This window comes from Gordonia sp. NB41Y, assembly GCF_030718915.1.
Taxonomy (GTDB): Bacteria; Actinomycetota; Actinomycetes; order Mycobacteriales; family Mycobacteriaceae; genus Gordonia; species Gordonia desulfuricans.
Genome location: NZ_CP132196.1, coordinates 5,238,542 through 5,296,212, shown reverse-complemented (window position 1 = coordinate 5,296,212; position 57,671 = coordinate 5,238,542). Strand labels below are relative to the sequence as shown.

Here is a 57,671-nt window from a genome sequence, read left to right as displayed (position 1 = left end):
GCCAGGGTCACCGCGAGGGTGACCACGGTCACCGCCGCGCGGGATCGCTCGACGCGCAACGCGGGACGCTTCAGTAACGCCGTGCGGCGCTGAAGGGTCCGGCGTCGTCGAGCGGGACGACCTTGACCGGGACACCGAAGGTGGATGCGTGGATCACGTAGCCTTCGCCGACGTACATGCCGACGTGATGGGCATCCGGGTAGTAGATGATCAGGTCGCCGGGCTGCAGGTTGTTGCGGTCGACCGGGGTGCCGGCGGCGTTCTGCGCCTCGCTCGAGCGGGGCAGGGTCTTGCCCGCCTGCTTGAACGCCCAGACCATCAGGCCGGAGCAGTCGAACGAGTCCGGGCCGGTGGCACCCCACACGTAGGGGTCACCGATCCGGGTGAGTGCGGCCTGCACCGCGACGAGTGCCGGCGCGGTGCCCCTGGGGACCGCCCGCGGATCGAAGTCGAACTTCGGGCCGGCCAGTGCGGCAAGCTGTTTGCCGGTCATCGAGGAATAGATCACCCGGATCTGCGCGGCCTGCAACTGCAACTCGGCGCGCTGCTTCTGCAGATCACCACGGACGCGTTCGGCATCGGAGACGGCCTGCGTCGCCCGGGCGGCGGCCTCATCGGCGGCGGTCCGCTTGGCGACGGTCTGCGCGCGCACGGTCTTCAGTTCGTTCAGGTCCGCCGCCGACCGGCGGGCGACGAGCTCGAGCCCGGACATCTGGTCGAGCAGGGTCTGCGGCGAGTCACTGGTGAGCACGGCGTACATGTCGTTGGTGCGCCGGCCCATGTAACTGGCTCGGACCACGGCATCGAATCGCTGCTGCAGGGTGGCCAGCGACTTCTCGGACGCGGTCAGCGACTGCTGGGCGTCGGCCGAGGCACGCTTGGAGTCGGCGACGATGCGGCGCTGTTTGTCGTACTCGATCTGCGCATTGTGCATCGCCTCGGCCGATTGTTCGGCCTGCTGGCTGAGCTTCTGGTAGCGCGCGAGGAGTTGATCGGCGGTCTGCACCGGGGCAGCCGCCGCCTCGGGCGCGTGGACAAATCCCAACGGTGGTGCGACGGCCACCGTCAGTGCACACAGCGCCGTACCCAGCGCCAACCGTCCCGACCGCTTCCCCACGATCGCCTTTCCCGCTTCCACGGGCGTCACCACACTTCCTTGCCGGTCGTCATCACGCCGGATCCCCCAGGTTCCGAACATCGTCTCCGGTCGATCTCGAACGATCCACCCGGAGTACGGGTTCGGGCGAACCGCGAGTACCGCGATCCGCCCGATCCATGTTCACACGTCGTCGTCGATCGCGGATCAGTACCGCCGAACTCCGACGAGCGACCACTCGTTGACGGCGGCCTTCTTGACCGGAACGCCGTAGGTGGACGCATGGATGAACTGGCCGTTGCCGATGTAGATGCCGGCATGGCCGCCACCGTTGAAGATCAGGACGTCGCCGGGACGCGCATCCGAGTAGGACACCGCACGTCCGCCACCGAGCTGTCCGTAGCTGTCGCGCGGGATGGTCCTACCGGCCTGCTGGTAGGACCAGTAGACGAGGCCCGAACAGTCGAAGGCGTTGGGGCCCGCGGCACCGTAGCTGTAGGGCGAACCGATCTTGCTCTCGGCGGCCTTCACGGCCTTCTCACCGGCGGTCAGGGTCGGCGTCACCAGGCCCGGGAGGCTGCCCGGACGGAACTGGTTCGGAACCTGCTTCTGATCGACACCCGGCAGCGTGAACTTACCGAGATTCGGGATCTCGATGGTCGCGCTGGGCGCCGGGGCGGCAAGAGCCGGGCCCGCGGCGACGGCGAGCGATCCGACGGTCAGCGATCCCGCGATCATCGCCTTCTTGGCGACGCTGCCACCGCGACTCGGCTGTTCCAGACGGTGTTTGCCCACGAAAAGACTTCTCCTTTTGTTTCTCCCTCTACCGCCTACCGAGTTAGCTGTCGGGTTCGGGCCGGAAGAATGGCCCTACACGGATCTGGTCACCGTGATCGGTGTCCAGAGCGCGATTCACCCCAATTCGGATCGCTCCGAAAACTGTGGTTCCCCGGTTCGCCCATGCGGGCGATTGAGCGGTGATCTTCGTGGACTACTTCTTGGTGAAGCAGGACGCTCCGCGAAGGTCTCGGAAAGGTTACGAAAAAGGATGCGGGTCTGTCCACTGGGGGACACGGAGGCGTCGCCGCGCCCGAAATCATCCCGCGCGGAGAATCTTCAGGACAGGCCCGGCTCCGGCCCTGCTAGCAGGGCCGATGGTCCCCATTGCCGATCGTGCAGCCGACCTGGTCGCCATTGAAGCCGATGTGAATACATCGATGGCCGAACGGATCTCGGCGTCGGCCATCGACTCGTCGAAGGCCGCATCGGCAGGCCCGGCCACACCCCCGTCTTCGCTGCTCACAGGCCCGAAGAGGACGTTCATCATGCATCCGTCGCAGGCGTGCCGACGAGCTGGACAGTTGCTGCACTCGATGTACATCTGTGATCTCCATCTCATTTCGGTGTCGGGCGGGTGAAAACCGGCCAACCGGGACCGTCCCGGGGCTCCGGGACGGCGACGATCCTCGTCGACCGCCGTCACCCGTCACAGTAGGAACGACCACCGACAAAACCGAACACATCGGCGAATCCCCCTCCTGTCACACCGGCCCCACAAGTCCCTGTCGGTGGCTCGAACTACTGTTCGCGGTGTGCTGGTAGACGCCGATCAACTCTCGTTCACCGATCTCGACGCGTCGGAGTCCGACGCGTGGGGTGACGCAGCCGCGGGCGATGCGTTCGGCGAAGTCGCCCTGTTCGACACGACGATGGTCGTGGTGGACCTCGAGACCACCGGCAGCGATCCGGCGAACGACCGCATCACCGAGATCGGTGCGGTCAAGATCCGGGGCGGCGAGGTCCTCGGCGAGTTCGCCACCCTGGTCGACCCGGGCCGCGCGATCCCTCCGCAGATCGTCTCGCTCACCGGGATCACCGAGGCGATGGTCTACGACGCCCCGCGGATCGACGAGGTGTTCCCGTCCTTCGTCGAGTTCGCGCGCGGTTCGATCCTGGTGGCGCACAACGCCCGCTTCGACATGGGCTTCCTCCGGCACACCGCCACCCGGCTCCATCAGGACTTCCCGTTCCCCACCAGCCTGTGCACGGTGCGGCTGGCCCGCCGCGTCCTGGCCCGCGACGAGGCACCCACGGTCAAGCTCGGCGCCCTGGCCGATCTGTTCGGGGTGTCCACCCGCCCCACCCACCGCGCGCTCGACGACGCCCGCGCCACCGTCGAGGTGCTCCACCACCTGCTCGAGCGCATCGGCAACCAGGGCGTGCGGACCTACGGCGACCTGACCGCCTACCTCCCCCGCTCGGACCCCGAACTCCGCGCGAAACGGCATCTGGCGCAGCACCTGCCGAACCGCCCCGGCGTCTATCTCTTCCGCGGCCCCGCGTCGGAGGTCCTCTATGTCGGTACCGCGAGCGATCTGCGACGCCGGGTGCTGTCCTATTTCACCGGCGGCGACCCCCGGCGACGCATGGGCGAGATGGTGCGGCTGGCGGTCCGCGTCGACCACGTCGAGTGCGCCCATCCGCTCGAGGCCGCCGTCCGCGAGCTCCGGCTGATCGCAGCCCACGCACCCGCCTACAACCGGCGCTCCCGACAGCCGCACCGCGGCTGGTGGATCGAGCTGACCGCCGAACGCTTCCCCCGCCTGCGGGTCACGCGCACCGCCACCGACGACGCCGTGGGACCGATCGCCAACCGCACGCGCGCCACCGAGATCGCCGACCTGATCTCGGCGGCCGCCGGTCTGCGCACCTGCCGGCACCGGTTGCCGGCCTCGGCGACCCACCACTGGTGTCGTACCGCCGCCGACGGCGGCGACGAGGTCGGGGGCTGTGCCGCCGCAGCGGCCACCCCGCAGACCCTCACCGAGTACCTGCCGCGGGTGACCGCCGCCCACGATCTGCTCCGCGGTCGGCGCAACGATCTGATGGACCCCCTCGTCGGACAACTCGACCACTACACCGAGGCGCACATGTTCGAGACCGCCGCACGCCACCGCGACCGGCTCGCCGCGTGCATCGACGCACTGGCCCGGTGTCAGCGGCTCGCGGCGCTGGCCGCGATCGCCGAGATCGTCGTGGCCCGCCCCGACGGTGCCGGCGGCTGGGAGTTCGCGGTGATCCGGCACGGCCGGCTGGCCGCGGCCGGCACCGCCCGCCGCGGGGTGGCCCCGATGCCCGTCGTCGAGGCGCTGCGGGCCTGCGCGGAGACGGTGATCCCCGGCGACGGCCCCCTGGCCGGCGCACCGGCCGAGGAGACCGGCCTTCTCTATCGGTGGGTCACCGAACCGGGCGGCCGGATCGTCGCGACCACCGACCCGTTCGCGGTGCCCGCCGGGTCGGCGTGTGCCTGGGCCCACTGGTCCGACGCGGCACGCCGGGCACGCGAGCACGCCCGACTAGGCTGAGGCCATGATCACCGCCATCGTCCTGATCCACGCCGACGTCCACCAGATCCCGGAGACCGCGCAGGCCGTCGCCGACATCCCCGGCGTGACCGAGGTGTACTCGTGTGCCGGCGACGTCGACCTGATCGCCAAGGTCCGGGTCCGCGACCACGAGGAGATCGCGAACGTGGTGACCGGCCGGATCAACCGGCTGCCCGGTGTCTCCCGCACCGCCACCCACATCGCATTCCGCAGCTACTCCAGCTCCGAGGTCGAGGGCGGGTTCTCGATCGGGGAGGCCTGAACGACCGCACTCCAGACAGCACTGTGCCCGGGCCGCGTCGGCGACCCGGGCACATCTGTTTCTCCTTATATAGGGAGGAGTGCGGCGACGGGGGTGCAGACCCCGGTCAGGACTGCGCGCCCAGTTCCTGGGTGAGGGCCGCCCACCGCTCCAGCAGCGCAGTGGCCGCACCGGAGTCGATGGCCTGTGCGGCCCGGTCCTTGGCCTCGGCCATCGCCGCGACCAGACCCGCATCGTCGAACGGCGCGGTCATCTCCGCCGACACGATCGCGCCGGCCGCGTTCAGCAGCACGGCATCGCACACCGGCCCGGTGGTCCCGGCGAACAGTTCGCGGGCGATCACGGCGTTCACCGTCGCATCGCCACCCTGCAGTGCCGACAGCTCGACCAACTCGATGCCCAGCTCGCGCGGATCGAGGGTCAGCTCGACGACCTGACCGTCGACGACCTGCCACACCGTCGACGTCGCGGTGGTGGTGAGCTCGTCGAGGCCGTCGTCGCCGCGCACCACCAGCACCGACGATCCCCGCTCGGCGAAGGTCCGCGCGAGTACCGGGGCGAGGTCGGGGAAGGCACACCCGATCAGGCCGCGTGCGGGCCGGGCCGGATTGGTCAGCGGTCCGAGCACGTTGAACACGGTCGGGATGCCGATCTGCTTGCGCGGCGGGCCGGTGAACCGGAATGCCGGGTGGAACACCGGGGCGAAGCAGAATCCGATGCCCACCTCGTCGACGCACCGGGCCACGGCCTCGGCACCGAGCCCGATCTCCACACCCAGCGCCTCGAGCACATCGGCGCCACCGCTCTTCGACGACGCCGCACGGTTGCCGTGCTTGACCACGGCCACACCGACCGAGGCGATCACCACCGACGTCATCGTCGAGATGTTGACCGTGTGCGACCGATCGCCGCCGGTGCCGACCACATCCACCGCCGGACGCGACACCGCGACCGGGACGGCATGGTCGAGCATGGCCGCGGCGAGACCGCGCAACTCCGCAGGTGCGGCGCCCTTCATCTTCACGCCGACACCGAACGCGGCGATCTGGGCCCCGGTCGCGCTGTCGGTCATGATCTCGTTCATCGCCCAGGTGGCCTCCTCGACCGTCAGGTCGATGCCATCGGTGACCCGGCCGAGGATCTGCGGCCACGTATACGTCTGCGCGTTGCTCACACCAAGCACCTTAATGGCCGGGTCGTCAGCTCGAGGACGCGCGCTGCCACACCTGCCAGCCCAGCGCCACCCCGCCGTGCCGGGAACCCAGGCTCGCCATCCGCGAACGCTCCTGTGACAGGTGCATCGCGTCGATCAGCTGCACCCGCCCGAGGACGACGAGTTCGGACTGGGCCGGGGCCGGTCCACTGAACATCGGTGCGGTCGCCGCCCAGTCCCGGTCGGTGTCGGAGACATCCATCGCGGCATAGCCGTCGAGACCGGCCACCGCGACCGCCTCGGCCACCCGGGTCGTCGGCAACATCAGCAGATGCCGCAGCACCACCTGCTGTTCCGGTTCCCACGCCGACTCCGACAGCAGGGTCGCACTCGACACCGCGTCGTCCAGCGAGCCGACGATGGTCACCAGCTCCGGGTCGTCGGTGGCCAGTCCTTCCTCACCGGCACGGCCCAGCCGCGCCGTCATCCGCTGCCACCGTGTCCTCGACACCGGCCGGCCGTTGAGGTCACGCGGACCCGACATCTGCTCCCCGCTGCCCGATCCGTCTCCCGATAGCGCCATTCCCTGAGCCAACCATGAGAACGAGGGGCCGTCTCGATCGGGGCAGGGCGCTGTTCGGGACACGCCGACCGGCCCTCGCGATGGCCTGCGACCAGCGGGAAGAGAAAAAGTTCCCACCAATCTCGGACCCAAGTGGTCACCGCGTACTACGAACCGTCATACTTCAACCTGTGACTAGCGCTGTAGGTACCTCGGGAACAGCCATCACTGCGCGCGTGCACTCACTGAACCGCCCAAATATGGTGAGTGTCGGCACGATTGTGTGGCTGTCCAGTGAGCTCATGTTCTTCGCAGGCCTGTTTGCGATGTATTTCGTCGCGCGTGCCAATGCCAACCCTGTGGACGGCTGGCCGCCGGAGCCCACCGAGCTCAATCTCGCCCTCGCCATCCCCGTGACCACGGTTCTGATCCTGTCGTCGGTCACGTGCCAGATGGGTGTGTTCGCCGCCGAGCGCGGCGACGTCTTCGGTCTGCGACGGTGGTACGTCCTGACCTTCCTGATGGGCGCCTTCTTCGTCGCCGGCCAGGGGTACGAGTACTACCACCTGGTGCACGAGGGCACCACGCTCTCGTCGAGTGCGTACGGCTCGGTGTTCTACATGGCGACCGGCTTCCACGGTATGCACGTGATCGGCGGTCTGGTGGCCTTCATCTACCTGCTGATCCGTACCAAGCTCTCCAAGTTCACCCCAGCCCAGGCAACCGCCGCCATCGTCGTGTCCTACTACTGGCACTTCGTCGACATCGTGTGGATCGCCCTGTTCGTGACGATCTACTTCATCCGTTGAGTTCGGTCCCCCGACCGAACCCTGAGGATGGAAATCCTCACGCGGGGCGACCCGCAAAACCACACACAGTCCGTCCGCTAGTAGAGAGATACAGATGAGTTCATCTCCACCGCGCTCGTCGGATAGCGATGCAGCCGACGCGGTCGATCCGGTCCACTCGTCGCCGTCGACCGGCACCGCCCGGAAGGCGAAGTCTCGACGCAAGCTCCGCCGCCGCGCAAGCGGCGCGATCCTGCTGCTCGCCGGCCTCATGATGGCCGGCGTCCTGGCGTCCTTGCTGACCCCGAAGCCGCAGGTCGCCACCGCCGACGCCGCCGACGCCAGCCTCGTCCAGAGCGGTAAGAAGCTTTACGAAACCTCCTGCGTGACCTGCCACGGTGCAAACCTGCAGGGTGTTCCCGACCGCGGTCCGTCGCTGCTCGGCGTCGGTGACGCGGCGGTGTACTTCCAGGTCTCGACCGGCCGTATGCCCGCAGCCCGCGGCGAGGCCCAGGCGCAGCGCAAGCCTCCGAAGTTCACCACCGCCCAGATCGATCAGCTCGGCGCCTACATCCAGGCCATGGGTGGCGGCCCGACCGTGATCTACGAGCACAACCCCGACGGGTCGATCAAGACCGAGAACGGTGTGCGCGTCGTCGCCCAGGAGTCCCTGCGCGGCGAGAACCTCGGCCGTGGCGGTGAGCTCTTCCGTCTCAACTGCGCCTCCTGCCACAACTTCACCGGTCGTGGTGGCGCCCTGTCGGGCGGTAAGTTCGCCCCGACCCTCGACGACGTCAAGGAGCAGCAGCTCTACACGGCGATGCTGACCGGCCCGCAGAACATGCCGAAGTTCTCCAATCGTCAGCTGTCGGAGGACGAGAAGAAGGACATCATCGGCTTCGTCAAGTACGTCACCGAGTCCAAGCCGCAGGGCGGCCTGGGAATCGGCGGCTTCGGCCCGGTCTCCGAGGGCATGGTGATGTGGTTTGTCGGCGTGGTCGCGATCGTCGCCGGCGCGATGTGGATGGGATCTCGAGCATGAGCGCCAATCACAAGGACGTCCCGACCAAGGACGAACTCGATCAGATGAGCAATGACGAGCTGGTCAAGCTCGGCACCAACCTCGACGGGGTGGAGATCATCCACCGCGGCGAGCGCTACCCCGAGCCGGGAACCCGGGTCGAGAAGCGTGCCGAGCGCCAGGTCGCGATCTGGCTGACCGTCTCCGGTATCTCCGCCCTGGCGTGTTTCATCATCTTCGGATGGAACCACTGGGAATTCGCGATGCCGGACGACCCGGACTACTGGTGGTACACGCTCAACACCCCGCTGCTGGGCATCACCTTCGGTCTGTCGGTGCTCTCGATCGGCGTCGCGCTGGTCCTGATCACCAAGAAATTCCTGCCGTCGGAGATCTCGGTGCAGGACCGTCACGACGGTCCGGGTTCCAGTGACGTCGACAAGGCCACCATCGTGGCCGAGCTCGTCGACACCGGCACAACCTCCACCCTGGGTCGTCGCAAGATGATCATCGGCAGCGGCCTGTTCGCGTTCGGTGCTCTGGCCTTCACCGGCCTGATCGCCAGCGTCGGCGGGTTCATCAAGAACCCGTGGGCCGAGCGCAACGACGCTCCCCTGTGGAACTCGGGCTGGGCTCCGATGTACAACTCGAAGTCCGATCCCAACGAGACCGTCTTCCTGCGTCGCGACGTGGGTGACCCGCTGCGGGTGGCCCTGGTCCGTCCGGAGGATCTCGACGCCGGCGCGATGGAGACCGTGTTCCCATGGCGTGTGTCGGACGGCCTGGGTGAGACCGAGGAGTCGCGCCACAAGCTGATCTGGGGTCTGCGTTACGTCAGCAACCCGGTCATGTTGATCCGCCTGCGCACCGCCGACGCCGATGCCGTCATCAAGCGCAAGGGCCAGGAGAGCTTCAACTACGGTGACTACTTCGCCTACACCAAGGTCTGCAGCCACCTCGGATGCCCGACGTCGCTCTACGAGCAGCGCACCAACCGCATCCTCTGCCCGTGCCACCAGTCGCAGTTCGACGCCCTCGACTCGGCCAAGCCGGTCTTCGGTCCTGCGGCCCGTGCCCTGGCGCAGCTGCCGATCACGGTGAATGATCAGGGTTACCTGGTCGCCAACGCCGCGATCAACCGTGGCAACTTCATCGAACCCGTCGGACCGGCATTCTGGGAGCGCAAGTCATGACCCTCGCAGACCGTCTCGCGCCGCAGGCCCAAGAGGTGGACTCGCGGTACCACCTCGCCGCCGGCATGCGCCGTCAGATCAACAAGGTCTTTCCCACCCACTGGTCCTTCCTGCTGGGTGAGGTGGCCCTCTACAGCTTCATCATCCTGCTGATCTCGGGTGTGTACCTGACCCTGTTCTTCGATCCGTCGATGAGCGAGGTCATCTACCACGGCGCCTACGAGCCGCTCAACGGCGTGATGATGACGCGCGCGTACGAGACCACGCTGAACATCTCGTTCGAGGTGCGCGGTGGCCTGTTCGTCCGCCAGATCCACCACTGGGCCGCCCTGCTGTTCGCGGCGTCGATCATCATCCACATGGCACGCATCTTCTTCACCGGTGCGTTCCGTCGCCCCCGCGAGGCCAACTGGATCATCGGCTGCCTGCTGCTGCTCCTGGCGATGTTCGAGGGCTTCTTCGGATACTCGCTTCCCGACGACCTGCTGTCGGGTACCGGCGTTCGCGCCGCCATGAGCGGTATCGTCCTGGGCATCCCGCTGGTCGGCACCTGGATCCACTGGGCGCTGTTCGGTGGCCAGTTCCCGGGCGAGATCATCATCCCGCGCCTGTACGTGCTGCACATCCTGCTGTTCCCGGGCATCATCCTGGCCCTGATCGGCGCGCACCTCGCGCTGGTCTGGTACCAGAAGCACACCCAGTTCCCCGGCCCCGGCCGCACCGAGAAGAACGTCGTCGGCGTGCGCATCATGCCGGTCTTCGCCGCCAAGGGTGGCGCGATGTTCGCGGTGGTCACCGGCATCCTGGCGATCATGGCGGGTATCTTCCAGATCAACCCGGTGTGGGTGCTCGGTCCGTACAACCCGGCACAGGTGTCGGCAGGTTCTCAGCCCGACATCTACATGATGTGGACCGACGGTCTGGTTCGACTGATGCCAGCGTGGGAGCTGTACCTGGGTCACTACACGATTCCGGCAGTGTTCTGGTGTGTCGTGGTGATCGGCGTGATGTTCGCGGGCATGTTCGCCTACCCGTGGATCGAGAAGCGCCTCACCGGCGACGACGCCCACCACAACCTGCTGCAGCGTCCGCGTGACACCCCGGTGCGCACCGCGATCGGTGCGATGGCGTTCAGCTTCTACATCCTGCTGACGCTGATGTGTATGAACGACATCATCGCGCTGAAGTTCCACGTCTCGCTGAACGCGACCACCTGGGTCGGCCGTATCGGCATGATCGTGCTTCCGCCGATCGTGTACTTCATCACCTACCGCTGGGCACTGGCCCTGCAGCGCAGCGACCGTGCGGTCCTGGCACACGGCATCGAGACCGGCATCATCAAGCGCCTGCCGCAGGGTGAGTACATCGAGCTGCACCAGCCGCTCGGCCCGGTCGACAGCCACGGTCACGCCATCCCGCTCCCGTACGAGGGCGCTGCTGTCCCGAAGCGGATGAACAAGCTGGGTTCGGCCGGTGCTCCCGGTACCGGTTCGATCCTGCTGGCCGACCCCGCCGACGAGCAGTCCGCGCACATCGCGAACGAGCACGCCAACGAGCTCGCCGAGCACAAGGCACTGCGCGAACTGCAGGAAAAGGGCGGCAACCCGCTCGACTGACACGCAGTCGCCAGTTCTCCACGAGTCAGGCCCCGTCACCACACGGTGACGGGGCCTGACTCGTTGTGTGGCACCGGCGGCGGCCGTCGGTCGCCGGCCCACCACTCCCCTACCCCACGGCGGTCCGACCCGGGCCCACCGACGACCGCGGCCGGCTTCGGATCGGACCGGGCCGCAGACGGTTGCAGGTAGCGTGGCTCCCATGGATGTCCGCCCGCTTGGGATCCTTCCGTGGCACACCGCACTCCGACGTCGCACTCGTCACGTGACCCACGGTCTCGGTTCACTCGACGCCGCCGTCTTCGACGCGATCGCACAGTCCCCGAGCGAACTGCTCGATGCCACCATGCCCCCGCTCACCCGCGCCGCCGATCACGGAAAGCTGTGGATGGCGATCGCGGTGGCATGCGGACTGAGCGGCCGTCCTCGGTTGCAGCGCGGCGCGGTTCGGGGACTGGCCTCGCTGGCCGTCACGAGCCTGGTCACCAACCAGGTCGCCAAACGGCTCCGACGCCGGCCCCGGCCGATGGCGACGGTCGTTCCGCTGGCCCGCCGCGGTCGGCGCCTGCCCACATCGAACTCGTTGCCGTCCGGTCACTCGGCCAGCGCCGCCGCGTTCGCCACCGGGATGGCCATCGAGGATGCTCCCGCCGGTCTCGTGGTGTCGGCGCTGGCCGGACTGGTCGGGTTGTCCCGGATCGCCACCGGCGCCCACTATCCCGGCGACGTGTTGCTGGGCCTGGGTATCGGTGCCGCCGTCGGCACGATCGGCGGCCAGATCGCGCCGCCGATCACCCGCCGTCGTATCTCCATCCCGGCGCCCACCGTGGAGGACGCACCCGAGATCTCCGACGGTGCGGGGATGACGGTGCTGGTCAACCCGAAGTCCGGCGGCGGGCGCGGTGCCGACCTCGCCGACTCGGTCGCCGACGCATTCCCGGCCGCCCGCATCCTCGTACTCGACCCCGACGACGATGTCGCCCGGTGCGCGCGCACGGCGACCGACGCCCGGGTTCTCGGTGTGGTCGGTGGGGACGGCACGGTGGCGACCGTGGCCGCCGTCGCGCTCGAACGCGATGTCCCCCTGGCGGTCTTCGCAGGCGGCACGTTCAATCACTTCGCCCGTGACATCGGTACTCCCGACGTCGATGCCACCATCGCCGCGATCCGGTCGGGGCGTACCACTCGCGTCGACGTCGCCCGGCTCGACGACGATCACCTCGTACTCAACACCGTGAGTCTGGGTGCCTATCCGCATTTCGTCCGTACCCGCGATCGCCTGGCCCACCGCACCGGCCGGACGGTGGCCAGTGCGGCGGCACTGCTGCATGTGCTGCGACATCAACGCCCACAACGGATCACCGTCAACGGCGAAGAACTCGACGTGTCGCTGTTCCTCCTCGGCAACTCCATGTACGGGTCGTCCGGATTCACCCCGGTGCGTCGGGCACGTCTCGACGACGGGCTCCTCGACATCCGGTTCCTGGTGGCAGGCAAGCGTTTCGCATTCGCCCGCATAGCCTTTGGGCTGCTGTCCGGCCGACTGCAACGGTCACGCTGTTATCGGGAGCTACAGGTTCCCGAGTTCTCGTTCGACTCCGCCGAGCCGGTCGTCATGTCCCATGACGGCGAGATCGGGGACTCCTACCGGCACGCCCGGGTCACCGTCGACTACCGAAAGCTGAGGGTCTACGGCTCGAGCATCGTCGGTGCCGGCGTCCTGGAGTCCTGAGCGCCCGGCACCGAACCCGCGGTGACCACCGACCCGTGCGCCACCCGATAGTCGAATCACGCTGCAGACGAGGAGCATTCGACGGCGACGACAGGTGCCGGACGCACCTTCCGGCGCAGGCAGACGACGAGGGTGTACGCACCGACCGCGGCCCAGGCCAGGCTCGCCGAGGCACTCGGCCAGGCGCCGTACAACGCTGCGGCAACACCCGCGGCCAGTCCACACACCGCGTTGACGGCAGCATAGGTCACCGAATTCGCATCCAGGCGTCCGCGCGACATCATGAGGTACACAGCGAAGGTTCCGATGGTTCCAACCCATCCGAGCACTGGCGCGAGCATTGAATGTCGACGGTCACGTAATTCCTCAGGGGTTCCGTCACGTAATTCCCCATGTTCGAGCGTGCTGGATTCAGCGTAGCCGAGCAGTCCGGGCGGGGTCAGGTGTTCTTGTTGGCGGGGGTTCCGGGTCGCTTCCGGGGTCGGTAGGACGGCCCGTCCATGAGGATCTGATGGCTGGTGTTGATCAGCCGGTCGAGAAGCGATTCCGCGACGACCGGGTTGGGAAATAGTGGGTACCAGTCCTTGGGTGCGCGGTTGCTGGTCAAGATCAGTGGCTTGCCGGCGATGGCCCGGTCGGAGACCAGGTCGTAGAGGTCGTCGGAGCCGGTGGGGGTGTGCTCGCGCATGGCGAAGTCATCGATGATGAGGACCGCGGGGCGGGTGTATTCGCGCATGCGTTGGCCGATCGTGCGGTCGGCGTGGCCGCCGGCGAGGTCAGCGAGCATGCGTGCGCATTTAACGAACCGTACGTCCACGCCTCGCCGGGCGACCTGGTGGCCGAGTGCCTGTGCCACATGGGTTTTACCGACTCCGACCGGCCCGTAGAGGATGACTGATTCCCCGGCATCGAGCCACCGCAGGGCGGCGAGGTCACGAAGCATGGCGGCGGGTAGTTTCGGGTTGGCGGTGAAGTCGAAGTCTTCGAAGGTGACGTGCTGTTCGAACCGGGCGCGTCGAAGTCGTCGGTCGAGAGCGGCGTGTTCTCGGCGGGAGATCTCGTCTTCGCAGAGCACTTGGAGGAACTCCAGGTGCCCGAGCCCGCCGTCGCGGGTTTGGGCCAGCCGAGCATCGAGAGTGTCGAGCATGCCGCCCAGTTTCAGGGTTTTCAGCGCGGCACGCAGGCTGGGATCATGGATGGTCATAGCAGCGGTTCCTTGGTTAGATGACTTGAAAGTGGTTGTCTATCAATGTGAATAGGGCAGGCCGTTATTGGCCTGATGCGGTATCGAAGGCCTGTGGGCCGCGGAGCAGCGCTGGGGTGGCTGTAGTGGCCGGAGCGGGCGCTCCCTCGTTTTCGGTGCCGGCAACCAGGATTCCTTTGATGGTGCGGTACTGCACATCGCCGACCTGCACAGCGCGGTGGCATGCGGCATTGATCCGATGGTCGGGATAGTTCTTCCGTAGTCCCACGATGCCTTGAATCGCCCGTAAGCGGTGGAGGGCGTTGAGCTCAGAGAGTTCGGCGACGACGGCTACCGCGTCGGGGCCGATCTCGTCGGCTTGCCGACGGCACCAGGACACCGTCTGCAGGGCATGGGCGACTTTGTGGGGTGGGTAGTGCTCGAAGTTCGTCGACCGGCCCGTCAGGTGCAGGACGTGGGTAGCTGCTACCTCGTCGCCGTCGAAGATCTGCACGATGTCGCCGGCGGTGCGGACGGTGACGCGCTGCCCGATCAACCGCCACGGCACCGAGTACAGGGCTTTGCCCGCTTTGACGTGACAGTCCGCAGCGACCTTCCCGACGTGATAGACAACATGCTCAAATCGTCGTGGCGGCAACGGTTTCAGGGTTGACTGTTCAGCCTTGGTGAACAGCTCCATGGGAGGCATACCATCGATTCCACGATGTGAATGACGCCCGTACACCTCGGTACACCACACCACTGCGGCATCTTGCATCTGCGGCACCGACGTGAAAGTGCGACCCCGCCAGAACGAGTCCCGGATGTAGGGCATGGGGCGTTCAATCCGTGGTTTGTCCTTGGGCTTGCGGGCGCGTGCCGGGTCGATCACGACGTCGTAGAACGCCGCGAACTCGGCGTAGGCCCGGTTGATCTTCGGATCGTAGAGATCGGGCCGCTCGACTCCGATCTTGAGGTTGTCACACACGATCCGGGTAGGGGTGCCGCCGAAGTAGTCGAATGCCGCCACATGCGAGGCGCACCAAGATGATTGATCCATCCGCAGCACCGGTTGCACAAACAGCATCCGCGAACACGCCAAGATCATCGCGAATGCCCAGACCGTGACTCGCCGATCGGCGACAGGATCGTGCCACATGCCGAGTTTGCCGTAATCGACCTGCGCCTCCTCGCCGGGCGTGACTGCTCCACGCGGCACCGTTGCCTTGCGCTCAGCGACTTGTTCGGCGAATGCTGTTGCCACGTATCGGCGTACCGACGATTCTGATACGTCTACGCCGTGATCGTCTCGTAGCCGTTGCGCAATGGTCGCCACGGTCACCGACTCGTCCAACTGCTGGTGGATCCACTCGTGGTGCACCGCGATCGCTGGTCGCGTCACTGCCCGCATCGTCGGGTCGGCCACCTCGGGGAACCAACTGACGATCAGCTCTCGCCATACCTGCTCGTCGAACCGTTCACCGTTGCTGGGCATCATGCCGGCCGCGATCGCAGGCGCCAGGTACTTTCGGATCGTTTTTCGGTCGATCCCTAACGCCGCCGAGATCTGCACCTGGGACCGGCCGCTATGCCAATGCCGGAACAACTCCATCAAATCAGTCATCGTCCACGTTCTCCTCGCCACCACGGGCCCCTTCCAGGGCCGATGGAAGACCCTGCAAGAAGCGAACCTGCAGCCGCGCCCGAACCCCGAGCGACACACCCCGGGGTGGGGAATTACGTGACGGCTGGGTGGGGAATTACGTGACGGACAACCCCATCAACCTGGGGAATTACGTGACCGCTGACAATTGAACGGCATTCCTTTTCTCGTCGAAACAACTGCGCCAAGCTTCCGACAAGAATGCTGTTTAGGTCAATTGAAATCCTCTACAGAGGGTGTTTAGCATACGTGAATGAACATCGATCCGAGCCGGCTCCGCTATCTGCTGGCCGTCGCGCGTACCGGCGGTGTGCTCGCCGCGGCGGACGAACTCCACGTGACACCGTCGGCGGTCTCCCAGCAGATCACCCGTCTGGCACGAGAAACGGGACACCCCTTGATGACCCGGACGCCCGGCGGATCGGCGCTCACCCCGGAAGGCCTCGCCCTCGCCGAGGCCGCGCAGGAGATCGAACGGACCCTGGCCGCCGTCCGCTCACGGCTCGAGCACGGTGACGAAGAACTCACCGGCCCGCTTCGCATCGGCGGCTTTCAGAGTTTCCTCTCGGTGGTGATCGCCCCGAGCCTGCCCGAATGGCGACAGAGTCTGCCCGGAGTCCGATTCCACATCATGGAGGCCTATCCCGCCGCTTTGATGAAGGCACTGCGAACGGGCGACCTCGACGCCGCCGTCTTCGAGCTCGACACCGGAGAAGAAAGCGCACAACTGCCCAAGGGAATGGTGGAGATCCCCCTCCTCGACGATCCCTGGAGACTCGCGATCCCCGCGGGCACGCTGTTCACCGATGTCTCCGATCTGGAACGCGCACGCCTGCCGTGGCTCGGCGAACAGCCCCCGGCCGCGAGTTCCCGTGCGGCGTCGAGACTTCGGGCGACCCTCGGCTTCGAACAATCGGCCGTCCACGAATTCCACACCACCGAAACGGGACTCGCGCTCGTGGCCGCGGGCGAGGGTATGGCGGTCTTCCCCGATCTGGCATTGCGGTGGATCACCCACGAGTCGGTGGAGATCGTCGACGTGCAGGGGCTGGGCACGCGCCGGATCGTGCTCCGCGGTCATCCCCGCAGTGAACGCGCCAAACGGCACCTCGCCTCGATCAGCACCCTGCTCCGTGATGCGATCACCGCACGGGTGCTGACCGAACCCGTGCAATAGTGGACCACTCACCCTGATTGCACTCGTCGCCTCACAGACTGCCGGTCGTACGTTAACTCGTCGATACCCAGGACGCGTGACACACGAGAGCTAGTTTCCCGGCATCGCCAACAAACGTGCCGGCTCAACGAAGGGTCCGCGACCGAAGTCGCGGACGGATGGCGCTGTTCGAAGGCGGTGCGTGATGGGTGTCGGCGAGCCTCAACGAAGGGTCCGCGACCGAAGTCGCGGACGGACGCGCATGCAGGGCAAGTGGCTGCAGTACGACATCCCGCCGCCTCAACGAAGGGTCCGCGACCGAAGTCGCGGACGGTCGTCGATGATGTCGTCTCGGTCGCGCATGGACATGTTGCCTCAACGAAGGGTCCGCGACCGAAGCCGCGGACGGCGGCTGACGGTTCCGCCGCTGGCGTCGGACAGTGCCTGGCCTCAACGAAGGGTCCGCGACCGAAGTCGCGGACGGTGGCCAACCCGACCTCTGCGGAGTCGTACGACGCCTCGCAGCCTCAACGAAGGGTCCGCGACCGAAGTCGCGGACGGGTTGATCCGCCATCTCCGCCCGCGCCACTGTCGGTGGCCTCAACGAAGGGTCCGCGACCGAAGTCGCGGACGGAGGAACCCGGCAGCATGCAGGGCACGGGCACGGGTGCGGCCTCAACGAAGGGTCCGCGACCGAAGTCGCGGACGGACGTCGAGCAGGTCGGCGGTGGTGTGGCGAGGTACGGACGCCTCAACGAAGGGTCCGTGACCGAAGTCGCGGACGGGTCCGGGTCGAAGCTCGGGCTCGGTCTGTTCGCCGAACCGCCTCAACGAAGGGTCCGCGACCGAAGTCGCGGACGGGTGCCCATCGACTCGATCGAGGACGCACCCACTGAGATGCCTCAACGAAGGGTCCGCGACCGAAGTCGCGGACGGCGGCTCGACCTCAGTTGTGCCCGAAGCCAATAGATCAGGCCTCAACGAAGGGTCCGCGACCGAAGTCGCGGACGGTTGAGAGTCGACTGGGTGAGTGTCCCCTCACCGTTCTGCCAGCCTCAACGAAGGGTCCGCGACCGAAGTCGCGGACGGGGTGGGGGGGCACCCCTCGCGCGTCCCGGCGCGGCACTCGCCTCAACGAAGGGTCCGCGACCGAAGTCGCGGACGGGTCTGTAGCAGCGGCATCACCAGGCGGGTCTCGGTCAGGCCTCAACGAAGGGTCCGCGACCGAAGTCGCGGACGGGTCGAGGGCGTAGGCGCCACCGGTCTCGGTGCCGAGGGCCTCAACGAAGGGTCCGCGACCGAAGTCGCGGACGGTCTTGACGAACTGGCAGCTAACGCAAAGGCTTTCAGTGATGCCTCAACGAAGGGTCCGCGACCGAAGTCGCGGACGGCCAAACACCGGTGCCCCGCGTCGTATCGAAGTGTCCAGCCTCAACGAAGGGTCCGCGACCGAAGTCGCGGACGGTCGTCTGACCGATCGACTCCCGAGGACCGCGCCCGGCTGGCCTCAACGAAGGGTCCGCGACCGAAGTCGCGGACGGGCGGTGTTCGACGCCTCGAACGGCTTGTACCGGTAGCCTCAACGAAGGGTCCGCGACCGAAGTCGCGGACGGGGCTGTGGATTCCGTGTGCGTGTAGGCCGTCTTCGCCTCAACGAAGGGTCCGCGACCGAAGTCGCGGACGGCGGCGACCGCGGCCATGGAGGAGCTCGGGGTCACCGTGCCTCAACGAAGGGTCCGCGACCGAAGTCGCGGACGGCGCCTCGTCGATGAGCAACTGGCACAAGAGCCGTCCGGGCCTCAACGAAGGGTCCGCGACCGAAGTCGCGGACGGCCAAACACCGGTGCCCCGCGTCGTATCGAAGTGTCCAGCCTCAACGAAGGGTCCGCGACCGAAGTCGCGGACGGTCGTCTGACCGATCGACTCCCGAGGACCGCGCCCGGCTGGCCTCAACGAAGGGTCCGCGACCGAAGTCGCGGACGGGCGGTGTTCGACGCCTCGAACGGCTTGTACCGGTAGCCTCAACGAAGGGTCCGCGACCGAAGTCGCGGACGGGGCTGTGGATTCCGTGTGCGTGTAGGCCGTCTTCGCCTCAACGAAGGGTCCGCGACCGAAGTCGCGGACGGCGGCGACCGCGGCCATGGAGGAGCTCGGGGTCACCGTGCCTCAACGAAGGGTCCGCGACCGAAGTCGCGGACGGCGCCTCGTCGATGAGCAACTGGCACAAGAGCCGTCCGGGCCTCAACGAAGGGTCCGCGACCGAAGTCGCGGACGGAGACCCCAGAATACACGGTGGCTGACCTGCATGTATCCCGAGTTGCGCGAGAACCGTCCCCACGACACGCCGGAATTGGCATCGCCTTCACAGTTTGCGGGCCGTACGACATCCCAACCAGGGACAACTGACCGCGAGACATGGCCGTCGACGGAACGCTGCGACTGATGCTCGCATGTCACAAGACAAAACCGAGGTCCTCGGTCGTCGGTCTGCGCTTTCCGACGAACTCGAGTCTGTCCTGTGCTGCACCAGCTGCGTCTCCGAGCCGGCAGAACACTATCGAGTCGACGCTGATGTCGATCTTCGCGATTGCAGACTTCCGTAGCCGGACCTCCTGTGCAGCAGTCAGATCAATCAGGAAGACGCTGTACTGGATTCGGTCACCATATGACTCCAACAGCTTCGCGAGTCTGGTCCGGCGCAGATCGTCGACCACATCGTAGGCGATAAGGAGACGAAAGAGATTCTGACTCAACGTGTCCGAATCCCCACGTAGGTGTCGTCAGTTCCGTCGAGAACCCCGAGAATCATCCTCGCCTGAACCTCGAATGCCCTCTGCCATGTGACCTTGTATCCGAACCTCGGATGGGTGAACTGCTGGGCGATTCGCCGTTGATACTCGCTGGTCACTGCCCGTCGCCCGGTCGGTGTCAGCCGCGGTAAGCCACTCACTTCCGTATTGAAATCTGCAGTGGTGAGCTTCCCTGTGTTGATGGCCGTCAGTACTGCCGAGTCGGCAACGACAGGTCGGAACTGCTCCATGAGATCGAGCGCCAATGCCGGCTTGTTGCGGACCGGACTATGCACGAAGCCGGCGTGCGGATCGAGGCCGCACGCGTGCAGCGCCCGGATACAGTCGGCAAGCAAGAGACTGTAGGCGTAGTTGAGTGCCGCGTTGACCGGATCTCCGGCATGTCGTCCGGTGCGTCCACTCCATCCCCCGGCGAAGCCGCTATCTACGTTGGAGGCCAGGCATTGCTGCAGTCGTCCGAAATAGATGGCGGCAGCCTCGCCTTCAAGACCCAGGATCTCGGGAACCGAGTGCGCGGTCGACACCCTCCGCGCAATCTTCCTCATCTCGGCCACCTCGCTATGTACCGCGACACGCGCGTTGCGTCGCAACTGCGTCGCCTGGTTGGCGACTTTGCATGCGATGAGCTCTCGAGCGAGGTCCAGATGACCTGACTCGCTCAGCACATGCTGGCGGACACGGGCAACGGCGTTGGGCGACTTTGCCGAACGGGCATGACCGACCACACGTCCGGTACCGGAACACCACACGATCGTGTAGCCGCGCCACGGGACCTCGCGGATCAACGCCGACGACACGTCGACATTGCCGTGAATCACCAGTCCAACAACGCGTTCCAGTGGAACCGAGTGAGTTTCCTCCCTGGCCTTGTGGACCACGATCCGCCCAGACCTGATCGATGCCCGACTACCTGGCGTCGTCAGATGGAGGATGTCGCCACCGGGGTTGCTCACCGCAATACGTCTGACCTCAGCCTGCATCACCCGTCGTTCGTCGGGAAGGCATACCCCCACATGGGAACACGAGCGGCAACGTGGATCGTCTACCAACGGCAAGGGCGCCGTGGGCGAGTCGATGACGTTGCGGGTGCGCCGCACCCATTCCAGCGCTTCGCCACGGTCGGCATCGACTGTCTCCACCACAACTGACCTGCGGTGATTCGTGAAGTAGACGCGCTTCTCATCCACCGTTACACCGCTCGCCTCCAGACACATCTGTTGCAACATCAGTTGCATCACGTTGGCCCGGGTGACTTCAGGAACCCGCCTTACCGGTGTCGCCTTGTACTCGATCAAGACGACATGATCTGCTTCTCCTTTCACCACATCGCATTTGCCCACGAGACCCATCTGATCGTGAACCACGTCGACCGACCGGCTCTCCCTCAGATTGTCAGCCGGCCGATCGACACGTTCATGAGCTGCGCCGCCGGCCTCCATCTGTGCACTGTCGACCTGCTCACCCACCGCTTCGATCCATGCACGCCGCTCACAGAAGACGGTGTGTGCCACCAAACTGATCGGTAACACCGATTGTTCCTCGGTCATGGCAATCTGCTAAAACGGCTCGAACGTACCCGAAAGGACCTGGCGTTCGGGTGCGCTGGAGCTTCCGGCCTTACGGATAGGAAACTTCACGATCCCCCGAATTCCCTGCCTCACCAGCCTTTCTCGTGCGCCCACCACTGTGATTCCGTCACGTCCTTCCGGATCACCAAACGCAGAGGTGGAGAAGTCCTGCGACCGAAGGACCCTGCGCAACTTGGCCGGGGTCTGCAACGTGGTGTGCATCGGCAGCGCCATCAGTCCTGGGTGCACTCGATCGGTGGGCCACGCCCCGGGAGTGATCGCCACCCCCGTGAGCCGGGGATACAGACGAAAGGCACTGATCCCCCAGAGCGCACACCATGCAACAGCGTCATCGACCGGACCTGGTGGGACCAGACCCGTTCCGGTGCGCGAGTCCGGCTTCCGCGCACTGTCGTCTACGGCCGCGTCGGTGAATGCCTTCTCGATGACATCGGGTTCGCGCGATTCGACGACCTGTGCCAAGTGCGCCAGCCGATTGCGCACGAAGTCCTCGCCCCGGTTACGGGTCTTCATCTCCCATCGCGACGCCCCTCCGTCGTACTGGGCATTCTTGGTACCGAACTGCCAATAGGCCGGCTCGCCCAGCGCCTGCAGCATCCTGGCATCGAGCCACGACTGATTGATCGGATCATCCAGTGCCGCCCGCCGCTTCGCATAGAGTTCCTCCCAGGCATGAGCGCTCTCGGGGGCAGCGATTCGTGGGCTGAACAGGCCCACCTCCACCGACTTCTTGCCCCGCTGGACCGTGGCCACCTGCTGGACCCAGGATCGAACCTCGGCGTGTCGTCGCGCATGATCGCGGACGACCTCACCAAATGATCCGGCCATGTCGTCCGGGCCTCTGATCGACATCCGTGGTTCGGGGTCCTCGGACCATCGGAGCCGAAGACCATGGCACCGGGCCTCCTCGAGGATCGACGTCAACCCGAATCCGGCGAAGTGGGTCAACGCACTCGTATAGGGGCCGGCAAGAATGATCTCGGTCATGATCCCTCCATCGACACCGTGCAGTCCGCAGCTCGCAGAACACCTTCGAGGTAGGCACATTCCCATGCACCCCAATATCTTTCAGTCACTTCAACAAGCTCGTCCCAGCCGCCCTCATCGAAGAGGACCTCGGCCAGGCCTGCCAGATCGTCCGCGAATCCACTTCGGACCTCCGCCGCCGAGTGCGTGAAGTTCGACCTACCACGTCCGTGACTCGTTCCCACGAGTCTGACGATGAGGTCCCGCTCAGGATCGTGCGCAAAGGCATCCGCCGCGTACACCGCCGACAACTGTTCGTGCCGCCAGCCGACCGGCAGAGCGCTGCGACGTCGGCGCCATCGCGGTACCTCGGCATAGTTGTCGCCGCTCTTCGCCAGTGGCTCCGTCCCTCGTTCCGCGCCGAGCACGCGTTGGAACTCAGGGTGGAGCTTGCCATCATCGTGGTGAAGACCTGCTTCGTACACGACCCGCTGCAGAGTCTCCGACAGCCCAAGGCCACTTGCAATCTCACGCGCACGCCGAGCCACCGCTTCCTGATGACTGGAGAGCACCACCTTTCCGCGACCCGTCCAGGTCTGAAGTGCATCCTCCTGCTGCGCAGCTGAATCAACAGATCGCACGACGGCCCAGGCCAAGATCTCAGAAGCCACCTCCGGTACCGCCGGCGTCTCCACTTGTAGTTCTGCGGGCAAGTCGGGGAGTGCGTACTGAATCTCCCTTACCGCCAACGCTTGTGCCGTATCCTCGGTCTCGGTTTCGTCGGTGTCGTTGTCCCACAGTGCTCGAGTGACCTGCTTGAGGATGGCGGCATCGGATGGATCGTCACCGATCAGTACGCGAAGCGCGTCGCCCCAGATGGTCGCTGCCTGTCCATCCGCGTTGTCGACGGCGATGAGCCCATCCCGCACGATCGGATGGTCGGCGTCGACAATCAGTGTGTCTCCGGGAATGACCCGATCAGCATCGTCGATATCAAGGCGGCGCAGCACTCCTGCACGGACCACGAACACCCGACGGTGACGGGCGGTGCCCCTGATCAGCTCGATGACGGCACCGGCGGTGGCGATCGAAACGGGATACACCTCGTCGGCTATCACCGGTGTCGCCTGCAGCAGCGCGGACGCGGTGGCGTCGTCGACAGGGAGCGGACCCCGTCGGACGACTCCCACGGTGGCCGGCTCGGCTTCCAGATCGTCGCGCAGCCACCGCGCGAGTTCGATGTCGGCCACCAGATCCTCCGACGTCGTCGTGAGGACCTCGACCTCCCCCGGCTCCGGCCGTGACAGGACGGCCCGGGGATGCGCCGCTTCGGGCGGCGGGGACACCGAGATCGCAGCGGGTGCGAGACCGATCGCATCACCGGCCAAGCTCTGGAGCCACCGGTAACTCGAGGCGAGTTCGTCGGCCGCGTACGGGCCATGCCGTGTGGTGGGTTCGGTCTCGGGCACCACCACAACGCATTCCCCCTGATCACGGTTCCCGAGCCGGTTCACACGCCCGGCACGTTGGGCGAGAGAGGTTCCGGGTGCGAGTTCGGTGACCAGCGATGCCAGATCCACATCGATACCCACTTCGAGTGTCTGTGTTGCCACGATGACCCGGATCTCCGAGTCCCCAGACACTGTGAATGCATCGGGATGCCGATCCTTCATCACTGCCAGGTCCAGCGGACGCAACGGCCCGATCCACAGCAGTACCGCGTCGCCGTAGATTCCCCGGAGCTGTGAGTAGACCTCGCCCGCCGTGACGACCGTGTTCACCACGCAGCCGACGGTCTCAAGATCTCCGACCGTCTCCACCTGGCGGACCACCTGCTCGGTGATGAACCTTGCATACGTCTTGCTGGGACGCTTACCCGCCGGCCAGTCCGAGGTCGGCATCAGCGACAGCGGTTTCGGACGTTCGAGCCGCCGGGCGAGCACGTGGTCGGCGTCGAGGTCATCGGGCCCGTCGACGCCGACCGCCGTGGTGTCGTCCACCTCATGTGGCGTCGCCGTGGTGGCAACGATCTGCAATCGCGGTACGCCGAGTCGCTCAGCGTTCGTCAACTGTGCACATCGCCGGGCCGCGAAGAGCAACTGCCGATTCAGATGTGCTTCGTCGAGCACCATCACCGAATCCAAGCCCAGGAGCCCGGCCTCCCGAGGCCGTGCGTTCGGCGAGGTCCCATACCCTCGGAACAGAAGCCGGCTTCCCCACATGTCCGGTGTCGCGCAGATGATCGCACAGGCAGCCGGGTCATCGAACCACTGCACTTCTGATCGCTGGGTGCGCGGAGAGCCGGCAAGTCCGCCCCGCAGGCGCGACAAGATGAACGGACCGGACTCGGGGTGAGACCCGAGCCGTGTGAGGCCTTCCCGAACCCGTGCTGCGACCGATTCCTCCGATGCCGCCTGCAACTGGTCGCGAAGGTGTTGTGCACGATCATGATGCGAGTCGACGATCGCACGCCGATTGACCACTGCCGCAAGGCGACGCGGGACGCGCGGACCGCTCCCCCATCCGGCGAGTGCGTTCACGAACAGATGGACGTCGATGACCGCAGACTTTCCCGACCCGGTCGGTGCGGTGATGTGCTCGGGCCATCCACCATGGTCGACGATGTATCGGCACAGCCGTATCTGCCAGCGGAACGGCGGGTGACCGTTCATTTCACGGAAGTACGCCTCGAAATCCCCGACGCTCAGACCGGTCATGATCGGTATCCCATCGCCGCGGCCGCATCGTGTGGAACATCGAACGGACAGAGCAGACCTCCGCCCAGATGACGACTCTGGCCGATCGCGACGATCGCGGTGTCACTGATCAGGGTCCCCGGACCGAGCACCAATCGGTACGGCTGTGCAACCAGACCCTTCGGCAGTTTGTGGACGTACTTGCCCGTATCCGAGTCAGCTATTCGATGTGTGCTCAACGCCTGCACTCCGCCCCGATCGACCGCCGCGATGAGTGCTGAATAGCGCTCCCCCGCAGGAGCGTTGCGATCTGGAACATCAACGGCCCCCAGGTGGTCTCGGTATGTGAAGCCCACCGACAGCAGTGCCGAGTCCCCCAGCGTCCACGATCGTTCCCCTCGACTCGGTTGTCGGCGTGTTTCCGGAACAACCGCCGGAATCGCGGTCCACAGTCGGGTCGACAACTCGTCGGACGCATGCCAGAAGGATGCGGCGTCGTGGATCGTCGGAGCACCGAGTCGGATTCCACCGTGAGCGCCACGGTACAGCCGTGTCAGCGACGCCAAGACCGTCGCGATGGATTCCAGGCCACCCTCGGGGAGCAGAAGGGCCATTCCCGCACCGAGATGCGGGTGTGCCGAGGCCGACACGATGCTCTCCGGAAGCGGCTGAATTGCAATGCGATTCGTCGGGCGCGGGGCACCGGTCGTGTAACGGCCGGTGACCAGCGGCGACGCATCGTCGCCGAGCAGCGCCGTCAACGCACGGTGCATGGTGACCGACCATGCAACCCGGTCGTCAGGCCCGACATCCCGGTTGGTCGGAAAATGGACGATGTGAACCCAGGGTGCGTTGACCTCGATGGTCGGTGTGATCTCGTCGTAGCCCAGAACGACCTTCAGATCATGCGACAGCGACGGCGGAGCAGGAAGCTCCGATGCCTTCCACTTGTCCGCCGAGACGCTCGGCGGTTTGATCGGTTGCGCGCGAACGTAATCGACGTCGAGTTCAGCCGTCCTGCCGGGTGCCGCCACCGGCAGCCGAATCGCGACCGAGTTGAACGGGCCCTGTTTCTGCGCCCGCCGATGAGTTGGTTCGATCGTCCCGACCTCCAGCACCACCGGAGAGTCCGCCTCACCCAGGCATGGAACGTCGGCGCACAGGGCGTCCAGCGTCGTCTGGATGTCGTCGGGAACCTGCGCCCATCCCCACCCGATGGGCCCGGCCAGCGCCGTCGAGTCGGTCACGAAGCGCCGCGTCTTGCGCCGTGTCGGTGCGGTTGCGGCGTTCTCCACCACGCCTTCATCACGAAAGGCGAACGCGCCGTTGGTCTGATCGGCGTTCATCTCCCAGTGTGGGAGCTCGATGTAGTCGGGTGGGTTGTCTTCGAGCCATTCCAGCGCGCGAGAGGCGTCTCCATTACGGCTCAGTTCACCTTGCCCTGACGCCGCGGTGCAACCGTTGCCGGCCGCGGCCACCAGTGCAGCGTGCAGCCGAAGCGGGGAGGGCAAGAGGTCGGCCTGTCGATCCGGCCGGTGCCCGCGATAGATCCCGAGCGGGAATCTGGCCCGGATACCGATGACGCTCATGTCAGTCCTCGTCGTCGGTATCGGCATCGGCGTTGTTGATGATCAGGTCGTTGCCGGTGACCTCGAAGACCTGACCTTCCCAACGGATACCTGCGAGTGACCGGGCATTCTCGATCGAGGCATTCAGCAACGCGTCGGCGTCCGCGATGGCGAGTGGCTCGAGGTCGATGGTCTTACCGTGCCGGGCATCGATGGTGACCGACGTCGGTCCGGCCTCACGAAGGTTGCAGTTGGCACGGAGATCGAGCTCGGCATCCGCCCGCGCCAGACCTGCGAGTGCGTAGGCAACCAGCAGGGCGCGGCATGCGGCGTCCCCGTCAGGGCCTGCACCGAATCGAAGCTGACGTAGGGCACTGAACGTGATGACATGTGAGCGGATGATCCGACGGCATGCGACCAGCCCGAGCCCGGCGAGTGACGGCGGGATCGCGCCGAGACCGAGCGGTGCGGCCGATGTCCGTCCACTGCGCGATGACTTGATGTCCTTCTCGATCTTCTCCACGTTCTTCGTCGAGAGTTCATCGCGCTGATCGTCGAGCAGTTGCTTCAGCTGGGGACCGGTGAGTCGAACGCTGGCGGCGATCGGGTCCACGCGTGCCCCGCCTCGGCGGGGCGGAGTGGTGCCATCCGGGCCCTGATCGGCGAGAACACCGATGACCTCGCCGACGAGACCGCTTCGATAGCGCCCTTGGCGGGACTTTCTGGTGGAGTCCCATCCGCCGAACACAAGTGCAGTGGGCGCCAGTTCCAGGATGGGGCGAACGTCGGCTGTCGTGGCGTTTCGGGCCGCCAGGTAGTCGGGATGCTGTGTCACCGGGGCACCATCGACGCTGCCTGCTCGGATGTGACCGTCATAGAGACGGTGCGGCAAGGTGTAGTCGAACTCCCGATGACCGCCGCCGTAGGTGACCGCAATACGAGGCGTGAGTGAGAGCGGGTCGATGCCGTCATCGATCGCCTTCTCGATCTCGACCTCCACGCGATTGAGTTGGGACGCCTTCGAGTCGATGAGCACGACCTTCGCGGTCTCGTCGTCGACGAACCTCGTCTCGTAGGCGTACGTCGCGTTCCGCTGGTCGACGAATCGGGCAGGTGCGACACCGCCGTGCTCCCCCTCGGCCGGGGTCAGATCGGTGACCGATGTGAGAGCCGCGGCACCACCGGGCCGGCATGCGGCGGTCAGCATATCCAGATCGAGCTGCGTCATGGCAGATCCGTCCTTGTTGTCGGTGGCGATCAGTAGGGTTCGCCGATATAGAAGACGCTACGTCGACCACCTCGAGGCGTCCATCATTCGCACAGATGAATCCACAAGTGGAACTCCAACAACCATGTACCCCTAACGGCAGACGGGCTGGTGACCCATCACAGATCACCAGCCCCAACCGAAGGTCCGGCCAACTCATAGCCCGCCGGAGGCTGTGCTCAACTCACGAGAGGAATGCCAACGACCATGCCTCAACGAAGACCGTGAATACGGATCGAGCGTCCCCAGCTTAGCGTCGCCGACCAAGACCTCAGGTGACACGTACGGAATGAACCGACGTCGACCGTGGTGACGTCGGGATGCTCGTCCTGCGGAGATTTCGACACGCCTCGTCGCTGCGCTCCTCGTCGGCTCAATCGGCGTGAACTGCGCGCCCCGTCAGATCGGCCACCGGCCAACCACGCGGCCCGATCGGTGCGCTCCTCGTCGACTCAATCACCGTAAACCGCGCGCCCCGTCAGATCGGCCACCGGTCGACCACACGCCCCGATCGGTGCGCTCCTCGTCGGCTCGATCACCGTAAACCGCGCGTCCCGATCGCCGCGCTCCTCGTCGGCTCAATCAGCGTGAACTGCGCGTCCCGATCGGTGGGCTCCTCGTCGGCTCGATCAGCATGAACTGCGCATCCCGACCGTGCGCTGCTCGTCGGCTCGATCACCGTGCCCGAACACCTCGCCACCGATTCGCTGCGATCCCCCGACAACGCGACAGGCCGCATCCCCCACAAGGGATGCGGCCTGTCGGCGGTCTGGAACCAGACTCAGTGCTTCTCGGGTCCGACGTGGTACTCGAAGACCATGCCGGCGGCGCTGCCCATGATGCAGGCGGCGCAGAAGATGCAGAACCAGATGTTGCCGGTGGCGAAACCGACGGCGAACATCGCGGCGGACGCGGCGATCAGGATCGGCCACCAGGAGTGCGGGCTGAAGAAGCCCAGCTCGCCGGCGCCGTCCTCGATCTCGGCCTCTTCGTAGTCCTCCGGGCGGATCTCCACCCGTCGGGACACGAACCGGAAGTAGGTACCGGCGATCAGCGTCAGACCGGCACTGAAGAACATGCCGACCACGCCGACCCACTCCACACCGCGGCTGGTGAATGCGGTGCACAGCGTGTAGATCACGCCGGCCAGGAAGAAGAACGCCGTCAGGAGTTCGAAAAGTCGGGCTTCGACCTTCACGATGCTGCTCCGCTCTTGATCGTGCAGTTGGCGATGCGGGTGTTGTTCGGGTCACCGGTGGCGGTGGCGCTGCCATCGCTCTTGCGGCGGGTGTCGAACGGAACGGTCACCACCGACTCAGGCTCCTGGCAGATCGCCTGCAGCGCCTCGGCATTGGTGGCCGTCGGGTTGGCCTCGCGGTACTTGATGTAGGCGTCGAAATCGTCGCCCGACACCGCACGCACCTCGAAGTTCATCATCGAGTGGTAGGTACCGCACATCTCCGCGCAGCGGCCGACGAAGGCGCCCTCGGTGTCGATCTTCTCGACCTGGAAGACGTTGTCGGTGTGGTTCTGCTCCGGGAAGGGCAGCACGTCGCGCTTGAACAGGAACTCCGGAACCCAGAAGGAGTGGATGACGTCGGCGGCAGCCAGATCGAACTGGATGCGACGCTCGGTCGGCAGCACCAGGATCGGGATCTCGGTGGAGGTACCGAGGGTCTCGATCGAGTTGAACTTCAGGTAGTTGCGGATGTCGTCATCGCGACCGTTGGCCGGACCGGGCAGCTCTTCGCCGTGGTCGTTGGTCTCCTGCAGCTGCAGGTCGAACGGGCTTCCGTCGTGCTGGAAGAAGCTCTTCTCCGAACCGTCGGCAAAGGTGACGTCGCGGTAGCCGAACTTCCAGTTCCACTGGAAGGCGGTGACGTCGACGACGACCTTGGGGTCGTCGGTCTTCTTCTCGACCTGGTTCTGCACGATCACCGTGAAGTAGAACAGCACGGCGATGATGACGAACGGGATCGCCGTGTAGGTGAGCTCGAGCGGCACGTTGTAGGCGGTCTGACGAGGGAACTCGTCCTTGCCTTCCTTGTGCCGGTGGAAAGTGATGGTCCAGAAGATCAGGGCCCACACCAGAATGCCCATGATGAGGGCCGCGATGACCGACCAGGTCCACAGCTTCCGCATCACTTCGGCTTCCGGAGTGATACCGACCGGCCAGCCGAATCGCACGATCTCGTCGCCGCTACACCCCGTCATCAACAGAGCGCCGACGGCGAGGATCCCGGCGATGCCGATCCGTTTTGCCGTCCGCGACGCGGACGAAGCACGTCGGGCCGGGGGCCGTCCACCGTGTGCCAATTTCACGCCTTCCTGCTCGCTCGGCGCGACGTCTCCGTCGGCCGAGTCGCACGCCACATGACCTGCTCCGGCGCGATCGCCCGTCCGACCACTGTCGTAAGACGTTGCCCGGGACCGGGCACCACGATTCACACCGTGGCCGCGCCTGTGTACTACGCAGCGTAGACCAACTCACGGGAACTTTTTCGGTTGGGGTGCATCCGCGCGTCGAAAACTCCGAAAGCCCACGCAGACGCCCAGTTCGCGATCCAGGACACACGAGGCGAGGGCGCCGCGAGTGCCCGGATACGGCATACTCGGAGACCGGCCGGGACGCCTCGTCCCGGATCTGGGGAACTCGAGTCGAAAGAGGCCTTTACTGGTGTGTGGTTTGCTCGGTCTGCTGACGTCCGACGGTTCGGCGGGCAGCGCCGTCGACCTCCTCTCGAAGGCCTCGCACTGCATGCGGCACCGCGGCCCCGACGAGCCGGGAACCTGGCACGACGACGATCTCGTCCTGGGCTTCAACCGGTTGTCGATCATCGACATCGAGCACTCGCATCAGCCGCTGCGCTGGGGTCCGCCGGACAATTCCGACCGCTACGCGCTGGTGTTCAACGGCGAGATCTACAACTATGTCGAGATCCGCGCCGAGCTGGCCGCCGACGAGGGCACGGTCTTCCGTACCGAGGGTGACGGCGAGGCGATCGTCGCCGCCTTCCACCATTGGGGTCCCGACGCGGTACGCCGGTTGCGCGGCATGTTCGCCTTCGCCATCTGGGACACCGAGAACCGCACCCTGTTCCTGGCGCGCGATCCGTTCGGCATCAAGCCGATGTTCCTGGCGACCGGCCCGGGCGGTACCGCCTTCGGCAGCGAGAAGAAGAGCCTGCTCGAGCTGCTCGACCGCCTGCAGCTGGGCACCGAACTGGATCTGCGGGCCCTCGAGCACTACACCGAGTTGCAGTACGTCCCCGAGCCGGAGACCGCGCATGCGTCGATCCGTCGCCTCGAGTCCGGCTGCCACGCGACCCTCGCGCCCGGCCAGGCGCCGAAGGTCACGCGCTACTTCACCCCGCAGTTCGGCGTCGTCCCGGTCACCGACGCGACCCGGCAGCGCCGCTACGACCAGATCGCCGAGGTGCTCTCGGACTCGGTCGCCAAGCACATGCGCGCCGACGTCACCGTCGGGTCGTTCCTGTCCGGCGGCATCGACTCCACCGCGATCGCCGCGCTGGCGATCCGGCACAACCCGGATCTGATCACCTTCACCACCGGCTTCGAGCGTGAGGGCTACTCCGAGGTCGACGTCGCCGTGGAATCCGCCGAGGCGATCGGCGCGCGCCACATCGTCAAGGTGGTCTCGGAGAGCGAGTTCATCGACGCCATCCCGCAGATCGTCTGGTACCTCGACGACCCGGTCGCCGATCCGGCGCTGGTCCCGCTGTACTTCGTGGCCGCCGAGGCCCGCAAGCACGTCAAGGTGGTGCTCTCGGGTGAGGGCGCCGACGAACTGTTCGGCGGCTACACCATCTACAAGGAACCGCTGTCGCTGTCGGCGTTCGACAAGATGCCCACCATCATGCGCCGGCTGGCCGGCAAGGTGTCCGACCGCATCCCCGAGGGCACCCGCGGCAAGAGCCTGCTGCATCGCGGGTCGCTGACCCTCGAGGAGCGGTACTACGGCAACGCCCGCAGCTTCGACGACGCCCGGCTGCAGGCGGTGCTGCGCGACTACCGGCCGGAATGGACCCATACCGACGTCACCGCCCCGATCTATGCGATGAGCGAGGGCTGGGACCCGGTCGCCCGGATGCAGCATCTCGACCTGTTCACCTGGTTGCGCGGCGACATCCTGGTCAAGGCCGACAAGACCACCATGGCCAACTCGCTCGAGTTGCGGGTGCCGTTCCTCGACCCGGAGGTGTTCGCCGTCGCCGAGCGTCTCCCCTACGAGGAGAAGATCGCCCACGGCACCACCAAGTACGCACTGCGCAAGGCGCTCGAGCAGATCGTGCCGCCCCATGTGCTGCACCGTCGCAAGCTCGGCTTCCCGGTGCCCATCCGCCACTGGCTGGCCGGCTCGCAGATGTACGACTGGGCCCACCAGACGATCGCCGACTCGCAGACCGACCACCTCTTCGACAAGTCGGTGGTGCTGGCGATGCTCGACGAGCACCGGGACGGCGTCATCGACAACAGCCGCCGGCTGTGGACGGTGCTGATCTTCATGGTGTGGCATGCGATCTTCGTGGAGAAGACGCTGGTCCCCCAGATCACCGATCACACCTACCCGGTCAAGCTCTGACCTGATCGCGGGCAGACACCGAAAGAGGGCCGAACCCGTCGCGGGTTCGGCCCTCTCTGGTCGATCAGGGATGTGCCTGCCGGGGCGTCAGAAGATCGCGCCGATCTCCTTGGCGGCGTCGGCACCATAGGCGCCCTCGATCCGCGACAGCGCCGAGGCATGATCCCAGGTCCAGTCCTGGGTGGAGACGGTCTCCAGGACGAGCACGGCCACCATCGAGCCGAGCTGGGCGGCCCGCTCGAAGCCGAGTCCCTTGCTCAGGGCGGTCAGGAAACCGGCCCGGAAGCCGTCGCCGACACCGGTCGGGTCGACCTGTGCGGTCTCGGGCACCACCGCGACGTGGATGCGCTCGCCGCCACGCTCGACGATCTCCACGCCACCGGCACCGAGGGTGGTGATGCGGGTGCCGACCATCTCGCCGATCCGCTCCGCCGACAACCCGGTCTTCTCGCGCAGCAGCGCCCACTCGTACTCGTTGGTGAACAGGTAGGTCGCGCCGTCGATCAGCGACCGCGCGGTCTCACCGTCGAGCCGGGCCAGCTGCTGGGACGGATCGGCGGCGAACGGGATGCCCAGGGTGCGGCACTCGTCGGTGTGGGCGACCATGCCGGCCGGGTCGTCGGCGCCGATCAGCACCAGATCCGGGGTGCCCGCGGTGGTGATGACGTCGCCGAGGGCGATCTCGCGGGCCTCGCTCATCGCACCGGCGTAGAACGACGCGAGCTGCGCCATGGTCTCGTCGGTGGTGCACATGAAGCGGGCGGTCTGCTTGGTCTCGGAGACACGCACCGAACGGCAGTCGACGCCGTGCGCCTCCAGCCACTGCCGGTAGTCGTGGAAGTCGGCGCCGACCGCGCCCACCAGCACCGGCGAGCCACCCAGCTCCCCCATCGCGTAGGCGATGTTGCCGCCGACCCCGCCGCGGCGGACCACGAGATCCTCGACGAGGAAGCTCAGCGAGATGTGTTCGAGTTGATCACCCAGGAGCTGTTCGGAGAACTTGCCCGGAAAGGTCATCAGATGATCGGTCGCGATCGAGCCACACACAAAGATGGTCACGAGGTGTCCTTCGCCCTTCAGTCGGTCGACATGCAGTGGTGCCTCACGTTACTGAGGGTGCCCAAACGCCACCGACCGCACCCCGGCGTTGCGGGGTGCGGTCGGTGGGTGTCCGGTGCGGGGATCGATCAGTTGAACGAGTCGCCGCAGGCGCAGCTGCCGGTCGCGTTCGGGTTGTCGATGGTGAAACCCTGCTTCTCGATGGTGTCGACGAAGTCGATGGTGGCTCCCTGAACGTACGGGGCGCTCATCCGGTCGACGGCGAGGGTGACGCCGCCGAAGTCGTCGGTGAGGTCACCGTCGAGGCTGCGGTCGTCGAAGAACAGCTGGTAGCGCAGGCCCGCACAGCCACCGGGCTGGACGGCGATCCGCAGCGCCAGGTCGTCGCGGCCTTCCTGATCGAGCAGGGCCTTGGCCTTACCGGCGGCGGCGTCGCTCAGGTTGACACCGGTGGTGGTCGCGGTGCCGGATTCGTTCTGCACGGTCATCGATGCTCCTCAGGGGTGATCGTCGTCGCCACGCCGACTCGATGATGTCGGCGAGTGATCGGTTCCGGGGCGGACCCCGGAGGACAGACATCCGACGGGTCGTCGACCCGCGGACGTGATGCCGTTGGTTCAACCGTACCGCGTGCCGGCCTATTCCCGCCGCCACGATGGACCACACGGTGAATTCGCCGGATGTTCACCCCGGCCAGGCCGCGGCCACCGCACGTGTCAGTCCGGTCAGCTGGGGTCCGGCGTCATCCATCGCGACCTGCACCGATCCGGCGTGGTCGACGATCGAGTGGGCCGCGGCGATCCCGGCGTCGGCGATCTCGTCGGCCCCCAATGTGACCTGCCCCGCCACCACCAGCACGGGCACGTGCGACGCCCGGGCCGTGGCGGTCAGCGCCGACACCACCTTGCCGCGCAGGGTCTGCGAGTCGAACCGGCCCTCCCCGGTGATCAGCAGATCGGCGGCGGCGATGTCGGCGTCCCGGCCGGTGGCCTCGGCGACGACGGTCGCCCCCGACACCCGGCGACCGCCGAGCGCCAGCAGGGCCGCGCCGAGTCCGCCGGCCGCCCCGGCCCCGGTCTCGGCGCTGATGTCGCGGCCGGCGAGTTCGGTGAGCACCCGGTTCCACTCGGCCATCCGATGTTCGAGCCGGACCAGCGCGGCGGCGTCGGCGCCCTTCTGCGGGCCGAACACGGCGATCGCGCCGAGCGGCCCGAGCAGCGGGTTCTCCACGTCGGAGGCGGCCACCACGTCGATGCCCGCACACCGCTCGAGGGCGCGCTCGGGTCCGCCGAGCGCCTCGATCAGGCCGCGACCCCCGTCATTGGAGGCGCTGCCGCCGAGCCCGACGACGACCGAGGCGACCCCGGCGCGCAGTGCGGCGTCGACGAGCATCCCCACGCCGGTGGTGTCGGCGGTCTGGGCGGTGCGCGGGGTGGGGCCACCGCCGAGCTGATGCAGTCCGCATGCCTGCGCGCATTCGACGTAGCCGACGAGGTGGTCGGGATCGCGGTCGTCGAGCAGCCACCGCGCGGTGACCGACGCACCGAGCGGGCCGGGCACGGTCTCGGTGTGCACCTGTCCGAACCGGCCGGCGAGGACGTCGACGAACCCCGGTCCGCCATCGGACTGCGGTGCGTGCACCACCTCGTCGTCGGGGCGCGACGCCGACCATCCGGTCGCGATCGCGTCGGCGGCCTCGACCGCGGTCAGGGTGTTGCCGAACGAATCCGGTGCGATCAGGACGCGCATCGCCACTCCTGTGCAACGGTGTGAACTCCGGGGGACGCCATGCGGGCAAAGTATAGGGAGGTCGACGCGGGACGGCAGCGCGGAATCGCCTAGGCTCGAAGGCGTGAAGCTGCCATGGAAGAAGGACGAATCCCCGGCCGACGCCGCGGGTGAGACGTCCGCCGACGATGCGTCGATCGAGGACGCTGCCGACACCACCGACGAGTCCGGGCGAGGCAGCGCCTATACCCCCGGAAAGGGACGTCCGACCCCGTCGCGCCGCCAGTCGCAGGGCCGCAAGCGTGGCCCGGTGACACCGCCGCCGACCACGCGCGCCGAGGCCCGCGCCCGCAAGAAAGAGCTCAAGAGCTCGATGTCCAAGGAGGACAAGCGCAAGCTCAGTGCCGATCGTCGCTCCCAGCGGCTCGAGCAGCGGGAACGCATGATGGCCGGCGAGGAGAAGTACCTCATGCCGCGCGACAAGGGCGAGGTGCGGCGCTATGCCCGCGACATCGTCGACTCGCGCCGCAACTTCGCCGGACTGTTCATGCCGTTCGCGATCGTGCTGATCGTGGTGATGTTCCTGCCGTCGATCGCGGCGTACTCGACCTTGCTGCTGCTGGCCTTCGTGGTCCTGATGGCGATCGACGGCGTGATCCTCGGGCGTCTCGTGAACAGCCGTGTGCGCGAGCGTTTCCCGGACACCACCGACACCGGGATCAAGCTGGGCTGGTACTCCTTCACGCGTGCCATGCAGCTGCGCAAGATGCGCGCCCCGGCCCCGCAGGTCGCCGCGGGCGACGAAGTCTGACCGGCGATGACCACACGCGGGCATCGGACGCTGATCCTCGGCGGGGTGCGATCGGGGAAATCCGATCACGGTGAAGATCTTCTGCGCGCACACGCTTCGGTGCGGTATCTGGCCACCGGCCCGACGCTGACCACCGACACCGAGTGGACGGCGCGGGTCGAGCGGCATCGCGCACGCCGCGGCGACCGGTACACCACCGTGGAGACCACCGCGCTCGCCGACGAGCTGCACGCGCACCCGGACGCGGCGACACTCGTCGACGATCTGGGCAACTGGCTCGCAGCACGTCTCGACGCCACTGGCGCATGGTCGGCCGAGACCGTCGACCGCACCGCCGAGAACTCCGAGTTGTGCTCGGCGATCGACGGTTTCGACGGCGACCTGGTGCTGATCAGCCCCGAGGTGGGTCTGGCGCCGGTACCGCCGACCCCGGCGGGGCGGCTGTTCCAGGATCAGCTCGGGGTGCTCAACGCCGCCGTCGCCGCGGTCTGCGACCGGGTCCTGCTGGTGGTGGCCGGACGGGTCATCGACCTCTCCGACGCCGCGGTCGTCACCCCTGCGACACCGGCGCCCGACGCCGAACTGATTGCCGCACAACCCATCTCGCCCGGACCCGCCACCCCGGAGGCGTCCGCCGCCCCGGTCCCGGTCCCGGTGGCCGCCCCGTCGGTTCCGGTGGAGCTGCCGACCGGTGTGGTGCGCGTCGAGGCCGACGGCCCCGGAGACCGGCCCCGTCCCGACCCCACCGACGCCGAGGTGTTCGGTCCGATCGATCCGCCCGACGAGGCGATCGCCGACGCGGCCCGCGCCCGTCAGCTCACCCTGACCAAACCGGCCGGTTCCCTGGGCCGGCTCGAGGAACTCGGCGTGTGGATCTCGGCCTGCCAGGGCGTGTGCCCGCCGCGTCCGATCACCGCGCCCACCGTCGTCGTCTTCGCCGGTGATCACGGCGTCGCACGCTCGGGTGTCTCGGCATATCCGCCCGAGGTGACGGTGCAGATGGTCGCCAACATCGCCGAGGGCGGTGCGGCGGTCAACGTGCTCGCCGCACGCTCGGGTGCGCGGGTACGCGTGGTGGACATGGCCGTCGACGCCGACACCCCACCACAGTTCGGCACCTACAAGGTGCGGCGCGGCAGTGGCGACCTGCGGGTCACCGACGCCCTCACCCTCGACGAGACACGACAGGCCATCGCGGCCGGCCGGGCGATCGCCGACGACCTGATCGACGCCGGCGCCGATCTGCTGATCCCCGGCGACCTCGGCATCGGCAACACCACGCCGTCGGCCGTCATCGTCGGCACCCTCGCCCGCCGCGAGCCGGTCGAGGTGGTCGGCCGCGGCACCGGCATCGACGATCTCGGCTGGATGCGCAAGGCCGCCGCGATCCGCGACGGCATGCGCCGGGCCCGCCCGCACCGCAACGACCCGCTGCGGCTGCTGGCCGCTGTCGGCGGCGCCGATCTCGCGGCGATGGCCGGGTATCTCGCCCAGGCCGCCGTCCGCAAGACCCCGGCGATCCTCGACGGGGTGGTGGTCACCGCGGCCGCGCTGATCGCCGCCGAACTCGCCCCCGGCGCCACCCGCTGGTGGCTCGCCGGACACCGGTCGGCCGAGCCGGCCCATTCGATCGCCCTGGAGTACCTCGACCTGCAACCGGTCGTCGAGTTCTCGATGCGGCTCGGCGAGGGCACCGGTGCGCTGGCCGCGTTGCCCGCGGTGATGAGTGCGGTGGACGTGCTGACCTCGATGTCGACCTTCGGTGAGGCCGGGGTCAGCGAGAAACCGGCCGCCGACGACGCCCTGGCCGGGACCGAACCCGCCGAGGCGCCCGCCTGACCATGGCCGTCTCGCCGCGTCCGATGGCCGTCGCGTTCTCGTGGCTGACCGTCGTCCCGATCCCCCGTCGGCTCACCGACGGGGAGTTCGACCGGACGCTGGGGGCCGGCGTGATGGCGACCGTCCCGGTGGTCGGCGCCTTCCTGGGAACCGTTGCGGCACTGGCTGCCTGGGGACTGTCGGCGACGGATCTCCCCGGCGCGATGGTGAGCGTGCTGGTGGTGATCCTGCTCGCGGTGGGGACCCGCGGGATGCATGTCGACGGCGTCGCCGACACCGCCGACGGCCTGGGCTGTTACGGCCCGCCCGAACGGGTCACCGAGGTGATGCGCTCGGGCAGTGTGGGGCCGTTCGGCGCGGCGACCGTCGCCGCGATCCTCGCCGTCGACGCCATCGGGTTCGCCACGCTCGCCGGCGCACAACGATGGCTCGAACTGGGTCTCGCCGTCGCCGTGGGACGTCTCGCCGCGGTGGTCGCCACCCGCTGGTCCCTCTCCCCCGCCCACGACAACGGGTTCGGGGCACTCGTCGTCGGCACCCAGAAGATGTCGGTGGCGGTGTGGACGCTGCTGTTCGTGGTCGCGGCCGCACTCGTCGGCGGGTTCGGCGCGCACGACTGGTTCGACACCGCCGGCGCGATCCGGGCCGTGGTGGTTGTGGGCGTCGTCGTCGCGGCGATGTGGCTGTTCACCCGGCACTGCGCACGGCGGATGGGCGGGATCACCGGCGACGTGATCGGCGCCGCGATCGAACTCGGGACGACGATCGCCGTGATCGGCCTGCTCGTCTGAGACGTCGGCGCCGACGTCTGCCGACTCCCGAAGGGGCCCGGCATCTTTCGGCGATCGAACCGGCCCGGAGTGCCACGCCGTACCCTGCCCGGCTCCCCGCACCTCCCGACACCACCACAGACAGAGAAGGTGACCGGGCACGAGGCCCGGCCACCTTCTCTGTGGTGAAATCTGTTCTGCGGTGAAATCTGTTCTGCGGTGAGCTCGCCGGCGGCTACGGCCGGTACAGCTCGGTCATCCAGCCGTGGGTGTCGGCGAACTTGCCGCGCTGGATGCCGGTGAGGGTGTCGCGCAGGGCGAGGGTGACCTCGCCGGGGGTGCCGTCACCGATGGTGTAGTCCTCGGTCTCGCTCTTCACGTGACCGACCGGGGTGATCACCGCGGCGGTGCCACAGGCGAAGACCTCGGTGATGTCGCCGGAGGCGACGCCCTTGCGCAGCTCCTCGGTGCTGATCTTGCGCTCCTCGACCGCGAATCCGGCGTCGGTGGCCAGCATCAGCAGCGACTCCCGGGTGATGCCGGGCAGCAACGAACCGGTGAGTTCCGGGGTCACCAGGCGGGCGTCGGCACCCGACCCGAAGACGAAGAACAGGTTCATGCCGCCCATCTCCTCGATGTAGCGACGCTCGAGCGCATCGAGCCAGACCACCTGGTCACAGCCCTTCTCGGTGGCCTGCGCCTGCGCGAGGAAGGAGGCGGCGTAGTTGCCGCCGCACTTGGCGAAGCCGGTGCCGCCGGGGACCGCACGCACGTACTCGGTGCACAGCCACACGCTGACCGGCTTGATGCCCCCGGAGAAGTAGGCACCGGCGGGCGAGGCGATCACCGAGTAGCGGTACTCCGATGACGGTGCGTTGACACCGAGACCGGCCTGCGAGGCGAACATGAACGGCCGCAGGTAGAGCGACGACTCGCCGCCGGCCTCCGGCACCCACGCGTTGTCGGCGGCGAGCAGGGCCTTGAGGGAATTGAGGAAGTCCTCGACCGGCAGGGCCGGCATGGCCAGACGTGCGGCCGACTGCTGCATCCGCAGGCCGTTGGCCTCGGGGCGGAACGCGGCGATCGAACCGTCGGCCTGACGGTAGGCCTTGAGTCCCTCGAAGACCTCCTGGCCGTAGTGCAGCACCATCGCCGACGGATCGAGTGCGATCGGGCCGTAGGGAGTGACCTGCGCGTTGTGCCATCCACGCGCCACGTCGTAGTCCACCAGCACCATGTTGTCGGTGAAATGCTTGCCGAAACCGGGCGCGGCGAGGATCTCGGCACGCTGCGATTCCGACACCGGATGGGGATGCTCGGTGCGGGTGAACTGCAAGGTCATGAGGTGATCCTACCGCCGGGCCGATCGGCCCCTTCTCCGACGTCGCATCAGCGCCGGGGTGTCACACGTGCGACTCGACGAACGGCGGCAGGACCACCTCACACGGCAGCGCGCGTCCACGGACGTCGACGACCACCTCCGCGCCCTTCGTGATCCCGGACGCGGTGTCGATGAGCGCCAACGCGATTCCCTGCTTGAGGGTCGGCGAGAAGGTGCCCGAGGTGCACACGCCGACGGTCGCGCCGTCGGCGGTGCGGACCTCGCAGTCGGCGCGCGGCACACCACGGCCGGTGGCACGCAGTCCGTAGAGCCGGCGCGCCGGGCCGCTCTGCTTCTCGGCCAGCAGGGCGTCGCGGCCGAAGAACGCGGGCTTGTCCCAGCCCACCGCCCAGCCGCTGCGGGCCTGGTTGGGGGTGATGTCGGTCGACAGTTCGTGACCGTGCAGGGCGTAGCCCATCTCGGTGCGCAGGGTGTCGCGGGCGCCGAGACCGGCCGGCTGCCCGCCGAAGGCCCGCACCTGCTCGAGCAATGCGTCGAACACCGGTCCGGCGTCGGCCCAGCGGGGCAGCACCTCGAAGCCCTTCTCCCCGGTGTAGCCGGTACGGCACACCCGCACCGGGAACGTGGTGTCCCCCGCGGTGAGGTCGGCGTCGGCGAAGGCCATGTACTCCATGTCGGTGGGCAGGCCGACGGCGGCGAGCACGTCCGCACTCTTGGGGCCCTGCACCGCGAACACCGCGTACTCACGGTGCTGATCGGTGATCGTGATGCCGTCGGGGGCCACCGCCGCCAAGGCCGCCACCACCGTGGCGGTGTTGGCCGCGTTGGGGACCAGAAACACCTCGTCGTCGCCCACCAGGTAGGTGATCAGGTCGTCGATGACACCGCCGGACTCGTTGCAGCACAACGTGTACTGCGCCTTGCCGGGACGGATCTTGGCGAGATCGGCGGTGAGGGTGGCGTTGATGAACTCCGCCGCGCCCGCACCGGCGACCAGCGCCTTGCCGAGGTGGCTGACGTCGAAGATGCCGACCGCCTCGCGCACCGCGGTGTGCTCGGCGACGGTTCCGGCGTAGGAGACGGGCATGTCCCATCCGCCGAAGGCGGCGAAACTCGCTCCGAGGGCGGCATGACGATCGGCGATGGGGCCGGCGAGAAGCTCACTCATGGGCCCCAACCTACCTCTCCGCCCACCGGCGCCGCGGGCGAGGCGAGTGCCCGTGTCGGGGCCCCGCACCCCCGGCGCACCCCGACACCGGAATCCCCGGATTCCGCGCACACCGACCGGCGGTGTCCGCGCACCGCCAGACCACACTCACCCACCACCCGGCGCCGCGGCCATAAGATGGCCCAGGTGAGCAAGAACGAGAGCGCCGATCGCACGCGCGGACCCCAGATCACCCTGTCCACCTCACTCGATTCCGCCGACGAGGCCCTCGTCGTCGGGCTCATCGCCGCGGCGCCGGATTCCGACGACGCACCCACCCTGCTGCTGGCCGCCGACGTCCTCGACGACGCACAGGCCGCCGCGATCAGCGGGGCGCTGGTGGCGGTCGGGGCCGGCGGATCGCACGGCGAGGTCACCCGGATCGCCGCACCGGAGTCCCTCGGGGTGTCGGTGGTGGTGGCCGTGGGTCTCGGTGACGAGGCCGCCGTCGACGACGACGAGAAGGTGCGTCAGGCGGCCGGCGTGGTGGCTCGTGAACTCGACGGGTTCAGCACCGTCGCCACCACCCTGGCGGCGGCCGCACTCGCCCCGGCGGTCGAGGGACTGTTCCTCGGCGCCTACCGGTTCGACGAGTTCCGCTCGGCCAAGTCCGAGCCGAAGAAGTTGCCGCCCACCACGATCCACCTGCTCACCGACGACACGGGCAAAGCCGTCAAGGCAGACCTCGCCCATGCGGTGGCCGTGGCCGACGCCGTGGCGATCGCCCGCGACTTCGTCAACACCCCGCCGAGCCACCTCTACCCGGAGGAGTTCGCCGAGCGTGCCCGGGCACTGGGCGCCAAGGCCGGCCTGAAGGTGGAGATCCTCGACTTCGCGTCGCTGGAGAAGGAGGGCTACGGCGGCATCGTCGGCGTCGGCAAGGGCAGCTCGCGGCCGCCTCGGCTGGTGCGCCTGACCCATGCGGGCAAGAAGTCGGCCAAGAAGGTCGCCCTCGTCGGCAAGGGCATCACCTTCGACACCGGCGGCATCTCCATCAAGCCCGCCGCCAACATGGACCAGATGACCTCCGACATGGGTGGTGCGGCCGCGGTGATCGCCTCCACCATCCTGGCCTCGCGCCTGGAGCTCGAGGTCACCGTGACCGCGACCGTCCCGATGGCCGAGAACATGCCGTCGGGGACCGCGCAGCGTCCCGGTGACGTGCTCACCCAGTACGGCGGCACCACCGTCGAGGTGCTCAACACCGACGCCGAGGGCCGCCTGGTACTCGCCGACGCGATCGTGCGGGCCTGCGAGGACGAGCCGGACTACCTGATCGACACCGCCACCCTGACCGGTGCGCAGATGGTGGCACTGGGCACCCGCACCCCCGGGGTGATGGGCACCGACGAGTTCCGCGACCGGGTGGCGGCGCTGTCGGCGGAGGTCGGCGAGAACGCCTGGCCGATGCCGCTGCCGGCCGAGCTTCGCTCGGACCTCAAGTCGCGGGTGGCCGATCTCGCCAACGTCACCAATCACCGCTGGGGCGGCATGCTCTCGGCCGGGCTGTTCCTCAAGGAGTTCGTCGCCGAGGGCGTCGAGTGGGCCCATGTCGACATCGCCGGTCCGGCGTTCAATTCGGGCGGTCCGTGGGGTTACACCCCCAAGGGTGGTACGGGCGTACCGGTCCGCACCATCGCCCGCGTCCTCGAGGACATCGCCGCCAACGGCTGACCGCCGACGCTTTTCCCACACACGACACGTCGCCCGGGGCGGCTACGGGTAAGGTTTTGCCGTGGGTACGCGGCCAACCCGTCGCACGCCCCGGGACCCACGGCGCACACACCGTCCACCCGCACGTCCCACCCGCACGTCGAAGACCCACACGTCGAGTTCAGGAGCTAACAGCAATGGCCTTCTCCGTCCAGATGCCCGCCCTAGGTGAAAGCGTCACCGAAGGGACAGTCACACGGTGGCTGAAGGAGGAGGGCGACACCGTAGAGGTCGACGAGCCCCTGCTCGAGGTGTCCACCGACAAGGTCGACACCGAGATCCCGTCCCCCGCGGCCGGCGTCCTCGTGAAGATCGTCGCCCAGGAAGACGACGTCGTCGAGATCGGTGGCGAGCTCGGTGTGATCGGCGACGCCGGTGAGGCGCCCGCCGAGACCCCCGCCCCCGCCGCAGAACCCGCAGCCGCAGAGCCCGCCTCAGAGGCCCCGGCCGCAGCCGCGCCCGCTGCAGAGGCACCAGCCGCAGCACCGGCCGGCGCCGGTACCGATGTCCTGATGCCCGAACTCGGCGAGTCGGTCACCGAGGGCACCGTCACCACCTGGCTCAAGGCCGTCGGCGACACCGTCGCCGAGGACGAGCCGCTGGTCGAGGTCTCCACCGACAAGGTCGACACCGAGATCCCGTCCCCGATCGCCGGCACCCTGATCGAGATCGTCGCCCAGGAGGACGACGTCGTCGAGGTCGGCGGCCGTCTGGCCGTCATCGGTGACGCCTCCGCGGTCTCCGCCCCGGCCCCCGCCGCACCGGCTCCCACCCCCGAGCCCACCCCGGCACCCGAGCCCGTCGCGGCTGCCCCGGCACCCGAGCCCACCCCGGCTCCGGCCGCCCCCGCAGCACCGGCACCGGCGGCATCCACCCCCGCAGCCGAGCCCACCGACCTGCAGTCCACCCCATACGTCACCCCGCTGGTGCGCAAGCTGGCCGCCGAGAACGACATCGATCTCGCGAGCCTGAAGGGCACCGGTGTCGGCGGCCGTATCCGTAAGCAGGACGTGCTCGCCGCCGCCGAGGCCAAGAAGGCCCCGGCCGCCGCTCCGGCCGCTCCCGCTGCTGCTGCGGCCACCCCGGCTGCCGCCGCGTCGACGGCCTCCGAGGTCAAGCCCGAGCTCGCCGCACTGGTCGGGACCACCCAGAAGATCAACCGGATCCGTCAGATCACCGCGAAGAAGACCCGCGAGTCGCTGCAGACGTCGGCGCAGCTCACCCAGGTGTTCGAGGTCGACATGACCAAGATCGTCCACCTGCGCAAGGCGGCCAAGGAGTCGTTCCGGGCGGCCGAGGGCGTCAACCTGACCTTCCTGCCGTTCATCGCCAAGGCCGTCGTCGAGGCACTCAAGGCGCACCCGAACGTCAACGCCTCGATCGACGAGGACCGCAAGGAGATCACCTACTACGAGAAGGTGCATCTGGGCATCGCCGTGGACACCGAGCAGGGCCTGCTCTCGCCGGTGATCCACAACGCCGACGATCTGTCGATCGCCGGGCTCGCCCGCGCCATCGCCGACATCGCCGCGCGTGCCCGCAGCAACGGCCTCAAGCCCGACGAGCTGGCCGGCGGCACCTTCACCATCACCAACATCGGCAGCCAGGGCGCCCTGTTCGACACCCCGATCCTGGTGCCGCCGCAGGCCGCCATGCTGGGCACCGGCGCGATCGTCAAGCGTCCGGTCGTCATCACCGACGAGGAGGGTGACGAGTCGATCGCCGTGCGGTCGATGTCGTACCTGCCGCTCACCTACGATCACCGCCTGATCGACGGTGCCGACGCGGGCCGCTTCCTGACCACCGTCAAGAAGCGCCTCGAGGCGGGTGCATTCGCCGCCGAGCTCGGCCTGTAGGACACGATGCAGGTAGCCATCGCCGGTTCATCGGGGCTGATCGGTTCGGCCCTGGTGACCGCGTTGGAATCCACGGGACACTCCGTTCGCCGCCTGGTGCGGCGTGAGGTCTCCGGACCCGGCGAGTACAGCTGGGATCCGGAGACCTTCGGGGTGCCCGACCACGCGCTCGACGGCGTCGACGCCGTGGTCTCCCTGGGTGGCGTCGGGGTGGGCGATCAGCGCTGGACCGGGCGGTTCAAGCAGGAACTGCGCGACTCCCGGATCACCCCGACCACGGTGCTCGCCGAGGCCGTCCGCGACGCCGGGGTCCCCACCCTGATCAGCGCCAGCGCCACCGGCTTCTACGGCGACACCGGTCCCCGCGTGGCCACCGAGACCGACGGTCCCGGTGCCGGATTCCTGGCCGACCTCACCTGCGACTGGGAGGCCGCCGCCACCGACGACGCCGGCCCCGACACCCGGGTGGTGCTGTTGCGCACCGCCCCGGTGATCGCCCCGCACGGCGGCCTGCTCGGCCGGCTGCGGCCACTGTTCCGGCTCGGACTCGGCGGGTCGATCGGCAACGGCCGCCAGTACTTCTCGTGGATCTCGCTGGTCGACGAGGTCCGCGCGATCGAGTTCCTGCTCGACTCCACGATCGCCGGCCCGGTGAACCTGTGCACCCCGGCCGCGATCCACTTCGCCACGTTCGTCGACGCGCTCGGCCGGTCGCTGCACCGCCCGACCCTGCTCGGTGTGCCGCGGTTCGCGGCCCGCGCGGTCGGCGGCGACATGATCGAGGAAATGGTTTTGTTCTCCCAACGCGTTGCACCCGGTGTGCTCACCGACAACGGCTTCACCTTCACCCACCCCACCATCGCCGAGGCATTGGAGTACGCCAATGCCCGCTGACACCGTCACCGATCACACCGCGATCGCGGCGTCGTCGCTGCGTCGGTCGGCGGAACCGATCGAGAACCGGCGTCTGGGCGTGGTCGACTATCGCGACACCTATGACCTGCAGCACCGGCTGGCCGGTGAGCGCGCCGACGGCACCCTCGACCACGACGTGCTGCTGCTGCTCGAGCACCCGTCGGTCTACACCGCGGGCAAGCGCACCGAGGACGCCGACCGCCCCACCAACGGCGCCGAGGTGATCGACGTCGACCGCGGCGGCCGGATCACCTGGCACGGCCCCGGGCAGCTCGTCGGCTATCCGATCGTGGCGCTCGCCGAACCCCTGGACGTGGTCGAGTACGTCCGGCGGATCGAGGGCGCGCTGATCGCGGTATGTGCCGCACACGGTGTCACCACGACCCGCGTCGAGGGTCGCTCCGGGGTGTGGGTCGTCGACGAGCCCGGCACCGTCCATCCGTCCGGGCAGGCCGAACGCAAGCTCGGACAGATCGGAATCCGCGTGGCCCGTGGGGTCACCCTGCACGGATTCGCCCTCAACGTGAACCCCGACATGTCGGCGTTCGAGGCGATCGTGCCCTGCGGGATCGCCGACGCCGGGGTGACCTCGCTGAGCCGTGAGGCCGGTGTCGAGCTGAACATCGACGACGTCCTCGACGAGGTGGCCGCCGCCGTCGCCGCCGCCCTCGACCACCCCACCGGAACGGACCAGCCCACCGGAACGGACCAGCCCACCGGTACGGACCAGCCCGCCGCACCGGACCATCAGACCGCATTCGACCAGCCCGGGACCTCCACCGTTCCGGGCGTAGCATCGGAGCAGTGACCGTGTCACCCGAAACCCGCACCACCGATACCCCCACCACCGCCCCCGACGGACGCAAACTGCTCCGTCTGGAGGTGCGCAACGCGCAGACACCGATCGAACGCAAGCCCAACTGGATCAAGACCCGCGCCACGATGGGCCCCGAGTACACCGAACTCAAGGGCCTGGTGAAGCGCGAGGGCCTGCACACGGTGTGCGAGGAGGCCGGCTGCCCCAACATCTACGAGTGCTGGGAAGACCGCGAGGCCACCTTCCTGATCGGTGGCGAGCAGTGCACCCGACGCTGCGACTTCTGCCAGATCGACACCGGTAAGCCCACCGAACTCGACCGCGACGAACCCCGTCGTGTCGCCGAGAGCGTGCAGGCGATGGGTCTGCGGTACTCGACGATCACCGGCGTGGCCCGCGACGACCTGCCCGACGAGGGCGCCTGGCTCTACGCCGAGACCGTCCGCGCCATCCACCGGCTCAACCCCGGTACCGGTGTGGAGAATCTCATCCCGGACTTCCACGCCAAGCCCGACCTGCTGGCCGAGGTGTTCGACGCCCGGCCGGAGGTGCTCGCGCACAACCTGGAGACCGTGCCGCGCATCTTCAAGCGCATCCGGCCGGCGTTCCGGTACGAGCGGTCCCTCGACGTGCTGACCCAGGCCCGTGACTTCGGTCTGGTCACCAAGTCGAACCTGATCCTCGGCATGGGCGAGACGCCGGAGGAGGTGCAGTCGTCGATCGTCGACCTGCACGAGGCCGGGTGCGACATCCTCACCATCACCCAGTACCTGCGTCCGTCGCCGCGGCACCATCCGGTGGAGCGTTGGGTCAAGCCCGAGGAGTTCGTCGAACACTCCGAGTTCGCCCAGGAGATCGGTTTCGCCGGGGTGATGGCCGGACCGCTGGTCCGCTCGTCCTACCGTGCCGGCCGTCTCTACGCCCAGGCGATGGCCCATCACGGCCGTGAGATCGCCCCGGCACTGGCCCACCTCGCCGACGAGGGCTCGGCCAGCCAGGAGGCGTCGAGCCTGCTCGCCCGCCTGGCGCGCTGACCCCGACCCGCATCGAGCGGGGTGTCCCCGACCAGGGGCCGGCTCCCAGCGGGCCACCGACTTCGGCGCCCGGTCTGCCCACGATTTCGGGCAGGCCGGGCGCCGCACGTATTCTAGGAACCATGGCAAAGGCGCAGGCGAGCAAAGAGGCCAAGCAGGCCGCGAAACAGGCCCGCAAGAAGGCTTCCAAGGAACGTCGCCAGCAACTCTGGCAGGCGTTCCAGATGCAGCGGAAAGAAGACAAACGTCTGATTCCGTACATGGTCGGCATCTTCGTGCTGATCGTGGCCGTGTTCGTGCTGCTCGGTGTGTTCATCGGGTCGATCTGGCTGTTCATCCCGATCGGTGTGGTCCTCGGCGTCCTGGCGGCGTTCATCCTGTTCGGCCGCCGCGTGCAGAAGAACGTCTACGCCAAGGCCGAGGGCCAGCCCGGTGCGGCCGGCTGGGCGTTGACCAACATGCGCGGCCAGTGGCGGGTACAGCAGGCGGTCAGCGGTAACGCCCACCTCGACGCCGTGCACCGCGTGATCGGCAAGCCCGGCATCATCCTGGTCGGCGAGGGTTCACCCGCCCGGGTCAAGACGCTGCTGTCGCAGGAGAAGAAGAAGGCGGCCCGCGTCGTCGGCGACACCCCGATCTACGAGATCATCGTCGGCGACGCCGACGGTCAGGTGCCGCTGTCGAAGCTCGAACGCCACCTCAACAAGCTGCCGTCGAACGTCGACCGCAAGCGGATGGAGACCCTCGAGGGCCGCCTGTCGGCGCTCGGCGGCCGTCAGCCGGGCCCGGGCATGCCCAAGGGCCCGATGCCGGCCGGCGCCAAGATGCGCAGCATGCAGCGCACCGCACGCCGCAAGAGCTGATCTGTTCCACACATACCGACCGGGCCCGTCTTCTCCACGAAGACGGGCCCGGTTCGTATATGTGGCTGTTGTGTGATGTGTCGCGGGCCCGCCGGGGGCGGTCAGAATGGCGGTCCGACGCGTCGGCTGCTCGCCCGCTGCTGCCCCCTTGACCGGGGCGCGGGTTCATCCGTCCCCGCTCCCCCGTCCGGACGGGAGCGGGCTCAGCGGGTACGGATGATCGCGGTCTGGGTGGCGCGATCGTGCAGGGCGCGCCCGTTGTAGTCGTTCATCAGCGCGGGCACCAGGAAGACGATCAGCAGCTGCCGCATGAAGGCCCGGATGATGCCCACCGCCGCGACGGGTACGTCACCGGCGACCTCGGCGGCCATCCGCTCGGGGCCGTGGTCGACCCGGGCCACGCGCAGCCCCACCACGAACTGGCCGGGGGTGAAGCCGAACAGGCTGACGGTGAACACGCCGATGACGAACCAGGCGGCGAGTACGGCCAGACCCATGTTGGGTGAGCCGAAGCCGACGAAGATCATCGAGATGCCGCCGCCGATCAGCCAGTCGACGAGCAGGGCGACGGTGCGCGTCCACCCGCCCGCGAGCGAACCGGGCCCGATCTCCGGGAGACCCAGGTCTGCGCCCCGGTATTCGATATCGGGGTTGTGTCCGGATTGTGGACCCGACAGCCAGGAACCGGTCACCTTTCCCATCGGTACCGCCGTCCCGGGCCGTACCCGCTCGTGTCCGTCACCAAACTCATGCACTCCATGGTAAGGGTCCGCCGAACGGGGGCCGGCCGGGTCCGGATGCGCCCCTGACGTCGCCGGTCCCGGCACTTCTGCCGCGCTGTGGAGGCGGATGCGGAATAGTGGCATGCGGTGACGGCGTCGACGCACCGAGGCGGGCAGCATCCCGAGAGTGACGAAGATCTGGAGCTGTGTAACACAGGGGAAACACTGCCTTGACGCGCGGGCAACGTCACGTCCATACGGTTCAGACTGAGATCCGCTGGGGATTGCGCGGCGGGCCAGGAGAGTCAGGCCTCATACACCCGGGTGTGCGAGGCCGGGCCCCGATAACAGTTAAAGGAGTCACCGGACGGTGTACAGCAGCAAAGAGGAACTACTCGAAGGAATCAAGAAGGAGGGTGTCGAGTACGTCGACATCCGCTTCTGCGACCTGCCCGGCGTCATGCAGCACTTCTCGATCCCGGCGTCGGCATTCGACGAGTCGGTGTTCGAGGAAGGCCTGGCGTTCGACGGTTCGTCGGTGCGCGGCTTCCAGTCGATCGACGAGTCGGACATGATGCTGCTGCCCGACCCGGCGACCGCGCGGATCGATCCCTTCCGCAAGGCCAAGACGATGAACATCAGCTTCTTCGTCCACGACCCCTTCACCCGCGAGGCCTACAGCCGCGACCCGCGTAACGTCGCCCGCAAGGCCGAGGACTACCTGGCCTCGACCGGCATCGCCGACACCTGCTTCTTCGGTGCCGAGGCCGAGTTCTACATCTTCGACTCGGTGTCCTTCGACTCGCAGATGAACGGCACCTTCTACGAGATCGAGTCGGAGTCGGGCTGGTGGAACACCGGCTCCCCGACCGATCCGGACGGCAGCCCCAACCTGGGCTACAAGGTCCGCCCGAAGGGTGGCTACTTCCCGGTCGCGCCGTACGACCACTACGTCGACCTGCGCGACGAGATGTCGACCAACCTGACCAACGCGGGCTTCATCCTCGAGCGTGGACACCACGAGGTGGGCACCGGCGGCCAGGCCGAGATCAACTACAAGTTCAACACGCTGCTGCACGCGGCCGACGATGTGCTGCTGTTCAAGTACATCATCAAGAACACCGCGTACCAGAACGGCAAGACCGTCACCTTCATGCCGAAGCCGCTCTTCGGTGACAACGGCTCGGGTATGCACGCCCACCAGTCGCTGTGGAAGGACGGCAAGCCGCTGTTCCACGACGAGGCCGGCTACGCGGGCCTGTCGGACCTGGCGCGATACTACATCGGCGGCATCCTGCACCACGCACCGTCGCTGCTGGCGTTCACCAACCCGACCATCAACTCCTACAAGCGTCTGGTCCCCGGTTACGAGGCCCCGATCAACCTGGTCTACAGCCAGCGCAACCGGTCGGCCTGTGTGCGTATCCCGATCACCGGCAACAACCCGAAGGCCAAGCGCCTCGAGTTCCGTTGCCCGGACAGCTCGGGCAACCCGTACCTGGCGTTCGCGGCGATGATGATGGCCGGCCTGGACGGCATCAAGAACAAGATCGAGCCGCACGAGCCGGTCGACAAGGACCTCTACGAGCTCCCGCCGGAGGAGGCCAAGAACATCCCGCAGGCCCCCACCTCGCTGGCCGCGGTCATCGACCGCCTCGAGGAGGACCACGACTACCTGACCGCCGGTGGCGTGTTCACCGAGGACCTGATCGAGACCTGGATCGCGCTGAAGCGTGAGAACGAGATCGAGCCGGTCCAGATCCGTCCGCACCCGTACGAGTTCTCGCTCTACTACGACTGCTGACGATCCGCGGCGCACCGAGTCGCCGTGATCGACCAGGATCGGCCCACCGGATTTCCGGTGGGCCGATCTTTTTCGTTCGGTCTGCCACTTCTTGCGCTCCGCCGGATTCGATTCGCGAAATGGGGGGCAAATTGGGCTCCGAGTACTGTTAAGAGATTGTGAAAGGCGCCACGCGGGACCTTGTCCCCTCACCTACTCACAGGTCAGCACGTATTGTCCTTTTCATGTCCCCTCGTATGCTCTTTGTCGAAGACCTTGCCCCCGGCGACCGGATCAGCCTCGACGGATTCCACGGTGTGGTCCGTAAGCAGGTGCCGCACGGCGCCGATCAGCGCCTCGTCGAGTTCGTGCACAGCTCGGACAATCGCAACGAGATGATCTTGCAGTCCGGCTCCAAGGTCGAGGTTCTCTGATACTCAGGAATCGGCCCGAGAATCGATCTCGGGCATATTCCGGGCAGTATCCGACACCTTTTCCGAGTTCTGGATCAGCTGATCATTTTCTGCGCGATCCCGGTTCTCCCGCCCGGGTGCGGTATACGTCGCCCAGATCACCAGGATCGCCGTCGACATCAGGACCGCCGCACCGGTCCACGCCGCCGCCGTCATCCCGGTGACGAAGGCATGCCGGGCGGCATCGAGGACGTCGGCGGCCTCGGCGCCGGGCATCGAACCCGCCGAACCCGAACCCACCGAGCCGACCGCTCCGGCCAGGCTGCGTCCTGCCTCGACCGGGCCCAGACCTGCCGGGAAGGCCGTCCGGTAGACGACGTTGACCACGCTGCCGAGCACGGCGATCCCCAACGCCCCGCCGAGTTCGCTGGAGGTCTCCAGCAGCCCTGACGTGGCCCCGACCCGGTCCCTCGGCGCCACCCCGATGACGTGATCGGCGACCACCGACGTCGTCGCGACGATCCCGGCGGCCAGCATCCCGGACGCGACCAGGACCACCACCAGCGAGTGCTGTCCGGTGAGCCCGGCCAGTACCGCATATCCCGCCGCGCCGAACACCAGACCTGCGGCCATCACCGCCGGGCGCCCCCATCGGCCGGCCACGATCGCCGCCGCCGGTGCTGCGAGGGCCACCGCCACCGACGGCAACACGCTCCACAACGCGGCGACCAGCGGATCGAGACCGAGCACCGACTGCAGATACTGGGTGACCAGGATCGAGTTGCCCAGCAGGGCGAACATGCAGATCAGGTTGGTCCACACCGACACCGAGAACCGGCGGTCACCCAACAAGCCCAGGTCGACCAGCGGGTCGGCGAGGCGACGTTGACGCCAGACGAACACCACACCCACGACGATCCCGGCGAGCAACGCCGCCGATGCCCCCCAGGACCATCCGTCCGCGGCGAACTCCTTGATCGCATAGACCGTCGGCAGCACCGCACCGAGGGCGAGGACGGCGCTGAGCACATCCACCCGACGCGCCGGGTCGGCGGTGTCGCCCGGGAGCAGGATCGGGGCGACCACCAGCAGCGCGAGCATCACCGGGATGTTGATCAGGAAGACCGATCCCCACCAGAAGTGCTCGAGGAGGAGCCCGGAGATGATCGGGCCGAGCGCCACCCCGCCGGCGAGGACGGCATTCCAGGCCGCGACCGCCTTGGCCCGATCGGCGTCGTCGTCGAAGACATGCCGGATCAGGGCGAGGGTCGAGGGCATCAGTGTGGCGCCGGCGATCGCGAGGACGGCCCGCGAGAGGATGAGCATCTCTGCCGACGTCGACAGCGCCGCGAGCAACGATGCCGCGCCGAATCCTGCCGCACCCCACATCAGCAACCGGCGGTGACCGATCCGGTCGGCGAGCGAACCCATCGTCAGCAGGAGTCCGGCGAGGACGAATCCGTAGATGTCGAAGATCCAGAGTTGTTGTGCCGGTGACGGTTCGAGGTCTGCTGCGATGTAGGGAACCGCGAAGAACAACACCGAGACGTCCATCGAGACGATCAGCATCGGCAGACAGAGCACCGGAAGGGCCATCCAGGGGGATCGAGCGGTCATGACCACGCACCGACGACACCCCGCGGCGCGGACCCAAACCCACGCTGACCATCCACGACATCGCCGGCGCCGCGGTGGAGGTGGCCGATGCCGAGGGCTGGGAGGCGGTGTCGATGAAGGCGATCGCCGACCGCGTCGGGCTGACCGCGATGTCGCTGTACCGCTACGTCGACAGCAAGGACGACATCATCGACCTGCTCGTCGACGAGGCGCACGGCCGCGCCCCCGACGACCTGATGCGCACCGGCGACTGGCGTGCGCAGATCACCGACTGGGCGGCCGCCTACGCCACGCGGCTGCGGAAACGCCCCTGGCTCAGCGAGATCCCGATGACCCGGCCACCGGTGGGACCCAACACGCTCTCGTGGACCGAGGCGGGCGTGCGGGCCTTCACCGACACCGCACTGAGTGGGCAACAGAAGATGAGCGCCCTGCTGCTCGTGGACGGATTCGTCCGCCAGCACACCCGGCAGGCACTACAGATGGGTGAACTGCCGCGGCGGGCCGACGGCCACCTCGCCGACGACGCGAGCGGGGCGGCAGCAGATCCCGCGAGCGGACCCCACATCGACTACGACGCCGTGGTGGCGGGCCTGATCGACGCCGAGCACTACCCCGCGCTCAGTGCCGCGGTGTCGGCGATGGGTGCCGGCCCCGACGACGACTTCTACCGTGAGCAGCTGGATTTCGGGTTGCAGGTGATCCTGGACGGGCTCGCCGGATTGATCACCGCTGCGGCCAGATAACGGGCCGCCGGCGGGACCCGGACCGGTTGCTTGCGCTCGGTCGCTCAGGCGCCGGAGAGATCGCCGAACAGTGCCTGGTTGTGGCCGAAGGCGTCGACGGCCTCGGCCAGGAGACGCTCGACCGCGGCGTCGTCGATCGGCAGCGCGTCGAGGCTGTCGCGGTAGGCGTCCTTGTATCGCTTGAGCTTGTCGATGTCGAAGTCGTAGAAGCTCAGCGCCTCATCGCCCACGCCGTAGTTCTGCCGCATCTTGTGCGCGACCACCTGACCACCGCTGAGGTCCCCGAGGTAGCGGGTGTAGTGGTGGGCGACGTAGCGCGCCGGGTCGTCGCGGGTGGCCTCGATGGCGTCGACATACCGGGAGACCGCGGGCAGCGGGGTCACCGCGTCGGCGTCGACGCCCAGGGCCGCGAGGTCGGCACGCAGCCGCGGGACACGGCGCAGGATCTCGTCGTGGACCGCGTCGACCACCGGGTCTCCGGCCAGCTCGTCACCGACCTCCTCGAGCGCCCGGTAGACGAAGTACAGCTGCCCGGTCAGTCGGGCATACGCCGCGACATCGAGCCGACCCGACAGGAGATCGCCGATGAATGGCGAGTGTTCGGCCTGTTCGTGCGCGACCGCGGTGGCCTCACGTAGTCGTGCAGAGACCGTGGTCGAGGGATCGGAAAGAGAAGTCATGGCGTCCCAGTGATACCACTTCGTCCGATCCGGGGGAAGGTTTGGCGACCCTGAGTGATGGTGTTCATAGGGACCGGCCCCTGCGCGGGCCGCTGTACGCGCCGTAAGTGGGTCCCGAGCGCAGTGGACATCGGAGCGCGGTGCTCGTCAGCCGGCCACCAGATCCGCCAGCACACCGCGATGATCCGACCCCGGGATCGTGAAGGTCCGGACCCCGGTCGCGACGAATCCCCGTATCACCACGTGGTCGATGGCGACCAACGGATAGCCGCCCCACCGGTCGGTCGGGTAGGTGGGCACCCAGGCCGATCCGGACTGCACGCCCGCGTCGGCGAATCCGTCGGTCAGCAACGCCCGGAACCGGGTGTGGTCCCAGGTGGCGTTGAAGTCGCCGGCGACGATCGCCGGTCCTTCGGGCAGCGCGGCCAGGTACTCGGCCAGGATCTGCATGTCGGTGTTCCACACGTTGGCATAGCCCTGCAGCGGCGCGCCCGGATGCACCGCGAGCACCCGCGTCTCCGGTGCGCCGGGCAGCGCGGTGGTGGCCGAGAGATTCGCCAGTGCCATGTTGGGGATACGGGAGGTGTCGGTGAGCGGCTGCCGGCTGCGCAGCATGGTTCCGGTCGCACCGTTCCCGGCGATCAGATACTCGTGCGGGAGTCGGGTGGCCAGTGCCGAGGCCCGGATACGGTCGGCGGCCGCGGGGGTGACCTCCTGGAGCGACACGAGATCGGCACCGCCGACGGCGTCGGCGACCGCGTCGACGTCGCCGTTGCCGACCATCAGATTGGCGGAGGCGACGGTGAACCGCTCCCCCGCCGGCGCGCTCTGGGCCACCCACATCGGACCCTGCGTGAAGCACAGCGCCGCGGCGGCGACCACGGTCAGCGACAGTGCGACCCAGCGTCGGGTCACGGCGAACACGATCAGCGCGACTGCGGCCGCGACCAGCGCGTAGGGCACCGCGGCGGTCGCATACAGGGCGACGGTCCCGCGGGAGGAGTGGTAGTGCAGCCACACCGCCACCACCGACACCGCGAGTAACACCCACCCCAGCGCGAGCACCACGAAGGTGAGGAATCCGCGCATGTCAGGCCCCGAAGACCTTCAGCACCACATTCTTCGCCCGGCGCGTCACCCGCAGATAGTGCTCCAGGAACTCCGCCGCCTGATCTTCCGGCCAGCCGGCGGCAAAGGCGATCTGCCGCAACTGTTTTCCGGGTCCGGGCAGCTGATCGACGGGCTTGCCCCGCACCAGCACCAGCGCGTTGCGCGCCTTGGTGGCGGTGAGCCACGCGTCCTTCAGCGTGGCCACGTCGTTCTCGCCGAGCAGTTCCGCCGCACCGATCGCGTCGAGCGTCTCCACGGTCGAGGTGTTGTGCAGCGACCGGAACCGGTGCGCATTGCGCAGCTGGATCAGCTGGACGGTCCACTCGACGTCGGCGAGGCCGCCACGGCCCAGTTTGGTGTGGGTGGCCGGGTCGGCGCCGCGCGGGAGCCGCTCGGCGTCGACCCGGGCCTTGATCCGGCGGATCTCCCGCACCGCGGCCGACGAGACCCCGCCCGCCGGGTAGCGGATCGAGTCGATCATGTGCAGGAAGTCGATGCCCAGGTCGTCGTCGCCGGCCACCTGATGGGCCCGCAGCAATGCCTGTACCTCCCACGGCTGCGCCCACTGCTGGTAGTAGGACGCGTAGGCGGCCAGGGTCCGCACCACCGGGCCGTTGCGGCCCTCCGGGCGCAGACCGGTGTCGACCACCAGCGGCGGGTCCTCGCTGGGCGAGCCGAGCATGGACCGCACCGACTCGGCGATGGTCTGCGACCACTTGACCGCATCGGTCTCGTCCACCCCCGGTTTGGGCTGGCAGACGAACAAGACGTCGGCGTCGGAGCCGTAGCCGAGCTCCAGCCCGCCCAGACGCCCCATGCCGATCACCGCGATCCGGGCCGGCGCCGCGCTGCCACGCTCGGTCTCGGAGATCTTGATCGCCACTGTCAGCGAGGCGTTGAGCACCGCCGCCCACACATTCGACAGCGCCCGGCACACCGTGGACACGTCCATCATGCCGAGCACGTCGGCCGAGGCGATCCGGGCCAGCTCGGCGCGCCGGTGGGAACGCGCCGCGGCCACCGCACGACGCAGATCGGTCTGGCGCACGGTGGAGGCGATCAGTCCCTTGGCGAAGTCGTCGGTATCCACCTCGCACAGCTTGGGACCGTTGGCGCCGTCGGAGTAGAGGTGGATCACCTCCGGCGACCGCATCAACAGGTTGGCGATGAACTCCGAGGTGCCCAGCACCTTCATCAGCCGTTCGGCCACCACACCGTCGTCACGCAGCAGACGCAGGAACCAGTCGACGTCGAGGCTCTCGCAGAGGCGACGGTAGTTGAGCAGGCCGGCGTCGGGGTCGGGCGTGTCGCCGATGTGCTCGAGCAACTGCGGCAGGATCAGCAGCTGGACCTGCCCGCGCCGTCCCGGCGCCGACGCCAGGGCCCGGATGTGGCTCAGCGCGCGGTCGGGCATGGCGTAGCCCAACGCCGACAGCCGCCGCTCGGCGGACTTGTCGGTGAGGGTGAGTTCGTCGGTGTTGAAGCGGGTCGCCGCCTCCAGCAGCGGCCGGTAGAACAGCTTCTGGTGCAGCTTGCGCACCCGCAACGACTGGTGCCGGATCTGCCGGCGCAGCACCCCGGTGGCATCGAGGTCGCCCTCACGCCGGATGTGGGCGGCACGCGCCAGCCACCGCATGCCCTCGTCGTCGTCGAACTTGGGCAACAGATGCGTCCGCGACAGCCGTTGCAGTTGCAGACGGTGTTCGAGCAGCCGCAGGAACTGGTACGAGGCACTCAGGTTGGCGCCGTCGTCCCGGCCGACGTATCCGCCCGCGGTGAGCGCGGCCAGCGCGTCGACGGTGGCCCGCACGCGCAGGGACTCGTCGACGCGGCCGTGCACCATCTGCAGCAGCTGGACGGCGAACTCGACGTCGCGGAGGCTGCCGGAACCGAGTTTGAGGTTGCGCTCACGCTCGCCGTCGGGCAGGAGTTCCTCGACACGACGGCGCATCGCCTGCACCTCGTGGACGAAGTCCTCACGCTCGGCGGCCCGCCACACCATCGGGTTGATCGCCTCGTGGTAGGCCTCGGCCAGGGCCATGTCACCGGTCATCGGGCGGGCCTTGAGCTGCGCCTGGAACTCCCAGGTCTTGGCCCACCGGTTGTAGTAGGCCAGATGGGCGTCCAGGGTGCGGGTCAGCGCCCCGGCCTTGCCCTCGGGGCGCAGCGCGGCGTCGACCTCGAAGAACGCCAGGGTGCCCACCCGCATCATCTCGCCGGCGATGCGTGCGGAGGTGCCGTCGGCGGGTTCGGCGACGAACACCACGTCGACGTCGGACACGTAGTTGAGTTCGCGGGCACCGCATTTGCCCATCGCGATCACGGCCAGCCGACCC

Annotated in this window: 48 protein-coding genes, 1 CRISPR repeat array and 1 riboswitch (2 of these 50 running past the window's edge); of the genes, 22 read left to right on the top strand and 26 right to left on the bottom strand. The window is 67.7% G+C overall.

The genetic code is table 11. The features are described from left to right. From Q9K23_RS23150 to Q9K23_RS23140, 3 genes are all read right to left on the bottom strand, one after another. Positions 1-59: the beginning of a hypothetical protein gene (locus tag Q9K23_RS23150; protein WP_152972745.1), read on the bottom strand. 1,363 nt of this gene lie to the left of the window's left edge; 59 of the gene's 1,422 nt are visible here — the first part of the coding sequence; its start codon is at positions 57-59; its stop codon lies off the left edge, out of view. A gap of 11 nt (positions 60-70) precedes the next feature. Beyond that, positions 71-1,150 (bottom strand): NlpC/P60 family protein, encoded by a 1,080-nt coding sequence (locus Q9K23_RS23145; RefSeq protein WP_053777405.1) that lies wholly within the window; start codon positions 1,148-1,150, stop codon positions 71-73. Between the two features lie 153 nt (positions 1,151-1,303). Further along, a complete protein-coding gene (locus tag Q9K23_RS23140; RefSeq protein WP_020790743.1) occupies positions 1,304-1,891 on the bottom strand; it encodes a C40 family peptidase in 588 nt (195 codons plus the stop codon). A gap of 17 nt (positions 1,892-1,908) precedes the next feature. After that, positions 1,909-2,083: riboswitch (cyclic di-AMP (ydaO/yuaA leader) on the bottom strand. Between the two features lie 167 nt (positions 2,084-2,250). Between Q9K23_RS23140 and Q9K23_RS23135 the strand changes: the two genes are divergently transcribed. The 3 genes from Q9K23_RS23135 (at position 2,251) to Q9K23_RS23125 (ending at position 4,744) form a co-directional block, all read left to right on the top strand. Continuing rightward, a complete protein-coding gene (locus Q9K23_RS23135) occupies positions 2,251-2,514 on the top strand; it encodes a hypothetical protein (protein ID WP_020790742.1) in 264 nt (87 codons plus the stop codon). Positions 2,515-2,688: 174 nt separating this feature from the next. After that, a complete protein-coding gene (locus Q9K23_RS23130) occupies positions 2,689-4,461 on the top strand; it encodes a DEDD exonuclease domain-containing protein (protein WP_162128775.1) in 1,773 nt (590 codons plus the stop codon). 4 nt (positions 4,462-4,465) lie between these two features. Continuing rightward, positions 4,466-4,744 carry an Lrp/AsnC ligand binding domain-containing protein gene (locus Q9K23_RS23125; RefSeq protein WP_020789911.1) on the top strand — a complete coding sequence of 93 codons (279 nt, stop codon included), beginning with the start codon at positions 4,466-4,468 and terminating at the stop codon, positions 4,742-4,744. A gap of 106 nt (positions 4,745-4,850) precedes the next feature. Here Q9K23_RS23125 and trpD read toward each other — a convergent pair whose 3' ends face one another. After that, complete coding sequence (gene trpD / locus Q9K23_RS23120) at positions 4,851-5,918, bottom strand: anthranilate phosphoribosyltransferase (RefSeq protein WP_053777379.1); 1,068 nt, start codon at positions 5,916-5,918, stop codon at positions 4,851-4,853. A gap of 25 nt (positions 5,919-5,943) precedes the next feature. Continuing rightward, the gene (locus tag Q9K23_RS23115) at positions 5,944-6,480 is read right to left on the bottom strand and encodes a hypothetical protein (RefSeq protein WP_261977941.1); all 537 of its coding nucleotides are present in this window, start codon (positions 6,478-6,480) and stop codon (positions 5,944-5,946) included. A gap of 170 nt (positions 6,481-6,650) precedes the next feature. Between Q9K23_RS23115 and Q9K23_RS23110 the strand changes: the two genes are divergently transcribed. The 5 genes from Q9K23_RS23110 (at position 6,651) to Q9K23_RS23090 (ending at position 12,809) form a co-directional block, all read left to right on the top strand. Continuing rightward, the gene (locus Q9K23_RS23110) at positions 6,651-7,268 is read left to right on the top strand and encodes a heme-copper oxidase subunit III (protein ID WP_187343552.1); all 618 of its coding nucleotides are present in this window, start codon (positions 6,651-6,653) and stop codon (positions 7,266-7,268) included. A gap of 94 nt (positions 7,269-7,362) precedes the next feature. Then, positions 7,363-8,289 carry a cytochrome c gene (locus tag Q9K23_RS23105; RefSeq protein ID WP_020789913.1) on the top strand — a complete coding sequence of 309 codons (927 nt, stop codon included), beginning with the start codon at positions 7,363-7,365 and terminating at the stop codon, positions 8,287-8,289. Next, the gene (locus tag Q9K23_RS23100) at positions 8,286-9,461 is read left to right on the top strand and encodes a ubiquinol-cytochrome c reductase iron-sulfur subunit (RefSeq protein WP_053777381.1); all 1,176 of its coding nucleotides are present in this window, start codon (positions 8,286-8,288) and stop codon (positions 9,459-9,461) included. Before Q9K23_RS23105 ends, Q9K23_RS23100 begins: the two co-directional genes overlap by 4 nt. Next, on the top strand, positions 9,458-11,077 hold the full coding sequence (locus tag Q9K23_RS23095; RefSeq protein ID WP_053777382.1) for a cytochrome bc complex cytochrome b subunit: 1,620 nt from the start codon (positions 9,458-9,460) through the stop codon (positions 11,075-11,077). The genes Q9K23_RS23100 and Q9K23_RS23095 overlap by 4 nt, the downstream gene beginning before the upstream one ends. Before the next feature lie 202 nt (positions 11,078-11,279). Beyond that, positions 11,280-12,809, top strand: a complete 1,530-nt coding sequence (locus Q9K23_RS23090; protein WP_053777383.1) for a bifunctional phosphatase PAP2/diacylglycerol kinase family protein — start codon at positions 11,280-11,282, stop codon at positions 12,807-12,809. Between the two features lie 56 nt (positions 12,810-12,865). Here the strand turns inward: Q9K23_RS23090 and Q9K23_RS23085 are convergent, their stop codons facing one another. The 3 genes from Q9K23_RS23085 to istA all read right to left on the bottom strand — a co-directional run bounded on the left by Q9K23_RS23085 (position 12,866) and on the right by istA (position 15,616). Further along, positions 12,866-13,060, bottom strand: coding sequence for a hypothetical protein (locus Q9K23_RS23085; protein ID WP_152972746.1), 195 nt, complete (start codon positions 13,058-13,060; stop codon positions 12,866-12,868). Positions 13,061-13,248: 188 nt separating this feature from the next. Beyond that, complete coding sequence (gene istB, locus Q9K23_RS23080; protein WP_020793145.1) at positions 13,249-14,013, bottom strand: IS21-like element helper ATPase IstB; 765 nt, start codon at positions 14,011-14,013, stop codon at positions 13,249-13,251. A 64-nt stretch (positions 14,014-14,077) separates the two neighbouring features. Continuing rightward, complete coding sequence (gene istA, locus Q9K23_RS23075) at positions 14,078-15,616, bottom strand: IS21 family transposase (protein ID WP_053777406.1); 1,539 nt, start codon at positions 15,614-15,616, stop codon at positions 14,078-14,080. A 292-nt stretch (positions 15,617-15,908) separates the two neighbouring features. Here istA and Q9K23_RS23070 point away from each other — a divergent pair, with 292 nt between their 5' ends. Beyond that, positions 15,909-16,832 (top strand): LysR family transcriptional regulator, encoded by a 924-nt coding sequence (locus Q9K23_RS23070; RefSeq protein ID WP_020793853.1) that lies wholly within the window; start codon positions 15,909-15,911, stop codon positions 16,830-16,832. 121 nt (positions 16,833-16,953) lie between these two features. Then, positions 16,954-19,086: direct repeats of the CRISPR family, unit length 37 nt; unit sequence GCCTCAACGAAGGGTCCGCGACCGAAGTCGCGGACGG. 178 nt (positions 19,087-19,264) lie between these two features. Here the strand turns inward: Q9K23_RS23070 and cas2 are convergent. The 8 genes from cas2 to Q9K23_RS23030 form a co-directional block, all read right to left on the bottom strand. Next, a complete protein-coding gene (gene cas2, locus Q9K23_RS23065) occupies positions 19,265-19,564 on the bottom strand; it encodes a CRISPR-associated endonuclease Cas2 (RefSeq protein ID WP_082365896.1) in 300 nt (99 codons plus the stop codon). Then, the gene (locus tag Q9K23_RS23060) at positions 19,561-21,168 is read right to left on the bottom strand and encodes a CRISPR-associated endonuclease Cas4/Cas1 (RefSeq protein WP_053777385.1); all 1,608 of its coding nucleotides are present in this window, start codon (positions 21,166-21,168) and stop codon (positions 19,561-19,563) included. Before Q9K23_RS23060 ends, cas2 begins: the two co-directional genes overlap by 4 nt. 9 nt (positions 21,169-21,177) lie before the next feature. Then, positions 21,178-22,062 (bottom strand): CRISPR-associated protein, encoded by an 885-nt coding sequence (locus tag Q9K23_RS23055; RefSeq protein ID WP_152972747.1) that lies wholly within the window; start codon positions 22,060-22,062, stop codon positions 21,178-21,180. A gap of 131 nt (positions 22,063-22,193) precedes the next feature. Continuing rightward, positions 22,194-24,893 (bottom strand): type I-U CRISPR-associated helicase/endonuclease Cas3, encoded by a 2,700-nt coding sequence (gene cas3u, locus Q9K23_RS23050; RefSeq protein ID WP_020789454.1) that lies wholly within the window; start codon positions 24,891-24,893, stop codon positions 22,194-22,196. Further along, entirely contained in the window at positions 24,890-26,461 is a 1,572-nt protein-coding gene (gene csb2, locus Q9K23_RS23045; protein WP_020789453.1) for a type I-U CRISPR-associated protein Csb2, read from the bottom strand. The genes cas3u and csb2 overlap by 4 nt, the downstream gene beginning before the upstream one ends. Before the next feature lies 1 nt (position 26,462). Further along, positions 26,463-27,668, bottom strand: a complete 1,206-nt coding sequence (gene cas7u, locus Q9K23_RS23040) for a type I-U CRISPR-associated RAMP protein Csb1/Cas7u (RefSeq protein ID WP_020789458.1) — start codon at positions 27,666-27,668, stop codon at positions 26,463-26,465. 820 nt (positions 27,669-28,488) lie between these two features. Continuing rightward, a complete protein-coding gene (locus tag Q9K23_RS23035; protein ID WP_020789459.1) occupies positions 28,489-28,905 on the bottom strand; it encodes a cytochrome c oxidase subunit 4 in 417 nt (138 codons plus the stop codon). Continuing rightward, entirely contained in the window at positions 28,902-29,921 is a 1,020-nt protein-coding gene (locus tag Q9K23_RS23030; RefSeq protein ID WP_053777407.1) for a cytochrome c oxidase subunit II, read from the bottom strand. The genes Q9K23_RS23035 and Q9K23_RS23030 overlap by 4 nt, the downstream gene beginning before the upstream one ends. A gap of 463 nt (positions 29,922-30,384) precedes the next feature. Here Q9K23_RS23030 and asnB point away from each other — a divergent pair, with 463 nt between their 5' ends. Next, positions 30,385-32,310, top strand: a complete 1,926-nt coding sequence (gene asnB, locus Q9K23_RS23025) for an asparagine synthase (glutamine-hydrolyzing) (RefSeq protein ID WP_053777386.1) — start codon at positions 30,385-30,387, stop codon at positions 32,308-32,310. 87 nt (positions 32,311-32,397) lie between these two features. Here asnB and Q9K23_RS23020 read toward each other — a convergent pair whose 3' ends face one another. From Q9K23_RS23020 to Q9K23_RS23010, 3 genes are all read right to left on the bottom strand, one after another. Further along, entirely contained in the window at positions 32,398-33,369 is a 972-nt protein-coding gene (locus Q9K23_RS23020) for a carbohydrate kinase family protein (protein ID WP_020790970.1), read from the bottom strand. Between the two features lie 128 nt (positions 33,370-33,497). Then, a complete protein-coding gene (locus tag Q9K23_RS23015; protein ID WP_020790973.1) occupies positions 33,498-33,857 on the bottom strand; it encodes an iron-sulfur cluster assembly accessory protein in 360 nt (119 codons plus the stop codon). Positions 33,858-34,053: 196 nt separating this feature from the next. Next, entirely contained in the window at positions 34,054-35,118 is a 1,065-nt protein-coding gene (locus Q9K23_RS23010; RefSeq protein ID WP_305950298.1) for a glycerate kinase, read from the bottom strand. 103 nt (positions 35,119-35,221) lie between these two features. Here Q9K23_RS23010 and Q9K23_RS23005 point away from each other — a divergent pair, with 103 nt between their 5' ends. From Q9K23_RS23005 to Q9K23_RS22995, 3 genes are read left to right on the top strand one after another with little or no spacing between them, the layout of a single operon-like run. Then, the gene (locus tag Q9K23_RS23005; RefSeq protein WP_053777387.1) at positions 35,222-35,908 is read left to right on the top strand and encodes a DUF3043 domain-containing protein; all 687 of its coding nucleotides are present in this window, start codon (positions 35,222-35,224) and stop codon (positions 35,906-35,908) included. 6 nt (positions 35,909-35,914) lie between these two features. Then, on the top strand, positions 35,915-37,747 hold the full coding sequence (gene cobT / locus Q9K23_RS23000; RefSeq protein ID WP_305950297.1) for a nicotinate-nucleotide--dimethylbenzimidazole phosphoribosyltransferase: 1,833 nt from the start codon (positions 35,915-35,917) through the stop codon (positions 37,745-37,747). A gap of 2 nt (positions 37,748-37,749) precedes the next feature. Next, positions 37,750-38,538, top strand: coding sequence for an adenosylcobinamide-GDP ribazoletransferase (locus Q9K23_RS22995; protein WP_053777388.1), 789 nt, complete (start codon positions 37,750-37,752; stop codon positions 38,536-38,538). Between the two features lie 214 nt (positions 38,539-38,752). On the opposite strand, the gene Q9K23_RS22990 is transcribed toward Q9K23_RS22995, so the two are convergent. Together Q9K23_RS22990 and gcvT are read right to left on the bottom strand one after the other, a co-directional pair. After that, complete coding sequence (locus Q9K23_RS22990; protein WP_020791195.1) at positions 38,753-39,859, bottom strand: branched-chain amino acid aminotransferase; 1,107 nt, start codon at positions 39,857-39,859, stop codon at positions 38,753-38,755. Positions 39,860-39,920: 61 nt separating this feature from the next. Beyond that, complete coding sequence (gene gcvT / locus Q9K23_RS22985; protein WP_053777389.1) at positions 39,921-41,027, bottom strand: glycine cleavage system aminomethyltransferase GcvT; 1,107 nt, start codon at positions 41,025-41,027, stop codon at positions 39,921-39,923. Between the two features lie 186 nt (positions 41,028-41,213). On the opposite strand from gcvT, the gene Q9K23_RS22980 reads away from it, so the two are divergent. From Q9K23_RS22980 to Q9K23_RS22955, 6 genes are all read left to right on the top strand, one after another. After that, positions 41,214-42,740 carry a leucyl aminopeptidase gene (locus Q9K23_RS22980; RefSeq protein ID WP_053777409.1) on the top strand — a complete coding sequence of 509 codons (1,527 nt, stop codon included), beginning with the start codon at positions 41,214-41,216 and terminating at the stop codon, positions 42,738-42,740. A 176-nt stretch (positions 42,741-42,916) separates the two neighbouring features. Beyond that, positions 42,917-44,635: a 2-oxoglutarate dehydrogenase, E2 component, dihydrolipoamide succinyltransferase gene (gene sucB / locus Q9K23_RS22975; RefSeq protein WP_305950296.1), complete on the top strand. Its 1,719-nt coding sequence runs from the start codon at positions 42,917-42,919 to the stop codon at positions 44,633-44,635. 6 nt (positions 44,636-44,641) lie between these two features. Further along, on the top strand, positions 44,642-45,529 hold the full coding sequence (locus Q9K23_RS22970; protein WP_053777514.1) for a TIGR01777 family oxidoreductase: 888 nt from the start codon (positions 44,642-44,644) through the stop codon (positions 45,527-45,529). After that, entirely contained in the window at positions 45,519-46,358 is an 840-nt protein-coding gene (lipB, locus tag Q9K23_RS22965; protein ID WP_305950295.1) for a lipoyl(octanoyl) transferase LipB, read from the top strand. Before Q9K23_RS22970 ends, lipB begins: the two co-directional genes overlap by 11 nt. After that, positions 46,355-47,401: a lipoyl synthase gene (gene lipA / locus Q9K23_RS22960; protein ID WP_261977959.1), complete on the top strand. Its 1,047-nt coding sequence runs from the start codon at positions 46,355-46,357 to the stop codon at positions 47,399-47,401. Before lipB ends, lipA begins: the two co-directional genes overlap by 4 nt. Before the next feature lie 122 nt (positions 47,402-47,523). Continuing rightward, positions 47,524-48,264, top strand: a complete 741-nt coding sequence (locus Q9K23_RS22955; protein ID WP_053777515.1) for a DUF4191 domain-containing protein — start codon at positions 47,524-47,526, stop codon at positions 48,262-48,264. A gap of 203 nt (positions 48,265-48,467) precedes the next feature. Here the strand turns inward: Q9K23_RS22955 and Q9K23_RS22950 are convergent, their stop codons facing one another. Beyond that, entirely contained in the window at positions 48,468-48,965 is a 498-nt protein-coding gene (locus Q9K23_RS22950) for an RDD family protein (protein WP_053777516.1), read from the bottom strand. Positions 48,966-49,356: 391 nt separating this feature from the next. Here Q9K23_RS22950 and glnA point away from each other — a divergent pair, with 391 nt between their 5' ends. Beyond that, positions 49,357-50,790: a type I glutamate--ammonia ligase gene (glnA, locus tag Q9K23_RS22945; RefSeq protein ID WP_020793444.1), complete on the top strand. Its 1,434-nt coding sequence runs from the start codon at positions 49,357-49,359 to the stop codon at positions 50,788-50,790. Positions 50,791-51,014: 224 nt separating this feature from the next. Further along, positions 51,015-51,203 (top strand): hypothetical protein, encoded by a 189-nt coding sequence (locus tag Q9K23_RS22940; RefSeq protein ID WP_152972772.1) that lies wholly within the window; start codon positions 51,015-51,017, stop codon positions 51,201-51,203. A 3-nt stretch (positions 51,204-51,206) separates the two neighbouring features. Here Q9K23_RS22940 and Q9K23_RS22935 read toward each other — a convergent pair whose 3' ends face one another. Continuing rightward, positions 51,207-52,799 carry an MFS transporter gene (locus Q9K23_RS22935; protein ID WP_053777517.1) on the bottom strand — a complete coding sequence of 531 codons (1,593 nt, stop codon included), beginning with the start codon at positions 52,797-52,799 and terminating at the stop codon, positions 51,207-51,209. An 80-nt stretch (positions 52,800-52,879) separates the two neighbouring features. On the opposite strand from Q9K23_RS22935, the gene Q9K23_RS22930 reads away from it, so the two are divergent. Beyond that, positions 52,880-53,545 carry a TetR/AcrR family transcriptional regulator gene (locus Q9K23_RS22930; RefSeq protein WP_261977960.1) on the top strand — a complete coding sequence of 222 codons (666 nt, stop codon included), beginning with the start codon at positions 52,880-52,882 and terminating at the stop codon, positions 53,543-53,545. Between the two features lie 44 nt (positions 53,546-53,589). On the opposite strand, the gene Q9K23_RS22925 is transcribed toward Q9K23_RS22930, so the two are convergent. The 3 genes from Q9K23_RS22925 to Q9K23_RS22915 form a co-directional block, all read right to left on the bottom strand. Further along, positions 53,590-54,225 (bottom strand): biliverdin-producing heme oxygenase, encoded by a 636-nt coding sequence (locus Q9K23_RS22925; protein WP_020793225.1) that lies wholly within the window; start codon positions 54,223-54,225, stop codon positions 53,590-53,592. A 147-nt stretch (positions 54,226-54,372) separates the two neighbouring features. Beyond that, positions 54,373-55,314 (bottom strand): endonuclease/exonuclease/phosphatase family protein, encoded by a 942-nt coding sequence (locus Q9K23_RS22920; protein ID WP_053777518.1) that lies wholly within the window; start codon positions 55,312-55,314, stop codon positions 54,373-54,375. Position 55,315: 1 nt separating this feature from the next. Next, a protein-coding gene (locus Q9K23_RS22915; RefSeq protein WP_053777519.1) for a bifunctional [glutamine synthetase] adenylyltransferase/[glutamine synthetase]-adenylyl-L-tyrosine phosphorylase crosses the window boundary here: on the bottom strand, positions 55,316-57,671 show its 3' portion. The gene runs 653 nt beyond the window's last position; 2,356 of the gene's 3,009 nt are visible here — the last part of the coding sequence; its start codon lies beyond the right edge, outside the window; the stop codon is at positions 55,316-55,318.

Bases quoted from the DNA above. Each gene is read 5' to 3' on its own strand.
- Q9K23_RS23115 (WP_261977941.1), bottom strand. From the start codon at position 6,480: ATGGCGCTATCGGGAGACGGATCGGGCAGCGGGGAGCAGATGTCGGGT.
- Q9K23_RS23125 (WP_020789911.1), top strand. From the start codon at position 4,466: ATGATCACCGCCATCGTCCTGATCCACGCCGACGTCCACCAGATCCCG.
- Q9K23_RS23070 (WP_020793853.1), top strand. From the start codon at position 15,909: ATGAACATCGATCCGAGCCGGCTCCGCTATCTGCTGGCCGTCGCGCGT.
- Q9K23_RS22955 (WP_053777515.1), top strand. From the start codon at position 47,524: ATGGCAAAGGCGCAGGCGAGCAAAGAGGCCAAGCAGGCCGCGAAACAG.
- Q9K23_RS23090 (WP_053777383.1), top strand. From the start codon at position 11,280: ATGGATGTCCGCCCGCTTGGGATCCTTCCGTGGCACACCGCACTCCGA.
- Q9K23_RS23015 (WP_020790973.1), bottom strand. From the start codon at position 33,857: ATGACCGTGCAGAACGAATCCGGCACCGCGACCACCACCGGTGTCAAC.
- lipB (WP_305950295.1), top strand. From the start codon at position 45,519: ATGCCCGCTGACACCGTCACCGATCACACCGCGATCGCGGCGTCGTCG.
- Q9K23_RS23060 (WP_053777385.1), bottom strand. From the start codon at position 21,168: ATGACCGAGGAACAATCGGTGTTACCGATCAGTTTGGTGGCACACACC.
- Q9K23_RS22925 (WP_020793225.1), bottom strand. From the start codon at position 54,225: ATGACTTCTCTTTCCGATCCCTCGACCACGGTCTCTGCACGACTACGT.
- gcvT (WP_053777389.1), bottom strand. From the start codon at position 41,027: ATGAGTGAGCTTCTCGCCGGCCCCATCGCCGATCGTCATGCCGCCCTC.
- Q9K23_RS23030 (WP_053777407.1), bottom strand. From the start codon at position 29,921: ATGACGGGGTGTAGCGGCGACGAGATCGTGCGATTCGGCTGGCCGGTC.
- csb2 (WP_020789453.1), bottom strand. From the start codon at position 26,461: ATGAGCGTCATCGGTATCCGGGCCAGATTCCCGCTCGGGATCTATCGC.
- cobT (WP_305950297.1), top strand. From the start codon at position 35,915: ATGACCACACGCGGGCATCGGACGCTGATCCTCGGCGGGGTGCGATCG.
- istA (WP_053777406.1), bottom strand. From the start codon at position 15,616: ATGACTGATTTGATGGAGTTGTTCCGGCATTGGCATAGCGGCCGGTCC.
- Q9K23_RS23105 (WP_020789913.1), top strand. From the start codon at position 7,363: ATGAGTTCATCTCCACCGCGCTCGTCGGATAGCGATGCAGCCGACGCG.
- Q9K23_RS22995 (WP_053777388.1), top strand. From the start codon at position 37,750: ATGGCCGTCTCGCCGCGTCCGATGGCCGTCGCGTTCTCGTGGCTGACC.
- Q9K23_RS23010 (WP_305950298.1), bottom strand. From the start codon at position 35,118: ATGCGCGTCCTGATCGCACCGGATTCGTTCGGCAACACCCTGACCGCG.
- Q9K23_RS22920 (WP_053777518.1), bottom strand. From the start codon at position 55,314: ATGCGCGGATTCCTCACCTTCGTGGTGCTCGCGCTGGGGTGGGTGTTA.
- Q9K23_RS23095 (WP_053777382.1), top strand. From the start codon at position 9,458: ATGACCCTCGCAGACCGTCTCGCGCCGCAGGCCCAAGAGGTGGACTCG.
- Q9K23_RS22940 (WP_152972772.1), top strand. From the start codon at position 51,015: ATGTCCCCTCGTATGCTCTTTGTCGAAGACCTTGCCCCCGGCGACCGG.
- Q9K23_RS23135 (WP_020790742.1), top strand. From the start codon at position 2,251: ATGGTCCCCATTGCCGATCGTGCAGCCGACCTGGTCGCCATTGAAGCC.
- Q9K23_RS22990 (WP_020791195.1), bottom strand. From the start codon at position 39,859: ATGACCTTGCAGTTCACCCGCACCGAGCATCCCCATCCGGTGTCGGAA.
- cas7u (WP_020789458.1), bottom strand. From the start codon at position 27,668: ATGACGCAGCTCGATCTGGATATGCTGACCGCCGCATGCCGGCCCGGT.
- istB (WP_020793145.1), bottom strand. From the start codon at position 14,013: ATGACCATCCATGATCCCAGCCTGCGTGCCGCGCTGAAAACCCTGAAA.
- Q9K23_RS22970 (WP_053777514.1), top strand. From the start codon at position 44,642: ATGCAGGTAGCCATCGCCGGTTCATCGGGGCTGATCGGTTCGGCCCTG.
- cas3u (WP_020789454.1), bottom strand. From the start codon at position 24,893: ATGACCGGTCTGAGCGTCGGGGATTTCGAGGCGTACTTCCGTGAAATG.
- Q9K23_RS23055 (WP_152972747.1), bottom strand. From the start codon at position 22,062: ATGTCGATCAGAGGCCCGGACGACATGGCCGGATCATTTGGTGAGGTC.
- Q9K23_RS22950 (WP_053777516.1), bottom strand. From the start codon at position 48,965: ATGGGAAAGGTGACCGGTTCCTGGCTGTCGGGTCCACAATCCGGACAC.
- sucB (WP_305950296.1), top strand. From the start codon at position 42,917: ATGGCCTTCTCCGTCCAGATGCCCGCCCTAGGTGAAAGCGTCACCGAA.
- Q9K23_RS23100 (WP_053777381.1), top strand. From the start codon at position 8,286: ATGAGCGCCAATCACAAGGACGTCCCGACCAAGGACGAACTCGATCAG.
- Q9K23_RS22935 (WP_053777517.1), bottom strand. From the start codon at position 52,799: ATGACCGCTCGATCCCCCTGGATGGCCCTTCCGGTGCTCTGTCTGCCG.